The sequence below is a fragment of the Geomonas sp. Red32 genome, assembly GCF_023652955.1.
Taxonomy (GTDB): domain Bacteria; phylum Desulfobacterota; class Desulfuromonadia; order Geobacterales; family Geobacteraceae; genus Geomonas.
Genome location: NZ_JAKLOY010000003.1, coordinates 281,717 through 338,654, shown reverse-complemented (window position 1 = coordinate 338,654; position 56,938 = coordinate 281,717). Strand labels below are relative to the sequence as shown.

The following is a 56,938-nucleotide window of genomic DNA, read 5'->3' as shown; positions in this document are numbered from 1 at the left end:
CTCCCGGAGAGGATCATCAGGCTGTTCAGCGGGGTCCTGAGCTCGTGGGACATGTTGGCGAGGAACTCGGACTTGTAGCTGGAGACCTGCTCGATCTCCTGCGCCTTTTTGGCGAGCTCCCGGGTCTTTTCCTGCATCAGGCGGTTCTTGGCCTGGATCTCCTCCCGCTGCTGCTCGAGCAGCTGGGCGCGCTCCTCCAGCTCTTCGTTGATTTGCTGGAGCTCCTCCTGCTGGACCCTGAGTTCCTCCTCCTGGGAGCGGCTTTGGGCGAGGAGCTCGTCGATGAGGTGGCGGGCCTGGCGGCCGGAGATGGCGATGGCCAGAAGCTCGCTCGCCTGCTCCAGGAACTCCCGCTCGCGGAGGGTGAATTCGTGCAGGGTGGCGAGTTCGATCACCCCCACCAGGGTCTTGTCGTGGACCAGCGGCAGGACCGCCAGCGCGCGGGGAGCCGCTGTGCCGAGAGCCGATTCCACCTTGAGATAGCCGTCGGGAAGCCCGTCCCGGTAGATGGCCCGCTGCTGGCGCCCCGCCTCACCGGCCAGCCCTTCTCCCAATTCCAGCTCCCGTTCGGGAAGCGATCCGCCGGCGAAGGCGTAGCCGGCGGCCGGCCGGAGGGTGCGGCTCTCCTCGTCGTAGAGATGGAGCACCCCGGCTCCCGCCTTGAGGTAATCGGCCAGAAAGGCGAGCGAGGCGGAGACCAGCTCCCCGAGGGGGCGATCGGCGATGGTGCTGCGGCTCAGGTCGCTCAGGCCGCTCTTGATCCAGTTCTGGGCCCGGACCCGCTCCTGGGACTCCTGGAGCTCGGCGTTACGCTCGAGCAGGTCCACTTCCGCCCGGGTCCGCTGGACGACTTCCCGCCGCATCAGGGCGAAGATCGCCAGCAGGATGACGGTGGCCACCAGTCCCCCGGCCTCCATGACGTGCATGGTGTTAAGCATCTCCGCCTGTTTCCGGGCGGCGCGCTCGCGCAGGAGCTGTTCCTCTTCCACTTCCATCTGGGAGATCATCGCGCGGATGCTGGTCATCAGGTTGTCGGAGAGATGGGTCATCACCATCGGTGCCACCGCCTGAAGCCCCTTGCTCTTCCTCGCCTCCACGGTCTGGTCCAGCTGGGCCACCTTCCGCTCGATCATCGGATCCATCATGTCGAGCCGCATCTGCTGGTTGCTGTTGTCCTTGGTGAGGGTTCTCAGGAGGGAGCGCTTGTCCCTGACGGTGGAGAGGGCCTTCCGGTAGGGCTCGAGGTAGGCGGAGTTTCCGGTGATGAGGTAACCGCGCTGCGAGGTCTCCGCGTCGGTGAGGGCGGCTCCCAACTGGTTGACCTCGGCAATGACCGCGTAGGTGTGTGTCACCCAGTAGTCGGAATCTTGGAGCCCTCCCATGCTGAGTGAGAAGAGGTAGCCGATGCCGGCGAAAAGACCTAAGGCCACGGCAAGACCTATGTTGATTAACCACGCTCTGGTTCGACCCGGCATCCGTACTCCTGAAGATTCAGTCGGCGGTTTCTTTCAGACAGAACCCTATTATACACGAAAAATCATTGAGGAAATGCCGGCGACGCTCAAAGCGGGAGAGCGCGGAAGGAAACTGCCAGGGAAGGGAAACGATGAGTAGCGTAGGGAGCGAAAGAGGAAAGATGGATTCCCGGGACGGCGCTGGCCCGGGAGCGTTGGGGAAGTAACCGGCGGGGAGTGCTACTCGAGGGGCTGCACGAGCATCCCGGTATTCTCCTTCTTCACGATATCTCCCACCTTGACCTCCCCCTTGGTGATCTGCCCTTCGAAGTAGTGCTGACCGACGAAGCGAAGGACCTTGACCTCGCCGACCTTCTTCTCCTGTTCGGGCTTGGTCGTGTGGCGGTAGACCGGGAGCACCTCGCCCTCGGCGATCTCGTGCTGCGCGGCGTCGCCGCCGCTGTGGAAGAGGTGGACCTTGCTGCCGACCCTCATGACCACCTCTCCTTCCTTCTTCGTGCCCCCTTGGGCCGTCGGCGGCAAGGCTACCACGGTGAGGGCTACGGCCAGCAGGGTACAAAACGCGACGATACGCTTCATGACTGCCTCCTTTGCTTTGATGTTGGCTGCACGGACACGGCGGAGAGTTATTAACATTTTCAAATTCTAGTCCACCGCTTCCCTTTGGCAACCGCACAACCGCACCCAAAGTTTCCCCTGAGACAGAAAAAGGGCCGCCCGGAATCTCCGGACGGCCCTTTTGGGCTTTTGCAGGGTGAGGATGCTTAGATCCCCGCCTTCTCCCTGATGATGGCAGCCTTGTCGGTCCGCTCCCAGGTGAACTCGGGGAGCTCGCGGCCGAAGTGGCCGTAGGCTGCGGTCTTCTTGTAGATCGGACGGAGCAGGTCGAGCTGCTCGATGATGGCGCGCGGGCGGAGGTCGAAGACTTCGCGCACGATCTCGGCGATCCGCTTGGAAGAGATCTTGCCGGTGCCGTTGCAGTCGACCATGACCGAGACCGGCTCGGCGACGCCGATGGCGTAGGCGACCTGGACCTCGCACTTTTCGCAGACGCCGGAAGCGACCAGGTTCTTCGCCACGTAGCGCCCCATGTAGGCGGCGGAGCGGTCGACCTTGGAGGGGTCCTTGCCGGAGAAGGCGCCGCCGCCGTGGGCGCCGTGCCCGCCGTAGCTGTCGACGATGATCTTGCGGCCGGTAAGACCGCAGTCGCCCATCGGCCCGCCGATGACGAAGCGCCCGGTCGGGTTGATCAGGAAGCGGGTCTTGGCGTCGAGCAGGTTAGCCGGGATGATCTTCTTGATGACCTCCTCGATGATCCCTTCCTTGATGGCCTCGTAGGAGACCTCGGGGGTGTGCTGCGAGGAGATGACGACGGTGTCGACGTGAACCGGCTTGTCGTCGATGTATTGGATGGAGACCTGGGACTTGGAGTCCGGACGGAGGAAGTCCAGGGTGCCGTTCTTCCTGACGTCGGCCAGGCGGGACACCAGCTTGTGGGCCAGCAGGATCGACATCGGCATCAGCTCGGGAGTCTCGTTGCAGGCGAAGCCGAACATGAGCCCCTGGTCGCCGGCCCCCTGCTCCTTGAACATCCCCTCGCCCTCGGTGACGCCCTGGGCGATATCGGGGGACTGTTTGTCGATGGAAGTCAGGATGGCACAGGTTTCCCAATCGAAGCCCATGGCGGAGTCGTTATAGCCGATCTCGCGGATGGTCTCGCGGACGATCTTGGGATAGTCGACGATGGCCTGGGTGGTGATCTCGCCGGCAATTACGGCCATGCCGGTGGTGACCAGGGTCTCGCAGGCAACACGGGACGTGGGATCCTGGGTCAGGATGGCGTCGAGGATGGCGTCCGAAACCTGGTCCGCGACCTTGTCGGGATGGCCCTCGGAAACCGACTCGGAGGTGAAGATAAAGTCCTTCATTTCCATGTGGTGAAACCCCCTTACAAATATCTCCAGCGGTTTTATACGAAGCTTGGGACTATATAGAGCTTCCCCATCTTTGTCAATAATTAAATGGGTCCAATCAGGACGTTGCGTGAGGAAAAACCCGGGACGGGATCAGCCGGGAAGGAAACGGCGGGGCCCCGGGAGGAGCCCCGCCGGTGCCGGATTTACTCTTCGATGAGACGGATGGATTTGATGGTCACCGGCTCCACCGGGACGTCCTGGTGGCCGCCCTTGTTGCCGGTCTTGACGGCGCGGATCTGGTCGACGATCTCCATCCCCTCCACCACCTGGCCGAAAACGGCGTAGCCGAAACGGTCCGGGGTCTTGCCGCTGTTGTCGAGGAAGGCGTTATCGACCACGTTGATGAAGAACTGGGAGGTGGCGCTGTCGACCATGTTGGTGCGGGCCATGGCGAGGGTGCCGCGCATGTTCTTGAGGCCGTTCATCGCCTCGTTCTTGATGGCGAACTTGGTCTTCTTCGGCTGAAGATCGGCGTCGAGACCGCCCCCCTGGATCATGAAGTCCTTGATGACGCGGTGGAAGACCAGGCCGTCGTAGTACTGATCCTTGACGTAGGAAAGGAAGTTGCGGGTGGAGATGGGGGCCTTGTCCTTGAAAAGCTCTATGGTGATGTTCCCCATCGAGGTTTCCATGAGGACCTGCGGGTTCTTCTCTTCAGTCATTATTCGCTCCTTTTTCTACCTTAGTTGATTCATTGGAATTACCATTTAGAATCTTCATTATCATACCTCGCCAGCGAGGTGAATCAAATTTTCCAACGATGTCAACCGCTACCGCCAGGAGTTACCGATGAGATTGCCGAAGCTGGCCCTCGTGGCCTTACTCAGTTTCACCGTTTTCATGACCGCTTCCGCCCGCGCCGAGTCGCAGAACAGGTTCGCCAAGGTGGGCGAGCGGGCCCCCTACTTCGCCCTCGACGCCCTGGTGAGCACCGAGCCGGGCAAGGAGTTCAAGAAACTCTCCATCGACGACTACCGCGGGAAGTGGCTGGTCCTCTTCTTCTATCCGATGGACTTCACCGTGGTCTGCCCGACCGAGATCCGCGGGTTCAACCAGGCGGTGGGCGAATTCAAAAAGCTCAACGCCGAGATCCTGGGGGCTTCCATCGATACCAAGTACACCCACCTCGCCTGGGCCCAGCGCGGCGACCTCGGCATTCTCAACTTCCCGCTGCTCTCCGATGTGAAGAGGGAAACCGCCCAGGCCTACGGCTGTCTCGACGAGAATGAAGGGGTGGCGCTGCGGGGGCTCTACATCATCGACCCGGAGGGGGTCCTCCAGTACCAGCTGGTGCAGAACATGGACGTCGGGAGAAGCATCGAGGAGACCCTGCGGGTCCTGCAGGCGTTGCAGACCGGCTCCCTCTGTCCGCTGGGGTGGAAACCGGGTGAGAAGACCATCAAGAAGCCGTAACCCTATCCCATCATCGCGCGCATCTTGGCGAAGAATCCTTCGGCACTCTTGGCCTCCTCGTCCGGGGAGGCCTCCTTCACCACACCGCTTTGCTGCACGTTCAAGACCGAGGCGGGGAGCTCCTCCAGGAAACGGGAGGGGATCCTCTCCTGGAGCTTGCCGTACTTCTTCCGGTACAGGGTGCGGGTCATGACCAGCTGCTTGCGCGCCCGGGTGATCCCCACGTAGCAAAGCCTCCTCTCCTCGTCGACCGTGAAATCCTCGTAAATCGCCCGTTTGTGCGGCAGGATCTCGTCCTCCATCCCGACCAGGAAAACGAAGGGGAATTCGAGCCCCTTGCTGGAGTGAAGCGACATCAGGGTCACGGCATCCAGCCCGTGGTCCTTCTTGTCCTTGCCGGAGAAGCGGTCCTCGTCCATCAGCGAGACTTTTTCCATGAATCCCCCCAGGGTCGGGAGCGGCACCCGTTCCTCGTAGGAGGCCATCGAGTTGATGATCTGCTCGACGTTCTCCACCTTCCGGCGGGCGGCCTTGGCGTCGTCGATGGTCCGGAAGATCTCGTCTTCGATCTTGAGCCGCTCGAAAAGGGCCTTCCCCTTCTCGGCGAGCCCCCCCTCCTCCTTGAAAGCCACCGCCGCATCCACCAGCGTCTGGTGGAAGGCCAGCACCTTCTCCTTGATGTTCTCGGCGATCCCCTCGACCTCCCCCACCCGTGCGAAGGCCTCGAAGAGCGGGCACTCCTTTTCGATCGACCACTGGTTGATCCGGATCACGGTGGAGTCGCCGATCCCCCGGCGGGGGAAGTTGACGATCCTTAAAAGGGCCACCTCGTCCAGCGGGTTGGCGATCACCTTCAGGTAGGAGATGGAGTCCTTGACCTCTTTCCTTTCGAAGAACTGGGTGCCGCCGACCAGCACGTAGGGGATGTCCTCGAAGCGGAGCTGCTCCTCGAAGGCGCGGCTTTGCGCGTTGGTCCGGTAGAGGATGGCGAAGTCGGAGTAGGAGAGGTCGTTCTTGAACCGCTCGAGCTGGATCCGCTCCACCACGCTGGTCGCCTCCTCTTCGTCGTCCTGCACGATGCAGAGGTCGATCGGGGGGCCGTCGCCGGCGGCGGTCCAGAGCTTTTTCTCTTTTCTGACCTTGTTGTTGCGGATGACGCTGTTGGCCGCCTCCAGGATGTTGCCGGTCGAGCGGTAGTTCTGCTCCAGCTTGATGGTGCGGCACCCCTTGAAATCCTTCTCGAAGTCGAGGATGTTCCCGACGTCGGCGCCGCGCCAGCCGTAGATCGACTGGTCGTCGTCCCCCACCACGCAGAGGTTTCCGCACCCCTTGGCGAGGAGGTTCACCAGCAGGTACTGGGAGGAGTTGGTGTCCTGGTACTCGTCGACCATGATGTGGCTGAAGCGCTCCTGCCAGTGCTTAAGGACCGGCGGGTGGTTTTCGAGGAGGTCGGCGGTCAGCATGATGATGTCGTCGAAGTCGATGGCGTTGAAGGCCTTCAGGGCGGACTGGTAGCGGGGATAGACCAGGGCGGCCATCATGTCGACGTCGTCCAGCGGGCTCGGGATATAGCGGTCGGGGGGGATCAGCTTGTTCTTGGCCCCCGAGATGCGCCAGATGATGCTTTCGGCGTCGTACTTGCGGCCGTCGGTGTTCAGCTCGCGCACGATCTGGCGCACGAGCCCCACCTGGTCGGCGGTCGAGTAGATGGAAAAGTTCTTCTTGTAGCCGAGCCTCTCGATGTCGCGCTTCAACACGCGCACGCCCAGCGAGTGGAAGGTGGAAAGCACCACCCCCTTGGACTCCTTGCGCCCCACCAGCGCTTCCACCCGCTCCTTCATCTCCTTGGCGGCCTTGTTGGTGAAGGTCACCGCCAGGATCTGATCGGACGGCACCTTCTTGTTGAGGATCAGGTGCGCGATACGGTAGGTGATGACCCCGGTCTTCCCGGAGCCGGCGCCTGCCAGCACGAGGAGCGCCCCCTCGGTATGCTTCACCGCGGCGAGCTGTTCGGGATTTAATCGGGAAAGGTCCAGCATCTATCACCTCTAAAGCCTGAGAAAAATCTTCCGGCGAAGGCCGCCCCTCCTGGTGAAGCGGGCCTCGCGTCCCCCCTATTCCCCGCCCTCCGGGGGAGAGGGATACGGCAGGATCGCACATTCTAACCAAAAGCTCCCGGCCAAGGCAAGGAGGCGATTACCATGCCACCATATTTCAATTGCCCCCGCCCTGTGCTATAAACCTGCTTTACGACAGCCTCGAAGGCGCTCGTCCCCCGACAGCACATACCACCGAAGGAGTTTATCCCATATGGACGCCACCGCCGCAGCCCACCGGATCAAGGAGCTCTCCCAAGAGATCGAGCACCACAACCGGCTCTACTACGAAAAGGACATGCCGGAGATCACCGACGCCGAATACGATGCCCTCTTCCGCGAGCTCCAGCAACTGGAGACCGATTTCCCCGGCCTGGCCCTTCCCGACTCCCCGACCCGCCGGGTGGGTGGCCGGGCGCTGGAGAAGTTCGCCCAGGTCCGCCACAGCACCCCGATGCTCTCCTTGGAGAACGGCTTCACCGACAAGGATCTCACCGACTTCGACGACCGCGTCAAACGCTTCCTCGGGCTCTCCTCCTCGACCACGGTGGCCTACGTCTGCGAACCGAAGATGGACGGGGTCGCGGTGGAGCTGGTCTACGAGAACGGCCTCCTCGCCATCGGCTCGACCCGCGGCGACGGGGTGACCGGCGAGGATGTCACCGAAAACCTGAAGACCATCAGGGCGATCCCGCTCCGGCTCAAGACCGCCGAGCCGCCGGCCCTTCTCACCGTGCGGGGGGAGGTCTACCTCCCGCTGGCCCCCTTCCAGAAGTTCAACCAGGAACGGGAAGAGGCAGGCGAGCCGGCCTTCGCCAATCCCCGCAACGCCGCGGCGGGGTCGCTGCGTCAGCTCGACTCCAAGATCACCGCCAAGAGGCCGTTGAGCATCTTCTGCTACGCCGTCGGGTTGTGCGAGGGGATCGAGTTCGACTCCCAGAGCCATTTCCTCGGATCCATTCCCAAACTGGGCCTGCCGGTCAACGAGAGGATCCGGCTGGTCAACGGCATCGAGGAGGTGCTCTCCTACTACCGCCAGATGATGGAAGAGCGCGACGACCTCCCGTACGAGATCGACGGCGTGGTGGTGAAGGTCGACCAGTTCGCCCTGCAGCGGGAGCTCGGCGAGAAGAGCCGTTCCCCGCGCTGGGCGATCGCCTGGAAATTCCCGCCGCGCCAGGCGACCACCGTCATCGAGGACATCGTTCCGCAGGTCGGGAGGACCGGGGTCATCACCCCGGTGGCCCACCTGCGCCGGGTCGAGGTCTCCGGGGTCATGGTATCCCGCGCCACTCTCCACAACTGGGAGGAGATGGAGCGTAAGGACATCCGCAAGGGAGACACGGTCGTGGTCGAGCGGGCCGGAGACGTGATCCCGGCGGTCGTCAAGGTGCTGACCGAGAAGCGCCAGGGTAACGAGACCATGCTCCCGATCCCGTTGACCTGCCCGGTCTGCGGCGGCGAGGTGGTGCGGATCGAGGGGGAGGTGGCCGTCCGCTGCGTCGGTCTCGCCTGCCCCGCGCAGCTCCTCGAAAGGGTGAAGCACTTCGCCTCCCGCCACGGGATGGACATCGACGGGCTGGGTGAGAAGTACATCGAACAGCTCCTCGACCTGAAGCTGATCGAGGACGTGGCCGATCTCTATACGCTCGCGGAAGAGGACTTCATGAAGTTCGAGCGGATGGGAACGAAGCTCGCCGAAAATCTCCGTACCGCCATCGCCAACAGCAAAAGCCGCGATCTTTCCCGCCTCATCTTCGCCCTCGGGATCCGGCATGTCGGCGAGCATACGGCGAAGCTCTTGGCCTCCGCTTTCGGGAGCCTGGAGCACCTCTCCAACGCGACGGTGGAGGAGCTCACCTCCGTGCGCGAGGTCGGCCCGCAGGTGGCGGATAGCATCGTCGACTTCTTCAGAAACGAAGAGAACCGCGAGATCATCGCCAAGCTCTCCGCGGCCGGAGTCAACCCGAAGGCCGAGGAGAAACGCGTGGGGGGCCGCTTTACCGGGAAGACCTTCGTCTTCACCGGCGCCCTCACCCGCTTCACGCGCGACGAGGCCAAGAAGATGGCCGAACAGGAGGGAGGGCACGCGGCAGGCTCGGTCTCCAAGAAGACCGATTACGTGGTGGCGGGAGCCGATGCGGGGAGCAAACTGGAAAAGGCCCGGCAGTTGGGGGTGACGGTGCTCGACGAGGAAGAATTCCTGGAACTGATGAAATAGCCATCTTCCGAAAGCAGGGTAGAATTTGGTCTCTGAAGCGAAATCCACCAAAAGGAGAAAGAGCATGACTATCGCGCTGGTAACCGGCGGCAGCCGCGGGCTCGGCAAGAGCATGTGCGTTCACTTGGCCGCCAAGGGGCATGACATCATCCTTACCTACCACACCAACCGCGCCGAGGCAGACGACACGGTCGCCCAGATCGAGAGGGCGGGCCGCAAGGCAGTGGCGCTGCAACTCGACGTTTCCGATTCGAGCACCTTTGCCGCTTTCGGCGACGGGGTCAGGAAGGCCCTCACCGACACCTGGCAGCTTGAGCGCTTCGACTACCTGGTGAACAACGCGGGGATCGGCACCTGGACCCCCTTCACCGACGTCACCGAAGAGCAGTTCGACCGCCTGATGAACATCCATTTCAAGGGGACCTTCTTCCTGACCCAGCGGCTCCTTCCGCTCATGAACGACGGCGGCCGGATCCTCAACATCTCCTCGGGGCTCGCCCGCTTCTCGCTCCCCGGCTACTCGGCCTACGCGTCGATGAAGGGAGGGGTGGAGGTGCTCACCCGCTACCTGGCGCTCGAGCTCGCCCCCCGCAAGATTGCCGTCAACGTGCTGGCCCCCGGCGCCATCGCGACCGACTTCGGCGGCGGCACCGTCCGGGACAATCCCGAGGTCAACGCCACCATCGCCTCCCAGACGTCGCTCGGGCGGGTCGGCCTTCCCGACGACATCGGCGGCGCCGTGGCTGCCATCCTCTCCGACGACTGCCGCTGGCTCAACGGCCAGCGCATCGAGTTCTCCGGCGGCATCCACCTCTAAGATTCCCCTCCCATTCTTTCTTCTCCCCCTCCCCTCTTCCGGCAACGAGATCCGGACAGATCCGGTCCCCCCTCCCCCTGAGGGAGGGGGCCAGGGGGTGGGGGAAGTTTCCACCTCCATCAGCCGTCCAGAATAAGGCAAATCCCCCCTGTCCCCCCTTCGCAAAGGGGGGAACCGCGTGGCAGGCTTCCCGGATAACGCCCTTATCGCCGGCCCGCCTGCTCCACCATTCATTTATCCAGGCAGCACTCACCATACCCATAGCCGGAAGGCCGGCACCCTGGGCCCGCGCGGCGTGCGGAGGAATAGCGGGCAGCGCGCTAAGGTCAAAAATTCTATGCCGGACGGGGATTTTAATCATTGTCGCAACGCTGGCTCGGGTATGTAATTTTATTTCTTGACAGTTTAACTTTATTTTCGTAAAGTCCGATCACGTCAGATAGCTGACCTTTGCAGTACAGAATCTGCATCGATTTCAATTCCCGCGCCGATGACGGCGCCCCACCTTCCGGAGGGATTCACATGAGCACCGCAGCAGTTGCCACCCCGCAGCTTCCCGATCAAAGGAGCGTGAAAGAGATCCTCGAACAAGGGATCGAGGCCGCCAACGGCCCCATCCAGCTCGCCTGCTCGTTCTCGGTGGAAGACCTGGTGATCATCGATCAGATCCACCAGCACAAACTCCCCATCGGCATCTTCGCCCTCGACACCGGTCGGCTCAACGAGGAGACCTACCTGGTGGCCGAAGGGATCACGGGACGCTACGGCATCGGCATCGACTGGTTCTTCCCGCGCCATGACGACGTGGAGGCGCTGCTGAAAGCCAAGGGCCCCTACTCTTTCCGTGAATCCCTGGAAAACCGCCACGAATGCTGCCGGATCCGGAAGGTCGAGCCGCTCGGGCGCGCCCTGGCCGGGCTCAAGGGATGGGTGACCGGGATGCGCCGGGAGCAGAGCACCACCCGGACCGAGCTACCGGCCATCGAGACCGATCTCCTGCATGGGGGCATCGTCAAAGTCAATCCGCTCGCCAACTGGACCGAAACCGAGGTGTGGGAGTACGCCAAAAAGAACCGGCTCCCGGTCAACAAACTCCATGCCCAGGGCTATCCCTCCATCGGCTGCGCTCCCTGTACCCGGGCCATCGCCGAAGGAGAACACCCGAGGGCGGGACGCTGGTGGTGGGAGAATCCGGAGCACAAGGAGTGCGGTCTGCACCGCTAGCCGATACCGGCACTGACCGCTCCCAACCGGCCTCCCCCTCACCTCCCTTTCAGCAATCAACTTCAAAAGACGAGAACGCAAAAATGAAAAGCAATCTGACGCATCTTCAGCAGCTGGAAGCCGAGAGTATCCACATCATCCGCGAGGTGGTGGCCGAGTTCGAAAACCCGGTCATGCTCTACTCGATCGGGAAAGACTCGGCGGTCATGCTGCACCTGGCCCGCAAGGCCTTCTACCCTGCCCCGCCCCCCTTTCCGCTTCTGCACGTCGACACCACCTGGAAGTTCCGCGAGATGATCGCCTTCCGGGACCGGATGGCCAAGGAATCGGGGATGGAGCTCCTCGTCCACATCAACGAGGAGGGGGTGAAGAAGAAGGTCTCCCCGTTCACCCACGGCTCTGCACTCTACACCGACATCATGAAAACCGAGGGTCTCAAGCAGGCGCTCGACAAGTACAAGTTCGACGCGGCCTTCGGCGGGGCGCGCCGCGACGAGGAGAAGTCCCGGGCCAAGGAGAGGATCTTCTCCTTCCGGAGCGCCAACCACCGCTGGGACCCGAAGAACCAGCGCCCGGAACTCTGGAGCCTGTACAACACCCGCATCAAGCCGGGGGAAAGCATCCGGGTCTTCCCGCTCTCCAACTGGACCGAGCTCGACATCTGGCAGTACATACACCTGGAGAGTATCCCCATCGTCCCCCTCTACTATTCGAAGGTGCGGCCGGTGGTGGAGCGCGACGGCATGCTGATCATGGTGGATGACGACCGGCTGGAACTGAAGCCGGGGGAGAAGATCGAGCACAAGTCGGTCCGCTTCCGCACGCTGGGGTGCTATCCCCTGACCGGGGCAGTCGAGTCCGAGGCGGACACCTTGCCGGACATCATCCAGGAGATGCTCCTCACCAGGACATCAGAGCGCCAGGGGCGCCTGATCGACCACGACCAGGCGGGATCGATGGAGAAGAAGAAACAGGAAGGGTACTTCTAATGGCACATCAATCGGAACTTATCGGGAAAGATATCCTTGCCTATCTCAAAAGCCAGGAAGAGAAGTCGCTCTTGCGCTTCATTACCTGCGGCAGCGTGGACGACGGCAAAAGCACCCTGATCGGCAGGCTTTTGTGGGACTCGAAGATGGTGTTCGAGGACCAGTTGGCGGCACTGGAAGCGGACAGCAAGAAGGTCGGCACCCAGGGGGGCGCGATCGACTACGCCCTCCTTCTGGACGGGCTCCAGGCGGAGCGCGAACAGGGGATCACCATCGACGTCGCCTACCGCTTCTTCTCCACCGACCGCAGGAAGTTCATCGTGGCCGACACCCCGGGGCACGAGCAGTACACCCGCAACATGGTCACCGGAGCCTCGACCGCCAAGGTGGCGGTCATCCTCGTGGACGCCCGCAAGGGGCTCCTCACCCAGACCCGGCGTCACAGCTTCCTGGTCTCCCTGGTCGGGATCCGTCACATCGTGCTGGCCATCAACAAGATGGACCTGATCGGTTACGACGCGGGCAAGTATGCCGAGATCGTGGAGGATTACCGGGAGTTCGCCAAGCCGCTCGGCTTCTCGTCGATCACCGCGCTGCCGATCTCGGCCCTCAACGGCGACAACATCATCGAGCGGAGCGCCCATACCCCGTGGTACGACGGCCCCACCCTGATGCATTACCTGGAGACCGTGCAGCTGGAGGACGACCGGGACCGGCAGCCGTTCCGTCTTCCCGTCCAGTTGGTTAACCGCCCCAACCTGGACTTCCGGGGATTCTGCGGGACCGTGGCCGCCGGTACCGTCCGGCCGGGCGACGAGGTGCGGGTGGCCTCCTCGGGGCTCATCAGCAAGGTCTCGAGGATCGTCACCATGAACGGCGACCTCGAAGAGGCGGTGGCGGGCCAGGCGATCACCCTCACCCTGGCGGACGAGATCGACATCAGCCGCGGCGACATGCTGACCACCGAAGAAGCGCCGCCGCTGTACACCAGGCATCCGGAGGCGCAGCTGGTCTGGCTCCACGACGAGCCCCTGCAACCGGGCCAGCTCTACCTCGTGAAGACCGCCACCGGCGTCACTCCCGGACGCGTCACCGCCGTCCACTACGCGGTCGATGTGAACACACTCGATCAGAAGCAGGTTGCCAACCTGAAGCTGAACGAGATCGGCCTGGTGCGGCTGGAGCTCGACCGCCCGGTACCGTTCGATCCCTACCGCGACAACCGCGACACCGGGAGCTTCATCCTCATCGACCGCTTCACCAACGCGACGGTGGCGGCCGGGATGGTCATCGAGGCCGCCCCGATCGATCACTGCCCGTGCGGGCTGGCCGAGGTGGAGACCTCCACCACCGGGGCCGAGAGCCAGCCGGTCCGGCGCATCAGCCTGGGCGGGCTGACGGCAACCAACCTGAATGCGGTCGATCTGACCAAGGAATGGGGGGCCTTCGGCCTGGACGTCTCGCCCCGGCTCATCGAGTACCTGGAGAAGGGGAACCGGTTGCTGTTCCGCTTGAGGGAGCTTGTGCAGCTGAATGCCGTGGCACTGGTGGCCTACGAGAACCACTGGGCCTTCGAGTTCGACCGTACTGCCGAAGGGATCGGCGTGCTGGTTTTCAAAAGGGGCACCGAACCGCCCAGAGGCTACGGCGACGACGGAACGGGGATCTGATTCCTCAACGTTAAAAAGGGACTGACGTAAAAAAGGGACTGGCACCTCACGGAGCCAGTCCCTTTCCTTTATCTCTTTCCCATCATCCACTCCCGCCTAGGGCAGTATGTTCACCTCGGTCCCCACCTTGATCCGGTGCGCGAGCGCAAGCCCCTGGTCGTTGTTCATCACGAAGCAGCCGCCGGTCACCCGCCGGCCGACCCGTTTGGGGTTGTTGTTGCCGTGGATCCGGTAGATGGCCCCTTTCCAGGTGCGGTGGGAGAGCGCGATCTTGAACGGCCCCATGTAGTTCAGGGGGTCCCCCGGCGGCACGGCGGAAGGGAGGATGATTCCTCTCCCCCGGAAAACCTGCCGGGAGTACGGGGTCGGATGCCACCACGGATCGAAATAGATGCCGGTAATTTTGCCGAGCCCGGTGGGATAGGTCGCGAGGCCGCGGACCGCGGTCCCGACCGGGTACTGCGCCACCAGATCCAGTTCGCCATCCGGGGTTTTCTCATAGAGTTTCAGCCAGTTTCCGCTGATGCTGATCTCGATGTAGTACGACTGCCGGGGGCTCGGTACGGCTTGATCTTCTGCGGGGACGGGTTGGGCGAGCGGTTCGGGAAGGACCGGAAGGAAGATGATGAGGACTGCCAGCAAAAGCCATCGCCAGCACATGGTAGTACTCCTTCTCACCCCTCGCCCCGGCAAGGGGGCGGGGGGTGAGGGAAGGCTTACTTCGCGAGCTTCGCCGTGAGCGCCGGAACGAACTGCATGACGTCCGCCACCACCAAGACGTCGGCCACCTCGCCGATGGGGGCATCCTTGTCCTTGTTGATGGCCACGATGAAACCGGACTTCTTCATCCCGGCCAGGTGCTGGATCGCGCCGCTGATCCCGCAGGCGACGTACAGCTTCGGGCTCACCGTCTGGCCGGTGGTGCCGACCTGGTGGCTGTGCTCCACCCACCCGCTGTCGACCACCGGACGGCTGGCACCGAGCTGCCCCCCCAGCGCCTTGGCCAGCGCGGCGATCACCGGCACGTTGTCCGCCTTGCCGATGCCGCGGCCGGCGCTGACGATCACCTCCGCCTTGGCTAAATCGATCCCTTTGGCCTCGGCAGCCTCGTAACGGACGAAGATGACCTTGCCGCTCCCTTCCGTTTCCACCCGCTCGACCTGTGGCGTTCCTCCCCCGGTCACCGCCGGGAAGGCGCCCAACTGAAGGGTCAGCACCACGACCGGGGTGGCGGGTTTGACGCTGCGGCGCATCTTCTGGCTGCAGGAGGGAAGCTCGTAGCCGTCTCCCGTGGTGCCGATCACCTCCGAGAGCTGCGCCGCCTTAAGGCCGGCGGCCACCCGCGGGGCGAGATCCCACCCGTAGGAGGAGTGCGAGAAGACGACGAGGTCGGGCTTTTCCCGCTCCACCGCCGCCAGGATCAGCTTCTTGTGCAGGTCGGGATTGTACTCGCCGTAGGTTGCGGCGTCGGCGAGGTACAGTTTCCCGCCGTAGCCGGGGAGGCTTTTCTCCTGCCCCACCATTACCATCGCCGTTTCCGCCCCGATCCGCTCGGCAAATCCCACCAATTCGTATCCATACTCGAGGAACGAGCCGTCCCTGCTTTCACCTATCAGCAACGCTTTCATGAAGTCCCCCCGGGCCGGTGCCTAGCGCAGCACGCCGGTCTTTTCCTTCAGTATCTGGATCAGCCTGTCCGCCTGATCGCCCACCTCCCCTTCCAGCACGATCCCTCCCCCTTTCTTGGCGGGGGCATGGAACGAGGTGGTCACGGCCTTGGCTTCCTCGTGAAGCAGGTCGCCCACCGGCAGCACGAGGATCTCCTTTTTCTTCGCCTTCATGATGTTGGGAAGGGTCGGATAGCGGGGGGTGTTGAGCCCCAGCTGGCAGGTTACCAGGGCCGGGGTTTTCAGCTGAACCACCCCCTTCACCCCTCCCTCCAGCTCCCGCTTCACGGTGACGGCGCCGTCCGCGAATTCGAAGCCGACGATGGTGGTAGCGCAGGCAAAGCCGAGCAGTTCGGCCAGCATCACCCCCACCTGGCACGAGCCGCGGTCCTGGGATTGGAATCCGGTGAAGACCAGGTCGTACCCCTCGTTTTTGGCGTAGGCCGCGATAGCCGAGGCTTTCTGCCAGGGATCCTTCAGGTGGGCGGCGGGATCCTGGATCTGGACGCCCCGGTCGCACCCCATGGCGAGCGCCTTCTTGACCGCCTCGAGCACCCGGTCCGGCCCCATCGAGAGCACGGTCAGTTCCGGGCCGTTACCCAACTGCTCCTTCAGCCGCACCGCCTGTTCCACCGCGAACTCGTCGTACTCGTTCATGCGGAAGGCAAGGTCCGTCTCGGAGAACCACGTCCCGGCACTGTCCGGCTTGAAGCGGGACTCCATATCCGGCACCTGCTTGATGCATACGAGAATTTTCATACCGCCTCCTGGGCCTGTAGTGCCCGGTCCCCTTGCGGCCGGAAAGCCTTGGGGCCCGTTCTCATTATACAGAATACCCGAGGAGCAGGCGGTACGCAACGGCGTAAGGGGGCGGAATTATTTAGGCAAGTGGAGAGGGGACGGCAGGGATCAGTTGGGGAGGGTCATGGTCTCGACGCGGTTGCGGCCGTTCTCCTTGGCCCGGTAGAGGGCCTCGTCGGCCTGGCGGAAGAGGGAGTCGATGCTGTCCACCAGGGGAGAAGGAAAGGTGGCGACGCCGGAGCTGATGGTGACCGTGAGATGCTCGAGGGGAGTCGGGAAGGTGTTCTCGAGAACCGCCTGGCGGAGCCGTTCGGCGACCATCACCCCTCCCTGCAGGTTGGTCCCCGGGACCACCAGGACGAACTCCTCGCCGCCGTAGCGGGCGGCGATGTCGTAGGCGCGCAGCTGCCTCTGGATGATGGCGGCCACCGAGGAGAGAACGAGGTCGCCGTTTTGGTGGCCGAAGGTGTCGTTGACCTTCTTGAAGAAGTCGATGTCGGCGATGATGAGGGAGAGGCACTCCTTGTTGCGCCGGGCACGGACGAACTCCGCCTCGAGCACCTCGGTCAGGTACCGCCGGTTGAAGAGGTTGGTGAGGTGGTCTATGTTGGTGAGCCGCTTGAGGAGCTCGTTCGCCTTCTTCAGTTCGTCCTGCAGCGACTTGAGCTTCAGTTGCACCTTGACCCGGGCCACCAGCTCTCCGGCATCGAACGGCTTGGTGAGATAGTCGCAGGCCCCCTGCTCCAGCCCGCGGATCTTTGAGCTGAAGTCCATCTTGCCGGTCAGCATGATGATCGGGATCCCCAACAGGTCGGGGCGCGACTCGACGAGCTGCAGGAACTTGAACCCGTCCATACGGGGCATGTCGACGTCGCAGATGACCAGGTCGGCCTTGGAATCGATCAGGGTCTTGAACCCTTCGAGGCCGTCGCGCGCTTCTTTGTACTCGTCAAAGAGGCCGACTTCCTTCAAGGTATTCACGACCTTGTCGCGGATGGTTGCGGAATCGTCAACTACCAGGACACAGGACATCTGGATCTCCAACAGCCAGTCACAGCTCGACCTGCCTTCGCACCGGCAACCGCTCCGGTGCATTGCCGTCCGCCGTCACTGCCGGCGATTCGGTCTGATGAACAGGTAGAGGATGAGCAGAAAAGGAAAGGAGGAAAAGGCGGCCTCAAGATTTCCTGCATAGAGCTGCCAAGTTCCGAAGACGATCACCGCTAATGCGAAGATGATCATAAAGGTGGCAAAGAGCTTTGTCATAGCAGAATAGTAACCAATATCGGCGTTACTTGTCCAGTTCTTTAATAATTTCTGAGAGATAGGGGAAAAGAGCTGAGCCTCTGGTGCAGACTCAGGGAGTGTTCCAGTCCCAACAGAATTTCAGTTCCTCTTCGGCCACAAAGAGCTCGCAGCAGGTCTTCTTGAAGACAGCCTCGTTGGCGGCACTGTCAACTTCCTCCTGCACTGCGGTTTCAATCTTTGAGACGGACATATCCAAAGTTTTCTCGAACACTCCTTCCAAGAAACCCTCTCTCCAGCCGGCTTTTTTGAGACTTTCCTTGAAGCGGGCTATGTGAAGGCTGTTATTGGGTCCATAGTCAACCAGTAGTACAGCTACGCTAGCCATTGCTTCCTCCTTGACCGCTCTTCGAAGATGAGAATCGCTTGAGGGCTCAGAGATAGCTTACCACACGGAAGAGCCAAGTCAGCCTCCCGCCGCCCTGGCAAGCGGGGCGTGCGGCAGCGGAGCGTGCGGTCCGGTTCCCGGAAGGAAGAGCCCGGCCGGCGCCGGAGGGAACGGAAGCGGGCGAAAAAAAAGAGGGCAATCCGTCGATTGCCCCCCACTGAACCGGCCGGCAGAAGAGCCGATCACAAGATTCTCAGAGGTAGACGATGTCGTCGGAAAGATCGGTGATCTTCTCGCCCCCCCGTCCGGTGACGGCGAAGGTGTTTTCGATCCCGATCACCCCTTCGCCCGGTATGACGAACTTCGGCTCGATGGCGATGGTCTGTCCCGCCTGGAGCGGCATCTTGAACCCCTGGGCGAGCACCGGGAACTCGTCGAGTTCGAGCCCCACGCCATGGCCGACGAAGCGGGCGTTCTCCCCCGGCGCTCCCATGAAGTACTCCCCGAGCCCCGCCCGATCGGCCATGGAGGCGGCGGCCAGGAAGAGCTCCTCGCAGATCGCCCCGGGCTTGAGGTTTTCGGCCAGGTACCGCTGGATGGAGAGGGAGAGCTCGAACGCCTCGGCGAGGCGCCCGGAGAGTCGGCCGATAACGAAGACCCGTGTCATGTCCACGATGTACCCCTGGAAGATCCCCGTGTAATCGAGGATCACCGGGGTGCCTGCCACGATCGGCGCCAGGGACGGGCCGTGCGGAGAGGCCGCGGAGAGCCCCTGGCCGGTGACCGCTCCGTCGAAGAAGCCGGGCATCTCGGCCGAGCCGGAGACCGCGAGCCCCATGAAAAGCTCCTGGTTGAAGGCGCGCATCCTCACGTACCCTTCGCTGCCGGCCCGGCGCAGGCGGGTCTCCATCTCGGCGGCCAGGTCCAGTTCCCGCATCCCCTCCCGGAGGAATTCGGGGACCTGGGCAAAGACGGCGGACGTCTTGCGCCCGGCCTCCCGTAACCGCTCGAGCTCCCACTCGCTCTTCACGGAACGGAGCTCGCGGTTGATAGCCGAAAGGTCGGCGAATTCGCAGGCCGGGAAGAGCTTCGCATAGAACTGGTACTGCTGCACCGGCAGGACGTCGAAGGTGAGCCCGATCTTCTTCACCCCGCTCCCGATCAGCTGGGGAAGCTCCTTGGAGGAGGGAAAGGGACGGACGTCGGCGACCGCCGCCTCGCTCTGCGCGCGGGAGAGGCTTTTGCGGACCATGAGGACCGGATCGCCCGAGGCGGGGACGTAGAGAAGCGCGTTCTGGCGGGTCCCGGAGAAGTAGTAGATATCGATCGGGAAGACCAGGAAAGCGGCGTCGATCCCCTTCGCGGCCAGCTCCGACTGCAGCCGCCCGATCCGCGACCTGGATTCCTCGGCGGTTACCATGCCCCCCCCCACGCCTCTGCAAAGGCGATCTCCCGCAACTCCTTGCGGGGACGCTGCTTCGGTTCCTGGTCGGGATAGCCCAAGGGGGTGATGCCGACCACCTTGATCCCGGCGGGAATCCCGAGCGCGTCCTTGATCCTCTCCTCGTCGAACCACCCCATCCAGCAGGTGCCGAGGCCGAGCCCCTGGGCGGCCAGGCAGAGGTGCTCGAAGGCGATGGCGGTGTCGGCGATGTAGTACTCGATCCCGTTCTCCACGCCGGATTCGGCGGGGTCGGCGCAGACCACGATCAGGCAGGGAGCCGTCGCGATCGCCTTTTTCCCCGGGTTGTCGTCGGGGAATGCCTCCACCAGAACTCCCCGGCGGGCCGGGGCGGTCAGCACCAGGAAACGCCAGCACTGCAGATTCTTCCAGGAAGGAGCCAGGCGGGCGGCATCAAGGACTTGTTCTATTTTTTGATGCTCAACCGGAGTATCCTGGTACTTCCTGATCGAGCGGCGATCCTGTATCGCTTGCAACACATCCATTTCATTACCCTCCCTTTCAAGGTAGAAGCTATAGATACACCATAAACATTGTTTTGTAAATGTCTGCCGCCACGGGAAAGAACGGCCGGGGCCGCGCCCCGGGGGAGAGACCGCGAAGAACTTTTGCCGGGTGGATGAGTAAAAGGGCTTGAGCCTTTCCTCTCCGCGGGCCGCACCGCAGGCCAAAAAAGGGGCGTTCTACCGGCATTCGTGGGGCCCCGGCACGCTCAAAGCGGTTGACAGGCCGACCCGTATGCACTACATTAAACCTTTATTTTACCCCCCTTAAGAGGAGTGCATGGACGACATTACCGAAGGCGAAGAGATTACCCCGATCGGCGACCTCGCCATCTCGCTCGGCCTCACCACCCGGACCCTGAGGTACTGGGAGGAGGTCGGCATCCTGCGGAGCGTGCAGAGGAGCGACGGGGCAACCCGCGGGTACACCCCCTACTACGTGCGCCGGATCAGGTTCATCATTAAACTGAAGGAGCTCGGGCTCACCATCAAGGAGATGCAGGACCTCTACGCCGCCTACGGCGAGGCCAAGCAGACCGAGAGGATGATCCCGCGCCTGATCGAGATCCTCGACGAACACGTGGAAAAGATCGACGAGAAGATGTCCAAGCTGGATTCGCTCCGCAACGAGATCGTCTCCTACCGCCACAAGATGGATGAGAAGTTTGGAGCCTCCCAGCACGCCGAACAGCCGTGACCCCTCAGGCGCCGCCAGCTCTCCCGGAGGCGCCATGACCTTCATCGCCGACCTGCACATCCATTCCCGCTACTCGCTGGCCACCAGCCGCGACCTCACCCCCGAATCGCTTTGGCGGTGGGGTCAACTCAAAGGGATCCCGGTGGTGGGCACGGGTGACTGCACCCATCCTGCCTGGCTCGCCGAGCTCGAAGAGAAGCTCGCGCCCACCCCGTCCGGGTTGCTGGCCCTGGCCGCGCCTCCCGGCCCGGCGGCCGTCCCCGCGAGCTGCCGCGGCGAGGTCCGCTTCCTCCTCTCGGGGGAGATAAGCTGCATCTACCGTAAATTGGGGAGGACCAGGAAAGTCCACTGCCTGGTCCACCTCCCGGATTTCGCTTCCGCCCACCGCCTCAATGCCGCACTCTCCCGCGTCGGCAAGCTCACCTCCGATGGCCGTCCGATCCTCAAGCTCGATGCCCGCGACCTCCTCGCCATGGTGCTGGACGCCTCCCCCCGGGGGCTCCTGATCCCCGCCCACGCCTGGACCCCTCACTTCTCCGTCTTCGGCCGCTCTTCCGGCTTCGATTCGCTCGAGGAGTGTTTCGGCGACCTGACCCCGCACGTGCATGCCATCGAGACCGGGCTCTCCTCCGACCCCGCCATGAACTGGAGGATCTCGGCCCTGGACGGCATCACCCTGGTCTCCAATTCCGACGCCCATTCACCCAGCAAGCTCGGCAGGGAAGCGACGGTTTTCAAGGGGGAGCCCTCCTACCAGGGCATCTACTCCGCCATCGTCAACGGGGACGGGGTGGATTCGACCATCGAGTTTTTCCCGCAGCAGGGGAAATACCACGCCGACGGGCACCGCCCCTGCCACCTGAGGCTCACTCCCGCGGAAACCGAGGCCGCCGGCTACCGCTGCCCGGCCTGCGGAAAGAAGGTCACCATGGGGGTAGAGCACCGCCTCGAACAGCTCTCGGACCGGCAGCCAGGCGAAAAGCCGCCGGGAGCTCCCCCCTTCCGGTCGGTCATCCCGCTGATTGACTTGATCGGCAGCGTGCTCCGGACCGGGACGGCCTCCAAAAAGGCGGAGTCAACCTACTTCAGGCTGCTCGAGCGAGTGGGATGCGAGTTCAAAGTGCTGCTGGAGGCGCCGCTTGAGGTGATCGAAGAAGCGTCATCGGCGGAGATGGCGGCCGCTATCGGCGCCATGAGGATGGGAGAGGTGGAGATCGAGGCGGGTTTCGACGGAGAGTTCGGGAAGGTGGTCATCAAGCCGCTGGGCCCCTGCCGGTAGCCCCGCATCCCCCCTCCCGGAACGGAAGGGGGGACCTGAACGGGAAACGGTTACTTCAGCAGTTCGTCGAAGCGCTTGGTGTCGGCGCCGACCACCTGCTGTCCGTTGATGTAGAAGGTCGGGGTCCCCTGGACCCCCATCTTTTTAGCCAGCGCCAGGTGCTCCTGGGCCAGCGCCTTGATCGCCTCGGTGGGGGGCTTGGCCCCGGCCGGGATCTCCTGTCCGAGCATCATCGCGTCGTAGGCCTGGACCTTGTTGTCCGCGCTGAGGATGTACTCGACCTTGGTGATCGCCTGGGGATGGGCCAGCGGCGAGAAGAAGATGTACTGGGTCACGTCGTTTCTCTTGGTGAAATAGTCGTAGGCCTTGCGGCAGTACGGGCAGTCGGGGTCGGTGAATTCGATCACCGTCTTCTTCCCGTCTCCCACCTTGACCGCCTTGTCCAGCGGCAGGTCTTTCACCAGCCGTGCCGAAAGGGCCCCGCGCCGCTCTGCCGTCTTGCTCTTCAGATCCTTACCGACCATATCCCCGATGATGACGAGTTGCTTGTCCGGATAATAGTAAAAGACGTTCTGGCCGGAATCGATCTCGTAGACGCCGGGGATCTCGCTGGGGAGCACCGCGTCGACGGTGGGGACCTGCGGGAAGGCCTCCCTCAGCGAGGCTTCCACCTTCTGGGTATCGGTTTTGGTATCGGCAGCCGCACACGGCAGTGCCGCCCCCGCCAGCAGCAAGAAACCGCAGAGCAATCCGGTCAACCTGCTTCGAAAGTTCATGCCAATCCTCCCTCTAGTCGTGTGAAGTATGAGTGACGGCCAATCGGCAGCCAGGTCCGCTACATTATCACAACCTGCCCCCATTTGGTCCATTCTTTAATCTCTTTCCTTAAAGTTTCCCCAATTGCCCCCGTTCCCCTCACGAAGCCGCGCCAATGCCGTCGCTAGCGGCGGTCGCCCGCCTGGAAAAAGGGGAGCAGCCGGTCGTAGGTCACCAGCAGTGCCTCGGGAACGACCCGGGTTCCGGCCACCACCGACATGAAGTTGTTGTCCCCGTTCCAGCGGGGCACCACGTGGATATGGAGGTGTTCCTCCACCCCGGCCCCGGCGGCCTTGCCGAGGTTGACCCCGATGTTGAAACCATCGGGGTTCCCCGCCTCGGCGAGGACGCGGCGGCAGAAGGCCACCCCCCTGAAAAGGGCCACCATCTCCTCGTCGGAAAGGGTGTCGAGGTCGCTGGTGTGCCTGACCGGCGCCACCATCACGTGTCCGTTCACATACGGGTAACGGTTCAGCATCACCATCACCAGCCCGGTCCGGTGCAGGATCAGCAGCTGCCGGTCGTCCCCTTCGCGGCAGAAGATACACTCCGGCTGTTTCGGCTCCGTGATGTACTCCATTCTCCAGGGGGCCCATAACCGCTCCATACCCATTCCTCCCGTTAGCGTCAATCTTTAGTAAAACAGCGGATGCCTCCCCTCCAGCACGGTTTTTCTTGGAAAACGGGGATTTCCGCAGCAAGCCGGTTTACATTTCTTTAAAACACCTGTTCTATTTTCGGGAAAACAACTTGACATGGTGGATCGATAGGTTTATTTATCCCTAAGTGCTCATCATGAGCCCCTCCTTCGACAACACTTAAGATTGTACCGGCTTCCACCGACCTGGTCTGCTTAATTTTATACTTATCCTCTTTTCCCAGACACTTCCCGGCCAGAATTCTCTTCTCGTTGGGCGGGAGCGTCTGTCGCATCAGCACATTTAATTCAGGAGGTAGCAATGGCGAAGAAAATTGATGCACTCGAATATCACTCCATGGGCCGCAAGGGAAAGATCGAGGTCGTTTCCACCAAACCGTGCCTAACCGCCCGCGATCTCTCGCTCGCATACACCCCGGGTGTTGCCGAGCCCTGCCTTGAGATAGAGAAGAATCCGGAAGACGCCTACAAGTACACCGCCAAGGGGAACCTGGTGGCGGTGGTCTCCAACGGCACCGCGGTGCTGGGTCTCGGTAACATCGGCGCCATCGCCGGCAAGCCGGTCATGGAGGGGAAAGGGGTCCTCTTCAAACGGTTCGCCGACGTGGACGTCTTCGACCTCGAGGTGAACTCGGAGAACCCGGACGACGTGATCAAGGTGGTCCAGCTCCTGGAGCCGACCTTCGGCGGCATCAACCTGGAAGACATCAAGGCTCCCGAGTGCTTCTACATCGAGGAAGAGCTCAAGAAGACCATGAACATCCCGGTCTTCCACGACGACCAGCACGGCACCGCCATCATCTCGACTGCGGCCCTTATCAACGCGCTCATGCTGGTGAACAAGAAGATCGAAAACATCAGGATCGTGGTGAACGGCGCCGGCGCGGCCGGTGTCGCCTGCGCGAACCTCGCCATCTCGCTGGGCGCGCGGCAGCAAAACGTCATGATGTGCGACACCAAGGGGATCATCTACAAGGGGCGCACCGAGGGGATGAACGTCTACAAGGAGCGGCTGGCGGTGGAAACCGAACTCCGCACCCTGGAGGATGCCATGAAGGGGGCCGACGTCTTCATCGGCGTCTCCGCCAAAGGGGCGGTCACCCCGCAGATGGTCCGCGACATGGCCAAGGACCCGATCATCATGGCGATGGCCAACCCCGACCCGGAGATCACCCCGGAAGAGGCACTCGCGGTCAGAAGCGACGTCATCATGGCCACCGGCCGCTCCGACTATCCCAACCAGGTCAACAACGTGCTCGGCTTCCCCTTCATCTTCCGCGGCGCCCTCGACGTCCGCGCCTCCACCATCAACGAGGAGATGAAGGCCGCCGCCGTCAGGGCGCTCGCCGAGCTTGCCCGCGAGGACTGCCCCGACTCCGTCTGCCGCGCCTACGGTAACGAAAAGTTCTCCTTCGGCCGCAACTACATCATCCCGAAGCCGTTCGATCCCCGCGCCCTTCTGAAGGTCGCCCCGGCGGTCGCCCAGGCCGCCATGGACTCCGGCGTGGCACGCCAGCCGATCGAGGACATGGAGAAGTACGTGGAGAGCCTGGAGGCCCTGCAGGGCAAGGCCAAGGAGACCATGCGCTTCATCATCAACAAGGCCAAGTGCGATCCGAAGAAGATGGTCTTCCCGGAAGGTGACAACGAGAAGATCCTCAAGGCCGCCTACACCATCGTCGAAGAGGGTATCGCCCAGCCGATCCTGATCGGCAACCGCGCCAAGGTGGAGGCCAAGATCGCCGAGATGGGGCTCGACCTCAACGTCCCCATCATCGACCCGGAAAATTCGGAGCTCACCGAGGGGTACGCTCAGGAGCTCTACCGCCTGCGCCAGCGCAAAGGGATCACCCTCTCCGAGGCCCGCAGGATCATCCGCAGAAAGTCCAGGAACCACTTCGGTTCCATGATGGTCCGCATGGGAGACGCCGACACCCTGCTCTCCGGTATCGACGCCCACTATCCGGAGACCATCAGGCCAGCCCTCGAGGTGATCGGGAAGCAGCCGCAGCTGACCGGCGTCCACGGTATGTACATGATGATCTTCAAGAAGGGGATCTACTTCATGGCCGACACCACGGTGGAGATCGACCCGACCGCCGAGGAGCTCGCCGAGACCGCCATCCTGGCCGCCGAGAAGGTGCGCCTGCTCGAGATCGAGCCGCGGGTCGCCATGCTCTCCTTCTCCAACTTCGGCTCGGTGAGCCACGAGCTGACCCTGAAGGTGAAAAAGGCGGTGGAGCTGGTCAAGCAGAAGGCGCCCGACCTCGAGGTGGAGGGCGAAATGCAGGCCGACACCGCGGTGGTCCCGGAGATCCTCACCAACTACTCCTTCTCCACCCTGACCGGGCCGCCGAACATCCTGATCTTCCCGGACCTCAACTCGGGGAACATCTGCTATAAGCTGCTGCACCGCCTTGGCGGCGCCGAGGCGATCGGCCCCATCCTCATGGGTATGAAAAAGCCGGTCCACGTCCTCCAGAGGGGCGACGACGTGACCGACATCGTCAACATGGCAGCCATCGCCGTGGTGGACGCCCAGAGCCAGGAATAGCCGGCCAGGTTTCCGCGCCAGAGCAAAAAGAAAGGGACCTCGCGAGGGGTCCCTTTTCTTATGCCGGTGGCGCAGCGACCGGGTAAAGGAGCGAAATCATGTGAGAGAACGGCCGATCTCCTTTTGGATATCTTTTCCCGGCCAATTCTGCTATAAATTGGGCGCTTACGCCGCCCAGGCAAGGCGGTAATTTAATTAGGAAGGATCTCTTCGTCCCATGGAAGACCACCTTCATGTTATGGAATTGGAGCCGGCCGCTCCCCGCAGCAACTACTTCGCCGCCGGTATCGCCCTCTCGCTGATACTCCACCTGGTTTCGACCGTCATCCTCGTCGGCCTCCCGAGCGGTCCCCGCGGCAGTGAGTCGGTCCACTACGTCGACCTCACCTTCCCGAGCCTGGCCGCTCCCCCCCCCGCAGCACCCGCCGCCCCGCCGGCACCTCCCGCCCCCCCGGCCATGGCCGAAAAAGCGGTCGCCGACGAGCCCGCCGCTCCCCAGGTAACCCCGCAGCCAGAAGCACCGCAGGCCGCCACCGCGACGGCCGCCGCGCCGCAGACCGCAGCGCCCCCGCAGGAGCAGCGTTCCGCCACCCCTTTCGGAATGGGACTTACCAAGGGATACTTCAAGAGTTTCGGCGAGGGAGAGACCCTAAGGCCCGGGGTGAAGGAATACTTCATCGACATGCTGCAGGGGATCAACGAGAAGTGGTGGGTGGATCAGAGCCTGGACAAGATGGCGATCATGCCGGTGCTGGTTTCGGTACGGATCGCGCGTAACGGCGAGATCGTGGCGGCGCAGCTGATGGCCAGCTCCGGCAACCGCCGCTACGACCGCGCGGTGCTGGCGGCCTTGCAGGCGGCCGGACCGCTCCCGCCGCTGCCCAAGAGCTTTCCGGGCGAATACTTCGAAGCGCCGCTCCGCTTGGTCCCTCCCCTCAACCTGATGGCCTGGTAGGATCAGGCCTCTTCCAGATCGAGATCGATCACGTCCAGCAGCTCCTCCCCGGTCAGGGCGAAGAGTCTCAGCGCCACGTCATGGAAGGTGGGATTGGTCGACTGCACCTCGCGGTACAGCTCCACCGCCCGGTCGATCTCTCCGGTGGTCTCCAGCAGGAAGGCGAGCTCGTAGCAGAGGGTGATCCGCTCGGCCCGGTTGAGGACGGTGAGGGAGAGACCCCGCTCCAGGAGATCCTGCGCCTGGTCGAACTCCCCTTTTTCGCGCCGGCAGACAGCCTGCAGCGTCAGGCAGTCGAGACGGCGCTGCGGATTGGCGGCCGCCACCTCGAACTCCTTGATGGCCTGGTTGTACATCCCCATCTCTTTGTAACCGACGCCGAGGTCGTAGTGGCTTTCCAGGTCTCCCAGGTCGAGGGGCACTCCCCCGGCTGCCTGCGGGTAGATCCCGGACCAGTCGCGGACGACGGGTTCCTCGGCGGCTTCCGTCTCCACCGGCTCTAACGGCCCTGCCCCTTCCAGCGACTCAACCGCCTCCAGCGACTCCGGCGACTGCACGGACTCCAGCGACTCCAGCGACTGCGCGGCTTCCAGCGACTCTACCGCCTCCAGCGGCTCCAGGGACTCCGCGGCGTCCAAAGAGCTCGCCGGTACCGGCAATTCCACCGACTCCAGCTCGCCAAGTTCGAGTTCGCCGAAGGGGGAAAGCTCTACCTCCTCGGCAACTTCCATCGCCGCAGCCTGTTCGGCGGCCGCCTCGGCCTCGGAAGATTCCTCCTGCGGCCATCCAGCATCGCCAAACGCCTCCCCCTCGCCCGGAAGCTCAAGGTCGAGTTCCAACTCCGCCCCTCCCAACGAGTCGTCAAGGGAGAGCTCCGGCAGTTCCGCTTCCGCCGCGGGGGTCTCGGGGGTGAACGGTTCGAAAAGGGACGGGGCCTCCTGCCCGCCGGCCGCCGGCTCTCCGAAGGCGGAAGGAAGCTCCTCGCCAAACGCCGAAGCAGGCTCCTGGGGAGCGGGAAGCTCCTCCGGCAGGTCCACCTCGCCGAAGGGACTGTCGGAGGAGAAATCGGGGAGCGAGAGCTCCATCACCGTCGACGGTTCGCTGGCAGCAGCCTCAGGGGTGGCCTCCTCGCCGAAATCGAGGGAGAGGGGGAGATCCGCCGGGGCCTCGGCCATGGGGGCGGAAGAAACCGCGGACTCGTCGTCGAGGTCGAGCTCGATCTCCTCTTCCCACGGGAACGCCGCGATGGCAGGTACTCCCTCGGCCACTGCGGGGGGCTCCGCGGGGGGAGCCGGCGGTTCGAAAAACGCGCTGGGGGCTTCGCTTTCCCCGCCGAAAGTGACGGCCATCTCGATTGCCGGACCCTGGTTAGCAAAGGGATCGGGTTCGGAGACGATGCCCGGGATCCCCTCGGTACCATTTGGCTCGCCGAATGCGGGCGGGACGGCCAACCCTTCGTCAAGCTTTGCTGCGGGAAGTTGACCGGCCGACCGATCGGGGGGCTCTTCCAGGGCGGCACCCGGGAAAAGCTCGGCCATCCGCTGGGAAATCTGCTGGACGGCCGCCTTGTCGCCGCGCGTCTTGAGCGAGGCCAAAAGAGAGGTGAAGGCGCCCTGGGAGCCCTGCTTGTCGCCGGTGGCGAACAGGAGCTCGGCGTGCTTCATCCGGGTGGCGGGATGCTCCCCGTCGAGCACCAGCATCTGCTCGAGGACCTTGACGGCCTCCCTCAGCGCGCCGAGCTTCTCGTACTCCGCGACCACCTGGCCGTACTCGGCGAAGGCATTGCCGATCAATCCCTGCTTGTGGTTGAGGGAAGCGATCTTCAGGGTAATGTCGAGGTTTTCCGGGGAGATGCGCTGGATCTGCTTGTAGACGGCGATGGCCTTGAGAAAGTGGGAGTTTTCGGCGTAGTGCTTGCCGATATCCTCGTACTGCGCGATCGCCTCCTCCTTGCGCGAATCGCGAACAAGCAGCTCGGCCAGCTTCTGCCGGTACCTGATCTCTTTCGGCTCGAGGGCAACGACCTGCTGGTAGTCCTTGATGGCCTTGTCGAGTTGTCCCTTCAGCATGAAGCGTTGGGCGCTCTCGAGATATTTCTCTTTTTTCGAAGCCAAGATGTGTCCCGTATCTCGTAGAAATAAGGTTTGTAAACTACATCCAAAGAGGGGGCGGTGTCAAGTCGCTTCCTGCCTGATTTCGCGGATAATCTCCCTAAGTCTCGACAGTTCTCCGGCGGTGAGTTCGCGGTCGCCATAGACGGCCCCGCCGTAGAGGGCGGCGAACTCCTTGACGCGCTCATCCCCCACCGACTCGGCCAGTTCGAAGAGCCCGCGCCCCCCACCGGACGCGTCCGGATAGCGCCGCGCCAGGACCCGCAGGAGACTGCGGAGGAGGCGCGCCTCCCTCCCCACTCCCCCCCTCAGGTACAAGGTCAAAAGGAGCGCCACCGCCCCGGCCGCAGCCGTCCACCATCCCGCCACCGGCAGCACTCCGCGGGGGAGCCGGAGGTCGCGCGCCCGCACCCCTGCGGTCCGCACCAGGGAGATCTGCTTTTCGAGGTCGTAGGTGATGACCGCCTTGTTCCAGTAGAAACCGAGGGCGTCGAAATACATCCTGAGCTCCCTTCCGGCGCTCCTGCCGCTGGCGAAGCCGCTCGACCAGGCACTGGGATCGACGGTCACCCACCCCCTACCCTCCTGGTAGACCTCCACCCAGACATGCGCCATGTCCTCGGTCACCACATAGTAGCCACCCATCGCGTTGTAGGTCCCCCCGCGGTACCCTCCCACCAGCCGGGCGGGCACCCCGGCAAGCCTCAAAAGGGTCGCGCAGGCGGACGCGAAGAGCTCGCAGTGCCCCCGCTTCTTGACGAAGAGGAAGGAATCGACGGCATCGGCCCCCACCGGAAGACCGGTGGTCGCGTAGGTGAGGCGCTGGGCGCGGAAGAAATCCTCCACCAGTTTCAGCTTTTGCACAGAGGAACCGCCCCGGGCCAATTCCTCCCCTTTGCTCCTTACCCTGGCCGAGACGGTGGCGGGGAGGCCGAGGTACTCCTCGCGGTCGATCCCCCCTGCCACCTTGAGAGCCCCGTAGGGAAAGGATACAGCCTGGTACTTAAGCCGCCGCTCCAACGGTGTCCGGGAGACGAAGACCTGGTCCCCCGCGGCCTCGTTGCGCACCCCCGAAAGGGAGGCCGGGATGTTAAGCGCCAGCAGGTAGGGGTTGCGCGACGGCTCGGGATAGATCTCCTGGCTTACCGGGAGCCCCTCCCCTACCCTGACCACCCGCTCGGCGGGAAGCGGGAGCCTGACCCAAGCGTCTCCCTTGAAACCGTTGAAGACGATCCCCCGCCAGTACAGTTGCTGGTCCGGCAGCTCCCGGCAGACCGCCCGGAGCACGGTCCCCTTCACGGAGGTGACCGAGGCGGCACTCCCGGGTTTGACGCTCTCGCTGAAGCCGGTTACGGTGGCGGCCGACGGGTTCATGAAGTTCCAGAGCGGGAACTGGGTGCGGGGGAGGATCACGAATAGGAAGAGGAGCATCGGGACGGAGACCACCGGCATGAGGAAGGAGACGGTCAGGGCCTTCCCGGCCTCCTGCCGCTCGAGGGCGATCTCCGGATCGTGAGAGTGGAAGGTCAGCACCACCAGGGAGAGGGCCAAAAGAACCAGGAGCAGGAGCAGGTAGCCCAGAAAGAGCGCCGAGAGGTTGTAGAGGGAGGAGGCGGCCAGGCAGAAGAGGGAGAGGGCGAAGACCTGCAGGTAGTTACGTCCGCTTCGCTCGCCGAGCATCCGGATCCCCAGGAAGACCACCAGCAGGTCGGCGGTCACCTGGATCAGGTTCTGGAGCGAGAAACGGGCTGCGAAGTAGACGAAGAGGAGCACGGATACCGCGGTCACCGCGCGGGGAGGGAGCACTTTCCCCTTGCGCTGCAGGATAAGCCCCACCGCCAGTGCCGCCGGGAAGAACCAGCGGGCCGACGGGTCGATGTACGCCTGCAGGGGGAGGTACCCCAGGAGGGCGATCACCACGGTCAGGATGCCGAGGATGGACTTAATCTTTACCATACAGCGCAAGCTCCGCGAGCAGTTTAAGGCGATGAGGTCTCGAGGTGGAGGGAGGTATCACCCGGTCGCCCAGCTTGAGCCCCACCGGCCGCCCCCCCTTCACCATCCGGTTGACCAGGTAGCAGCAAGAGGAAAGCCGCTCCTCCAGGGTCCGTCCCGGGACCCGGTCCAGTTCGAGCACCACCGGCCGGTCGGTGGTCGCGGTAAGCTCCTTCACCTTGAAGACCTCGTGCTTGGCCGACAGGCGCCAGTGGATCTGACGCAGCGACTCCCCTCCCGTGTAATCCGAAATCTTGGCGAGCTCCCCTTCGTACCCCTTCTGCGTGCTCTCCCCGAGCTGGCCGGCATCCGGCTTGCCGCTCCCGAAAAAGGTGCCGGAAGGGCGCGGGGTGGGAAACACGGTGAAGCTTTCGGCAACCGGGACGGTGCGGAAGCGGACGAAGAAGTTGACCGGGAAGGGTGAACTGATCAGGGCCGCCGAGATCGCGTGCCTTCCGCGTCGGTCGAAGGAGAGGAGCAGCGATCCCTGGTGGGTGCCGCGGCGGTCGACCATGATGAAGGGGGTGCTGTGGCCCGCCACCGTGATGGAGACCAGGAAGGAGGGAAGGAGGCGTTTGCTGTTCTCGACCGTCACCGAGGCGAGGGTCTCCATCCCGGCGTACAGCTCGTCCGGGACCTGGAATCGCACCGAGATGCCGCGGATGTTCATCCACCCCAAAAGCCCCGATGCCGCCATGAAGGAGAGCATCGCGGAGACGACGAGGTAGAGGAGGTTATTGCCGGTGTTGACGGCGGCGATGCCCAGCAGGATGGTGGAGGCGATGTACAGTCCTCCCCCTTTGGTGAGTTTTATGTGAGGGGAATCGGTATGTCCTTCAGTATCGCGTCTAATATCTGCTCCTTGTCCACCCCTTCCTGTTCCGGTCGGAAAATAAGCCGGTGGGCGCAGACCACCCGGGCCACCTCCTTCACATCCTCAGGGGCGACGAAGGCGCGCCCGTGCAGGTAGGCCGCCGCCTTGGCGGCTTCAACGAGGCCGATCCCGCCCCGGGTGGAGATACCGGTCAGGATGAGCGGGTGGTTGCGGGTGGCCTTCATGATCGCGTAGACGTAGTCGGTCACCTTCTCGCCGATGTACACCTTGGTCCGCACCGTCTCGATCGCTTCCAGGAGATCCTCGCGGCTGGCCATGGCCGGAATGTGGAGGATCTCGTCGCGGATGGAACCGTGCCTGAGGATCCCCTTCTCGGTCTCCTCGGGAGGATAGCCGATCCCGCTCCTCATGATGAAGCGGTCCATCTGGGACTCCGGAAGCGGGTAGGTACCGACCTGCTCGACCGGGTTCTGGGTAGCGAGCACCAGGAAAGGATCGGGGAGCTGGTAGGTCACCCCCTCCACGGTCACCCGGCGCTCCTCCATGGCCTCCAAAAGGGCGCTCTGGGTCTTGGGCATCGCGCGGTTGATCTCGTCGATCAGTACGATGTTGTTGAAGATGGGCCCCTTGATGAAGGTGAACTCCCCCTTGGTGCGGTCGAAGATGGAGAGCCCGGTGATATCGGAAGGGAGGAGGTCGCTGGTACACTGGACCCTGCCGAAGGAAAGGCCGAGCGCGCTGGCGAAGGCGAGCGCCATGGTGGTCTTGCCGAGCCCCGGGATGTCCTCGAGGAGGATGTGCCCGCCGGTCAAAAGCGCCATCAGGGAGAGGCGCAGGGCCCTCATCTTTCCCTGCAGATGCTTGCCCACCAGGGTATCGAGCACCGATACCATCTCGTCGCGTTTGGGTAAGGTTTCCAAAGGTTAGCCTCCGGGCAGTAATTTACTCATTATACCAGAGCCGGTGAAACATAGGAAAGGGGGCGCCCCCTTAGGAGCCCCCCCTTTCTTTGGCCTGGACTTTAAACTTTGTTCTGATCGATCCGTGTCATCCGTGGTCTATCGGTTTGCTCACTTTTACAGCTGCCCCATGAACTTGTGGGTCTGGGGAATCACCCTCACTTCCTTCAGCTGACCGGCCAGTTCCTGGAACTCCAGCATGCGGAGGGGCGACATGGGAATGGTGCCATCGTTCAGCGTCACCGGCTGCAGGATGAGCGGGATGGCCCGATCGATTCCGGCGATGATCTCGCAGGCCCGCTGGATCTCCCAATCCTCGGTGGTCTGGTCGATGACGACCTTGACGAAAGCCTTGGCCGCCGACGCGATGCGGAGAAACTCGCGGTGGTCGTCCCACAGCCCCTCGCAACCGGAGGCGGAAGGGAGCTTGATGTCCATGGCCACGTAGTCGAGATGCGGCATGAGGGGCTTGAGCACCGCGGGAAGGGTTCCGTTGGTTTCGAGGTGGATCGGGAGGAGCTTCCGTAACTGGGGGAGCCACTCGGCGAGGAAGGCGCCGTGGAGCAGCGGCTCGCCGCCGGTGATGCTGATCGAGTGGTGGATCCCCGGCCACCCGGCCGTCCAGCTCTCGATCAGGGTGAGCACCCGGCTGAAGCAGAGCGGGTTGGGTACCTCGATGAAGTCGCGACGTCCCGGGGTGATCTCGAGCTGGCAGGCGGCGGGCGGAGCGGTCATGCCGGGCGTATCGCAAAAGGCACAGGAGAGGTTGCATCCGGAAAAGCGGAGGAAGGCCTGCCGCATCCCCACCAGGATCCCCTCCCCCTGGATGGAGGAGAAGCACTCGACCATGGCGGCAGTGGCGTTCTTACTCATAGTAGCTCGCGGAAGCGAAATCGGATTCCCAGACGGTGACCATCTCGACCTTGACCTTGTCGCTGCCGAAGATCTTGGTGAGCTCGACGTACAGGTAGCGGGCGATGTTCTCCGACGACGGCGAGATGACAGAGAAGGGGGGAAGCTCGTTGAGGTACTTGTGGTCGAGGGTCTTCAACAGGGCGTTGGTCTCCCGCTTGAGGATCTTGAAGTCGACGCCGAGGCCGGCCTTGTCGAGCTCGTTGGTGGTGATGGAGACTTCGACCTTCCAGTTGTGGCCGTGCAGGTTCTCGCAGTCCCCCTGGTAGTTGATGAGGTTATGAGCGGCCGCAAAGGCGGTATGTATGGTGAGACGGTACATGGTTCCTCCAGCATTTAAAGAATTACGACGATTAAGCACTATAACACGACGGCAGGGCGAGTTACCAGCCCTTAGGGGCAGCTGCGCACGTCCGGATGGTGGGCTGCCCCCTCCCCTCCATTCCCGGCCGGCCGGTCATATCTATCCGGTCGGATGCGCCGGCCACTTGTCACGTGCAGTACATAACTTGCCATGTGCAACAGACAACTAGTCACCTGCAACGAACAACTTGCCACCTGCGACTGACAACTTGCCACCTGCGACTGACAACTTGCCACCTGCGACTGACAACTTGCCATGTGCAGCAGACAACTTGCCTCGTGCAGCAGACAACTTGCCTCGTGCAGCGACCAACTTGCCTCGTGCAGCGGCCAACTTGCCACGCGCAATGGACAACTTGCCACGCGCAGCAGACAACTTGCCACGTGCAACGGACAACTTGCCACGCGCACCGGACAACTTGCCGCGCGCAACGGACAACTTGCCACGCGCAACGGACAACTTGCCATGCGCAGCAGACAACTTGCCGCGCGCAGCAGACAACTTGCCATGCGCAACGGACAACTTGCCATGCGCAACGGACAACTTGCCATGCGCAGCAGACAACTTGCATCGCGCAACGGACAACTTGCCATGCGCAGCAGACAACTTGCATCGCGCAACGGACAACTTGCCATGCGCAACGGACAACTTGCATCGCGCAACGGACAATTTGCCACCTGCAGCGGACAGCTTGCCACGCGCAGCGCCCTCCCTCCCCTGTAGGGTGAGTATGGCGGGTCCGACGCCGATTTAGATGGTGATGGTTTCCCCTTGCTGCAGGGGGGCAGCGGCCGGCGGGGCGGTAAAGGAGTTGTAGACCAGCACGAAGAAGAGGACGACGAGGGAAACCAGCAGGAGGAAGGCGGGAGCAAGCTTCACTTTCCGCTCGCCCACATCGCGTTGCACGAAGCCGAGGACCGCAACGAGGATACCCCACCCGGCGCACATCCCACCTACGAAGAAGCCGAGGAAGGTCAGCCGCGCGTCGTCGGCCATCCCCAGGAAGAGAAGATCGGAAACCTGGGCCGAGAAGAAAATGGCGACGAGGATGAGGGCGATGCCGGTGGCTATGAACCGGAGTCCGCTCCGGACGATTACTCTGCGCATGATCCCATTATAACAACCCTCACCGCTCGGCCCAACTGACGTCTCCCACCCCTTTGCGGAGCACCTCGGGAACGTCGCCGATGAGGCTCACCACGGAGCTGACGTCGGCGGTGAGCTCGCCGCCGTCGACCACGATATCCAGCTGTTTCCCCAGATCGGCCTCCACCTGCCACGGGTGGCCGATCGGGTCCTCGCCGGAGAGGTTGGCACTGGTGGTGACGATGGGCGAACCGAGTGCCTGGACGATGGAGAGGCAGATCCTGTTGTCCGGAATCCTGATCCCCACCGTCCGTTGCTTGGTCAACAGCAGGTCGGGAACGATGGAATTCGCCTCCAGCACGAAGGTGTAGGGGCCGGGAAGGAGCCGGCGCATCAGCTTGAACGCGTAGTTGCTGACTCGTGCGTAGCGGGCGATCTCGGAGATGTCAGCGCAGATGAAGGAGAAGGGCTTCTTGCGTTCCCGTTGCTTGATAAGGTAGATCCGCTCCACGGCCTTCTTGCTGAAGATGCTGCAGCCGATGCCGTAGGTGGTGTCGGTGGGATACGCCACCACACCGTCCTTTTTCAGGGTCTCGACCACCTTCTCGATCAGCCGCGGCTGCGGGTTTTGTGGGTTGATCTCCAGCAGCATGGCTTACTCCACGGGGTTCAGCCCCAGAAGCGGCTTGTGCACGAAGCGGCCGTCCTTCTGGATCAGGATATCGTCGAACCACAGCTCACCGTCGCCAACAAGGATCTTCACCATGTCCCAGTGGACCGCCGAACGGTTGCCGTTGTCGCACTCGTCGTAGGCCTGACCGGGGGTGAAGTGGATGGAGCCGAAGATCTTTTCGTCGAAGAGGATGTTGCGCATCGGGACCCGGATGCTCGGGTTGACGCCGATGGCGAACTCGCCCACGTAGCGCGCCCCCTCGTCGGTGTCGAGGATACGGTTCAATTCGGCGTCCATCCCCGGCGAGGTGGCCTTGACGATCTTACCCTTCTCGAACTCGAGGCGGACGTTGTTGAACTCTTTCCCTTGATAGACGGTCGGGCAGTTGTAGGTGATGTACCCCTCCACCGAATCGCGCACCGGGGCCGAAAAGACTTCGCCGTCCGGGATGTTGAGGCGGCCGTCGCACTTGATGCCCGGGAGCCCCTTGAGGCTGAAGGAGAGGTTGGTATCGCTCGCGACGATGCGGACCCGGTCGGCGGCGTCCATGCACGCCTTCAGCGCGTCCTGCTTCTTCGACTCCGCCTCCCAATCCATGCAGGTGGCGGCGAACAGGTAGTCGGCGTACTCGTCGAGGCTCATGCGCGCCTCCTGGGCGGCGCCGTGGGTCGGGTAACGGGTGATCACCCAGCGGGTATGCTTGACCCTCTGGTCGATGATCGGGCGCACCTTTTTCGACCAGGCGATCATGCTGGCCTGGTTGGCCTGGGCCATGACCATGGAGTTGTCGGAGGCGGTCAGGCCGATGAAGACGGTCGCCTTCTTCATGAACTCGAGCTTGTGCTCAGGGAAGTAGGAGAGCTGCTCTTCGCTGGCCTTGTTGAAGAAGTAGCGGTTGATATCGGGAGAGGTGAACTCGTACTCGACGTAGGCCGCGCCCTTCTCGATGCAGAGGGCGTAGATCTCCTTCACCAAGGGTGCCGCCTCGAAACCGGAAGCGGAGATCAGCACGACGTCGCCCGGTTCCACCCGGGTCGAGTAGTTGACGAGAACTTCTGCTAACTGCCTGTTGCGTGGATCTTTCATGCCGCTACCCCCATCTGGTTGTTGTTGGGCTTGGGTTGACGCATAACATCTATATTTTAATGCAAGACGCAAGGGAGGTAAAGCTCATTAAAGGGAATAGCCGCGACCTTCGATAGCTCTCCCCCCCTCGCCAAAGGGGCGCCGGGGGATTGGACGTGGATGCCATGTCAAAGGCAAATCCCCCCTGTCCCCCCTTTAACAAGGGGGGAACCATTGGCAGGGTGAGGTCTTTAAGGCAAGGGTGGGTCTACCTTCCCGTATGCCCGAAGCCGCCGCTGCCGCGGCCGGTATCGCCCAGTTCCTCGACCTCCACGAAAGAAGCCCGCTCGCATTTGGCGAAGACCATCTGGGCGATCCGCTCGCCGTCTTGTACGGTGAAGGGCTCGCTCCCCAGGTTGATCAGGATCACCCCCACCTCGCCCCGGTAGTCGGCGTCGATGGTGCCGGGAGAGTTGACCAGCGCGATGCCATGGCGAAGCGCCAGCCCGCTTCTCGGCCGCACCTGCGCCTCGTACCCGGGAGGAATCTCCAGCGCGAGCCCGGTCGGAACCAGTGCGCGCTCGCCCGGTTTCAGCATGAACGGTGCATCAAGGGCGGCGTGCAGGTCGACGCCGGCGGCATGCTCGGTCTGGTAACTCGGGATGGAGGTCTCCCTGAGCTTCTTTATGCGGACGGTGAGGCTGGTCATGGAATCTCGATTCTATACGTTGATCTGCGCGGGGACGAACTGCGAGGGATTCACCCTTCCCAGCATTACCAGCGTGAGGGCTGAATTGTCGAGGATGTTGTTGGCGAGGGCCTGGATGCTCTGCGAGCTGACCGCATCGAAGCCGGCCATGATGTCGGTAAGAAGCAGCGGCGCGCCGAAGTAGATCTCGTTCTTGGCCAGGCGCGACATCCGGTTATCGCTCGACTCGAGCGACAAAAGGAGGTTCCCCTTGAGCTGGTCGCGGGCGGCGTCCAGCTGGCACAGGGTGACCGGCTCTTCCTTGAAGCGGCGAAGCTCGCGAAGCAGGATGTCCAAAAGCTCCTCGCTGTTCTCCGGGCTCGCGCCTGCGTAGACCACCAGCGACCCGGCATCGGCGTGGGAGGCGAGGTAGGAGTAAACCGAGTAAGCGAGCCCGCTCTTCTCGCGGACTTCCTGGAAGAGCCGCGAGCTCATCGAGCCGCCGAGGATGGTATTGAGGATGAATGCGTCATACCGTTCGGGCGCGTTCTGCTGTACCCCCTTGAGTCCCAGGCAGACGTGGACCTGCTCCAGGTCTTTCTCGGCGATCTCCAAGCGGCGCTCGTAAACGGGGAGCGCGGTTTCCACGCGCCCGGAGCCGGAGGGGAGCACGTGGAGGTGCTGCTCCACCAGCGAGACGAGTTCCTCGTGGGTGAGGTTACCGGCCGCCGAGACGATGATGTCGTCGCCGCGGTACATGTGCTCCTTGTACCCCACGATGGCATCCCGGGTGAGCCCGCCGACGCTTTCGGCATCGCCCAGGATCGACATCCCGAGCGGGTGCCCCATCCAGAATTGCTGATGGAAGATGTCGTGGATCAGGTCGTCCGGGGTGTCCTCCATCATGTTGATCTCCTGGAGCACCACGCGGCGTTCCTTTTCGATCTCTTCGGGGTCGAAGGTTGAATGGAGGAAGATGTCGGTCAGAAGATCGACGGCGTTGGGGAGGAACTTGTCGAGCACTTTCGCGTAGTAACAGACGTACTCGCGGCTGGTGAAGGCGTTGAGGACCCCGCCCACCGAGTCGATCTCGCGGGCGATGTCCAGGGCGCTTCTGCGTTCGGTTCCTTTGAAGAGGAGATGTTCGATGAAATGGGCGACGCCATTCAGCTCCCGCCGTTCGTGGCGGGAGCCGTTGGCGACCCAAATTCCGATGGAAACTGAGCTGGCGTACGGTATCCGCTCAGTGATTACGCGGATACCGTTTTCGAGTATGGACTTTTTTATCATGGCTAAAACTATACCGTGAAAGTCGTGAAGTGCCAGCAGGCGGGAGATTTTACTCCTCGGTGAAAGTGGCGCCCAGCGCCTCTTTACGGGAGAGCTTGATCTTGCCCTGCTTGTCGATGCCGATGCACTTGACCAGGACGCGGTCACCCTCGTTGAGGACGTCGGTGACGTTTTTCACGCGCTCGGTGTCGAGCTCGGAGATGTGGACGAGGCCGTCGGTGCCCGGGAAGATTTCGACGAAAGCGCCGAATTCCATGATCTTTTTGACGGTGCCCATGTAGAGCTTGCCTTCCTCGGCCTCGGCGGTGAGGTTACGGATCATCTTGATGGCGAGATCGCAGGCTTCCTTGTTGGTGGAAGCGATGTTGATCTTACCGGTGTCCTCGATATCGATGCTGACGCCGGTAGCCTCGGTGACCGAGCGGATGTTCTTGCCGCCGGAACCGATGACGTCGCGGATCTTGTCGACCTTGACCCAGATGGTGGTGATGCGCGGGGCGAAGGCGGAAAGATCGGTCCTCGGCTTCTCCAGGCTCTTCGCCATTTCGCCGAGGATGTGGAGACGGCCTGCTTTGGCCTGGGCGAGGGCTGCCTGCATGATCTCGCGGGTCACGCCGCCGATCTTGATGTCCATCTGCAGCGCGGTGACGCCGTCGGCGGTACCGGCCACTTTGAAGTCCATGTCGCCCAGGTGGTCCTCGTCACCGAGGATGTCGGAGAGGATGGCGAAGTCGTTGCCTTCCTTGATGAGGCCCATGGCGATACCGGCTACCGGAGCCTTGATCGGGATACCGGCGTCCATCATGGAAAGCGCACCGCCGCAGACGGTGGCCATGGAGGAGGAGCCGTTGGACTCGGTGATGTCGGAGACGATCCGGATGGTGTAGGGGAAGTCGTCATGCTTCGGGAGCACCTGCTGCAGGGCGCGCTCGGCCAGCATGCCGTGGCCGATCTCGCGGCGCCCCGGAGCCAGGCGGAAGCTGGTCTCGCCGACGGAGTACGGCGGGAAGTTGTAGTGAAGGAGGAACTTCTTCCTGGAGTCGCCGTAGAGCGAGTCGATGCGCTGCTCGTCGACCGAGGTGCCGAGGGTGGCGGCCACGATGGCCTGGGTCTCGCCGCGGGTGAAGAGGGCGGAACCGTGGGCGCGCGGGAGCAGGCTCACCTCGGTGGAAATGGCGCGGATGGTCTTGGTGTCGCGGCCGTCGATACGCTCGCCGTCCTTGATGATGTGCTCGCGGACCAGGTCGTACTCGAAGTCTTCCATGAAGGTCTTCACTTCCTTCTCGGAATCAGGGTACTCACCGGCAACGGCGGCGACGGCCTCGGCGGTGATGGCGTCGATGACGTCGTGACGCTCCATCTTGGTCTTGATGCGGACCGCTTCCTTCATCTTGTCGTAGGCGAGCGCCTTGACCTTGGCTTTCAGCTCCTCGTTAACCACCGGCGGGGCGATGACGCGCTTGGCGGTGCCGACCTTGGCGGCCAGCTCTTCCTGGGCGGCCAGGATCGGCTGCACGGCGGCGTGGCCGAAGAAGATGGCTTCCAAAAGATCGTTCTCGGAAACCTCGGCGGCCGAGCCTTCGACCATCAGGATGGCGTCCTTGCTGGCGGCGATCACGATCTCCAGGTCGCTCTTCTCTTCCTGCTCGGCGGAGGGGTTGGCGATCAGCTGACCGTCGACGCGGCCGACCTTGACGCCGGCGATCGGGCCGGCGAAAGGGACGTCGGAGACCATGAGGGCCGCGGAGGCGCCGATCATGGAGAGGATGCCCGGATCGTGGTCCTTGTCCGCCGACATGACGGTGGCCATGATCTGGGTGTCGTTCAGGAAGTTCTCCGGGAACAGCGGACGGATCGGGCGGTCGATGAGACGGCAGGTGAGGGTTTCGTTGTCGGAGGGACGCCCCTCGCGCTTGAAGAAGGAGCCGGGGATGCGGCCGCCTGCGTACGCCTTCTCCTGGTAGTTAACGGTGAGCGGGAAGAAGCCCTGCCCTTCTTTGGCGGTCTTCATAGCCACCGCGGTGACCAGCACCATGGTGTCGCCGCTTTTGATCATGACGGCGCCGCTCGCCTGCTTGGCGATCTTGCCGGTTTCTATGGTGATGGTCTTGCCGCAGCATTCTGCCTGTACTGTGTGTTGTGCCATGTTAAACGGCCTCCTGATTACGTATTGAGGTTGGTGTTGGGGCCGCCGATAAAGACGTCCTGCCGCAGCGGGCAAAACGCATTTATCCACGCCCCCAACAAAGAGAAAAGGGCACTAAGGCCCTTGCGAAAAAAAGAGGAAAGGCAATATACCCGTGGAGGTATACTGCCTTCTGTTACCTTCTGATACCGAGTTTCTCGATGATCGCTTTGTACCTGTTGACGTCTTTCTTCTTCAGATAGTCAAGCAGACCCCTTCTCTGACCGACTATCTTCAACAGACCGCGACGGCTGTGGTGATCCTTCTTGTGCACTTTAAAGTGCTCGGTGAGATACGTGATGCGCTCGGAGAGGATCGCGATCTGCACTTCCGGAGACCCGGTGTCGGAGTCATGGAGCTTATGAGCAGAGATGATATCCTGTTTCTTTTCGGTTGCCAGCATTTTCTTACACCTCCTTCCAGTTACAAAATGTTTATGTCTGCGCCGCGACAATAGAAATCGCGGAAAGATCATCATCCCCCTTGTTTAACACAAAAACAGCTACCTGTAAAGGACAATAGCTAGTTAAAGCCCCTTAACACGCGCACCGTTCTGTCACTGCTGTACTCCCCTACTGCTGCCAAGCGCTCTCCCTGATACAGTCGCACCTTTTGGCCGACAGTGAGCCAGGGAGCGGGAGCGGCGAAATCGTTCTCGCCGGGAGCGACCCCATGGGAAACCTTGCGCTCCCCCTCGCCGTTCAACGGGAGGATGGGGAGATGGGCCAGCGCCTGGTCGAGGGTGATCAGGAGCGACGCCTGGTCCTCGGCGGCGGCCAGCTCCTCGATGCCGATGGCGCGCGCCTCCTCGAACATGCCGCTCCTGAGGCGCCTGAGCGACAAAAGGTGAGCCCCGCAGCCGAGCGCCTCGCCGATGTCGTTCGCCAGCGTGCGGACGTAGGTCCCGCGCGAGCAGCGTACGGTGAAGCAGGCCTCCGGGAGCCGGATCCAGTCGAAGGTGAGCGAGTGGATCTCGACCTCGCGGGTCTCGCGCTCGATCTCCACCCCCTTGCGGGCCAGTTTGTAGAGCGGCACCCCGTCCCGCTTCAAAGCCGAGAACATGGGGGGGAGCTGGTCGAGCTTCCCGAGGAAGGTCGGCACCAGCCGTTCCAGGTCCTCAGGGGTAAGCTGCGAAGCGTCCCGCTCGGCGATTACGGTGCCGGTCAGATCCTGGGTGTCGGTGGCGATCCCGAGCTTGAGAACTGCCCGGTACTCCTTCTCCGACTCGTCCAGGAACTGGATGGCCTTGGTCCCCTCCCCCACCGCGACCGGGAGAACGCCGGTGGCGAAAGGATCCAGGGTGCCGGTATGGCCGACCTTCTTCTGCCCGATGGCGCGCCTGACCTTGGCGACCACGTCATGGGAGGAGACGCCCGCCGCCTTGTCGATCACAAAAAAACCGTCGAGCATCAGCGCATCTGTTCCAGGCGCTCGAAGACCAGCTTCTTGACCTCGGCCAGCGTCCCGTTGATGGTGCAGCCGGCGGCGTTGTGGTGCCCGCCCCCGCCGAAGGAGGCGGAAACCGCGGCGACGTTGATCTTACCCTTGGACCTGAAGCCGATCTTGAAGCTGTTCTCGTCGATCTGGCGGAAGAAGAGCGCAACTTCCACCCCCCTGATGGAGCGGGGGTAGTTGATGAAGCGGTCGGTATCCTCGGCGGTGGCGCCGGTCTTCTCGTACATGTCGAGGGTGACGGTGACCGAGGCGTACTCGCCGCTTTGGGAAATGGTCAGATCGGAAAGGGCGAGCGCCAACAGGGCGATGCGCTGGAGCGGCTCGCTCTCGTAGAGGTTCTCGTTGACGTTCCAGGCATTGACCCCCTTGCCTATCATCTCGCCGGCGATGGCGAAGGCTTCGGGAGTGGAGTTCGAGTAATGGAAGCTCCCGGTATCGCTCAGGATGGCGGTGTAGATGCAAAGGCCGGTCGGATAGTCGACCTCGTCGCCGCACTCTTTGATGATCCGGTAGATGAGCGCGGCGGTGGCGCACGCAGTCGGATCGATCACGTTGTGGACGCCGAAGTTCTCGCACCCGAGGTGATGGTCGACGTTGATGAAACGGTTGATCCGGGTGGAGGTGGTGATAGCCTTGCCGGCCCGGCGGAACTCGCCGATGTCGAGCACGAAGCAGACCTCGAAGTCGCGGTCCGGAAGCTCCGACACGACGTCCTTCGCCATGGGAAGGAACATGCAGCTGGCAGGAACCGGGTCTTGAAGATAGATGGTGACGTCCTTGCCCCGGGAAGTGAGGTAGTTGGCAAGGGCGAGGGTGGAACCGACCGCGTCCGGGTCGGGACTTTCATGGCTGGTGATCAGGAAACTGGAGTTGTTGGTAATCTCGGCCGCGATGGCCGCCATCTCAGTTTTCGTCGCCGTCATCCGTGGTCCCTATCTCCTTGAGAATCTGTTCGATATGCTGCCCGTACTCTACCGAGGTGTCGTACTTGAACAGTACCTCGGGGATGAATCTCATCATGAGCTGGTGACCGAGCTCTTTCCTGATGAATCCCTTCGCGCTGTTCAACCCGGCTTCGGTGTTCTTCTTCTCCTGGTCGGACCCGATGACGGTGAAGTAAACGGTGGCCTGGCGCATGTCGGTTGTGAGCTTGACGCCCGTGATGGTGACGAACCCGATGCGGGGATCTTTGAGCCCCTTGATCAATAGTTCGGAGATGATCTTGTGGGTCTGTTCGGCTACTTTATCTGAACGCTTAACCATTTCTTGCTTACTCTCTCAATTCCATCATTCCCCGAATATCCCCCCTTGTTAAAGGGGGGCAGGGGGGATTTGACTTAGACTAGTTCTGTGACAGGCGTAGGTCGCGTTGAACAGCTTCTCCGTGAAACGCGACATGCATCCTGATGGCCTGGCGGCCCGTCGCGTTTCATTCATCAACGCGACCTGCGGCTACGGTTACACCTGTTGCCCCCCCCTGAGGGAGAGGCAAATCCCCCTAAATCCCCCTTTGACAAGGGGGACTTGTGATGACCGGGGGATGTAGCCGACTACAGCTTGGCGGCGACCTTCTCCATCTCGTAGCACTCGATGATGTCGCCGACCTTGAGGTCGTTGTAGTTCTCGATCGACATACCGCACTCGTAGCCGGTGGCCACGTCCTTGACGTCGTCCTTGAAGCGGCGGAGGCTCGCGAGCTTCCCTTCGTGGATGACCACGTTGTCCCGCAGCAGACGGACCAGGGCGTTCCTGACGATCTTGCCGTCGGTGACGTAGGAGCCGGCGACGGTACCGTGCTTGGGCACCTGGAAGGTTTCCCTGACCTCGGCGCGGCCGAGCGCCTTCTCCCTGAAGGTCGGCTCGAGGAGCCCTTCCATGGCCTTCTTGATGTCGTCCACCGCGTCGTAGATGATGTTGTAGAGGCGGATGTCGACCCCTTCCTTCTCGGCCAGGGCCGCCGCCTTGACCTCCGGACGGACGTTGAAGCCCAAGATGATGGCGTTGGAGGCGCTGGCCAGGTTGACGTCGGTCTCGGTGATGGCGCCGACCGAGGCGTGCAGCACGTTGAGGCGGACCGCATCGGTGGTGAGCTTCTTGAGGGACTCGGCAACCGCTTCCACGGAGCCCTGCACGTCGCCCTTGACGATGGTGTTGAGATCCTTGACCTCGCCCTTCTGGATCTTCTCGTAGAGCTGCTCCAGGGAGAGCTTGCTGTTCTTGGCAAGTTCCTGCTCGCGGAGCTTCGCCTGGCGGTGGTTGGCGATCTCTTTGGCCTGCTTCTCGTCGGCCAGCGCCACGAAGACGTCGCCAGCGTCCGGTACCCCGGTGAAGCCGATGACTTCAACCGGCATGGCGGGACCGGCCGACTGGACCTTCTCGCCGCGGTTGTTCTGCATGGCGCGGACGCGGCCGTAGTGGACGCCGGCCACGAAGTAGTCGCTCCCCTTGAGGGTACCTTCCTGGACGAGGACGGTGGCCACCGGGCCGCGCCCCTTGTCGAGCTTGGCTTCGACGATGGTGCCGCGGGCCGGTTTGTCCGGGTTGGCCTTGAGCTCGAGGACATCCGCCTGGAGGAGGACCATCTCGAGGAGCTCTTCGAGGTTGATCCGCTTCTTGGCGGAGACTTCCACGAAGATGGTGTCGCCCCCCCACTCTTCCGAGACCAGGCCGAACTCCATCAGCTCCTGCTTGACCTTGCTCGGGTTGGCGTCCGGCTTGTCGATCTTGTTGATCGCGATGATGATCGGCACCCCGGCAGCCTTGGAGTGGTTGATCGCCTCGCGGGTCTGCGGCATGACGCCGTCGTCGGCGGCAACCACCAGGATGACGATGTCGGTGACCTTGGCACCCCTGGCGCGCATGGCGGTGAACGCCTCGTGGCCCGGGGTATCGAGGAAGGTGATCTTCCTGCCTTTGAGCTCGACGTCGTAGGCGCCGATGTGCTGGGTGATCCCGCCTGCCTCGCCGGCGATGACGTTGGTCTCGCGGATGGCGTCGAGGAGCGAGGTCTTACCGTGGTCGACGTGACCCATGATGGTGACGACCGGCGGACGTTTCTGGAGAGCCTCCGGTGCATCCGGCTCGGCTTCCAGCATCTCGTCCACGTCGAGCGCCACGTTTTCGATCTCGTAGCCGAAATCGGTGGCCAGGATGGTCGCGGTATCGAAATCGAGCGGGTGGTTGATGGTGGCCATGACCCCCATCTTCATCAGGGCGCGGATGAGGTCGGTAGCCTTGATCCCCATCCTCTTGGCGAGCTCGCCGACGGTGATCGACTCGCTGATCTTGATGATCCTCTTGATAGCCTTCGGCACCGTGATCTCGGTCTTCTTGCCGATCTGGACCTTCTCGACCCTCCCCTTTCTCCCTTTGCCAGAGCGGGGGCCGGGCTCGAAGATCCGCTCGCGCTTGTCGAGGAGATCCGGCTTTTTGAAGGCCTCCTTCTTCCCTTTGCCGGCAGGACCTTTCTTACCGGCCTTGGCGAAGTCGCCGCCGCCACCGCCACCGGGGGCAGGGGCTACCGGGCCCTTTCTCCCTTTGCGGCGATCGTCCAGGGCGGCGCCGGCGTCGATCGGCCCCAGGGGAGCCGGACGATCGGGACGGGTCGAGGGACCGCCAGCCGGACGCTCGCCGGGACGGCCTGCACCCGGACGCGGAGCCGGACGCTCGGTGCCGGGGCGCTCGACGCCGCGCGGCATGCCGGGGCGGGGAGCCGGACGTTCGCCGGTAGCGGGACGCTGCTGGTACTCGCGGCGCTCGTGCGGGCGCTGGGCCGGAATGGGGATCTCTACCCGGCCGAGGATCTTCGCCCTGGTTGCGGTTGCCCTTTCCTCTTCCGGTTTTGCGGCGGGAGCCGGAGCGGCGGCAGCCGGAGCCGCGGCGGAGGCGGCACCCGCCTTCGGGGCCTCGGTAGCCGGAACTTTCGCCGCGGGGGCGGCAGGAGCGGTTTCGGCCTTGGGAGCCTCGGGAGCCGGAGCCTTCGGGGGCTCGACGGCGGCCGTGGGAGCTTCCTTGACGGGCTCGGCGGCAGCCGGAGCCGGGGCCTCCTTCTCGGCCGGGGCGGACGGAGCCGGGGCAACCGGGGCGGCGGCCTTCACCACCTGCGGCGCGGCCTCGATGATGCGCGCCCGCGGAGCGGCCGGGCGCTCGATGATCTTGGCGGCCGGGGCCTCCTCGACCTTCGGTGCCGGGGCCTCCTGCGGTGCGGCATCAACCTCGGGCGGAGCTTCCGCCTGGGCGGCCTCGGGAGCCGGTTCGGCAGGCTTGGCAGGACGGCGACGGATCAGGGTCGCCTTGACCCTGACTTCCTCCTGGGAAACCTCTTTGTGGGCGGCCTGCGCAGGGGCGGTCAGTGCCTTCACATCGGCATCATCAATAACAGCCATGTGGGTCTTGACGTCGCGACCCATTTCTGCCAGCCGCGCCATGACCTCCTTGTTATCGACCCCCAACTGCTGAGCTATTTCATATACGCGTTTGCTCATCTACTCACGCTCCTCCTCAAAGAAGTTCCTGTACTTTTCAATTTCCGAACTTATAGACGCCACGAACCCGCTCTGCAGAACCAGAGCCACCGTCCGCATCTCTTTTCCCACCAGGGCCCCCATCCGCTCCTTGTCGAAGAGCGAGATGACCGGAATCCCTTTAGCCTTGGCCGATCCCCGGAACCTCTCGCCGATGTCGGCCGAGATGTCGGTGGCCACGAAGAGGACGCCACCCTCCCCTTTTTTCAACCGCTCGGAGACCTGGTCCGATCCCGAGACGATCTTTGCTCCCTTGTTGGCCAGGGAGATGTAGGAGGCGATCCGTTCCACGAGCCGCTCCCCCACCTGCTTGACCAGCGCCTCGGCATCGGCGCCGAGCACCTCGCCCTTGAAGCCCCGGGCGAACTGCTTTTTCTGGACGGCGAGCCGCACACAGCCCGCCTTCATGCAGGTGTACGCGCCGCGCCCGGGAAGCTTTTGCTGCAGGTCCGGTACCAGGGTCCGGTCCGGGGCCAGCACAAAGCGGAGCAGGCTCCCCTTGTCCTTGGGCTCCCGGCAGGCCAGGCAGCTTCTCTCGGGAGTGGCCTTGGGCATGGTGTCTAGAAGTTCTCCTCGCCTTCGACGGCTTCCACCGGAGCGGCTTCGGCCGGAGCCTCGGCGGGCTCCTCTTCTTCGGAGGCACTCCCGTCATAGGAGGCGAACTGCTGCAGCTCGGCCTCGGCCATGCGGGTTTCGCTCTTGATATCGATCCTCCAGCCGGTCAGCTTGGCTGCCAGACGGACGTTCTGGCCGCGCTTGCCGATGGCCAGCGAAAGCTGGTCGTCGGCCACGATGACCTCCATGGCCTGATCTTCGTCGTCTACGTACACCTTGGTCACCACGGCCGGAGCCAGGGCGTTGCAGGCGAAGCGGGCGATGTCATCGGACCAGGGGATGATGTCGATCTTCTCGCCGCGCAGCTCGGAGACCACGTTCTGAACGCGGGAGCCGCGCATACCGACGCAGGCGCCGACCGGGTCGACGTCGGAGTCGTGCGAGTAGACGGCAATCTTGGCGCGCCCGCCCGGCTCGCGGACGACGCTCTTGATCTCCACGATCCCTTCGGCGATCTCCGGGACCTCGGCCTCGAACAGCTTGGCGAGCATCATCGGATGGGTGCGGGAGAGCATGATCTGCGGCCCCTTGGTGGTCATGCGGATCTCGGTGATGACCGCCTTCACGCGGTCGCCCTGACGGTACACCTCGCGGGGAGCCTGCTCCTTGTGGGGCAGCAGCGCCTCGGCGCGGCCGAGGTCGACGATCAGGTCGCCCTTCTCGAAACGGCGCACCACTCCATTGACGATCTCCATGATCCTTTCCTGGAACTCGTTGAAGATGGTCTCGCGCTCGGCCTCGCGCACCCTCTGGATGATTACCTGCTTGGCGGTCTGGGCGGCGATGCGGGAGAAGCCGCTGGCATCCATCTTCATGCCGATGGAGTCGCCGATCTCGACCTCCGGGTCCTCCTCGCGCGCCTCGTCCAGCTCGATCTCGCGATAGGAATCCTGAACCTCTTCTACGACGGTAACGAACTCAAACAGCTCAACTTCCCCGATTTCGGGGTTGTAGTGAGCCTCCAGATCGCGGGTATTGCGGAATTTCTTATTGGCGGCGGTCAACACGGCCTGTTCCAAAGCCTCGACCACGATGGCCTTGTCGATTCCCTTTTCCTTAACGATCTGGTCAATCGTATGCTTGAGGTTAAAGCTCGTCTCCACGTCAATCTCCTTGTCAATCGAACTATGTATCTGTCAGTTTTTTAGAATTCGAATTCGAGGTTCGCCTTGGCCACCTTGTCCAGCGGGATGGTAGCATCCTGGCCTTCCTTGAGATGCACGGTGATGGCGTTGTCCTGAACCCCGGTGAGCGTCCCCAGGAAGGTCTTGCGCTTGTTCCCGGCGGCATCGGCCAGGACCTCGAAGGTCTTCACCTTGATGAGCTTTCCCTGGAAGCGCTGGTAGTCGGCCACCTTCTTCAGAGGCCGGCAGATTCCCGGGGAGGAGACTTCCAGGGCGTAGTTCTCCGCGACGAAGTCTTCGACGTCGAGGATGTCGGAGAGCTGGCGGCTGACCTCGGAGCAGTCGTCGAGGGAAACGCCCCCATCCAGCCTCTCGATGAAAAGCCGGAGCACCATGTCGCGCCCTTCCCGTTTGTACTCCACGTCCACCAGCGCCATTCCCATCGGGGAAAGGATCTCGCCGGCGATTTCACTCACTCTTTCCACTACGTCGACTTTGGCCATCTTATGAATTTTCCCAATAAAAAAAGTGAGCCGGAGGAGCTCACTTTTGAGTGAACATTAACATGTGACCCAATGTTTAACACGTACTCCTCTCATATGCAAGTTCTTTTTTTCAAAAACATACCGATTTCGGGACGTTCCGCGATGTTGCCCGCCCTTCGCACACCGGTCAAAAGTACCCCTCAACGACTATGCCGTAGGCGTCCCGGCGAGATATTGAGAAACTTTTACAAAATATTTTTTCCCGCCAATGAAAGCCACCTTTGCCACCCTCCTCGTTTCCGCCTCCTGCGCTGATACAGTGGCGGCCGGAATGCTTGCGCTCTCACTCTGGCACGCTAGTGCTTCACATTTTATCCGTTAGCTGGTATATATTGTCGTTGCCCAAAAGCTGGCAAAACCACCTCCGAGAAGAGAGAGAACAGACATGAAATACATCAGTACCCGGGGAAAGATCGAACCGATCGGATTCAAAGATGCCGTCATGATGGGATTGGCCACCGACGGGGGACTCATCCTCCCCGAGAGCATTCCGCAGATCGGCCGGGAGACCCTTGCCGCCTGGGCCAAGCTCCCCTACCGCGAGCTCGCGTTCAACGTGATCTCCCTCTTCGCGACCGACATTCCCAAGGAGGACCTGAAGGCCCTCATCGACCGCTCCTACGCCACCTTCGAGCACCAGGAGACCACTCCGGTGGTGAAAAAGGACGGCGTCTATATCCTCGAACTGTTTCACGGCCCTACCTTCGCCTTCAAAGACGTCGCCCTGCAGCTGCTCGGGAACCTTTTCGAATACCTGCTGAAAGAACGCGGCGAGAAGATGAACATCCTGGGCGCCACCTCCGGCGACACCGGGAGTGCGGCCATCGCCGGCGTCAGGGGCAAAGACAACATCAACATCTTCATCCTGCACCCGCACCTGAAAACCTCGCCGATCCAGGCGCTGCAGATGACCACCGTGCTGGATGACAACGTCCACAACGTCGCCGTCAAGGGGACCTTCGACGACTGCCAGGACATCGTCAAGCAGCTCTTCAACGATCTCGAGTTCAAGAAGGAATACTCACTGGGAGCGGTGAACTCCATCAACTGGGCCCGGGTACTGGCACAGGTGGTTTACTACTTCTATGCCTGGGGACGGCTGCCGGAGCAGGAGAGTGTGGTATTCTCCGTACCCACCGGCAACTTCGGCGATATCTTCGCAGGGTACGTGGCAAAGAGAATGGGCCTTCCGGTAGAGAAGCTGCTCCTTGCCACCAACGAGAACAACATCCTCACCCGCTTCGTGGCCAAGGGCGATTATTCTCTGGGCGAGGTAGTGCAGACCGTTTCGCCGTCGATGGACATCCAGCTCGCCTCCAACCTGGAGCGTTACCTGTACTATCTCTTCAACGAGAACCCGGCCCGCGTGCGCGAGGCTTTCGCCGAGCTGCAGAAGAGCGGCAAGATCGTCTTCAGCGAAGCCGAGGTAAAACGGGTGCAGGAAGAATTCCTGACCTGTTCGGTGGACGAGCAGATGACCCTGGAGACCATCGCCTCCTTCAACAAGGAGACCGGCTACCTCCTCGACCCGCACACGGCGGTGGGGGTGCGTGGCGCGCTCGAGTGCGCGAAGGGGCACCCGCGGGTAATTTGCCTCGCCACCGCCCATCCGGCCAAGTTCGGTGATGCCGTCGAGAAGGCCATCGGCACTCCCCCGCCGCTTCCTCCGGCCCTGGCCGCTCTGGCCGGCAAAGAGAGCCGCTGCGAAATCATGGAAGCCGACCGCGAAAAGGTGAAGCGCTTCGTGCAGGGAAACGCATAGGCCACCCTTGCCGGCTCTCTCCACCTTGAACCCTCTTTCCCTCCCCACTGGAGGGGGAGGGTCAGGGTGGGGGGGACGCCGGTTTCGGCACTTCGTGGAAACCTCCCCCACCCCCTTGCCCCCTCCCTCTAGGGGAGGGGGTAGCTCAAGGCCCCCCTTATGAAGATTGACTGGACGCTCATCGACACCGTGCTTCTCGACATGGACGGGACCCTTCTCGACCGGCATTTCGACGACCACTTCTGGATCGACCACGTCCCCATGCGCTACGCGGAAAAACACGGCATGACGGTTGCCGCCGCCAAAGAGCGCTGTCACGCCATGTTCCGATCCCAGGAGAACACCCTCAACTGGACCGATCTCGACTACTGGTCGGATCAGCTGGGTCTCGACATTCCGGTCTTGAAGGAAGAGGTCAACCACCTCATCGCCGTCCATCCCTTCGTCATGGAGTTCCTTCTGTACCTGCGTCAGCACGGCAAAGGTATTCACCTCGTCACCAACGCCCACGGCAAGACCCTCGATCTCAAGATGCGCCGGACCAAGATCGGTCCCTACTTCGACAGCATCGTCTCCGCCCACGACCTCGGTCTCCCCAAGGAGGATCCGGCGTTTTGGGGAAAGCTCCAGGAGAAGATCACCTTCATCCCCGAGCGCACCATGCTCGGCGAAGATAGCGAGACCAACCTGGAGACTGCCCGGCAGTACGGGATCGAGTACCTCATCCACGTTGGCCGCTTCAGCTCCCAATCCCCCGTTGCTGTTTCTCAACGCTTCACCACCATTCACTACTTCAGCGAGCTCATCCCCCGCGACGGCGGTAGCCGCGTCGAGATCTGATACCGGTCACCCCATCCTCCCCCTGTCCCTCCCCTTGAAGGGGAGGGTACCTGATGCCGGCTTATTCCCCTTTCACCCGTGCTTACTCTCCCTCCCCTTCAAGGGGAGGGCTGGGGTGAGGATGGGGCCTCCCTTCCTTGACAGTACCCACCCCTTCGATTACTATCCAAGGGCCTTCATCCAATTCAATTCCCTAATATCATTCAGGAGAGCACCATGCTAAGCGACCTTTTGTGGGACACCACCCCCCTTTATCCCTCCGCCACCTCCCCGGAGCTCACCGACGACTTTGAGAAAGGAAGTGCCCAGGTAACGTCCTTCCGCGAGCGCTACCGCGGCAAGATGGCTACCCTTTCGCCGGACGCCCTCCTGGAGGCAATCCGGGAATACGAAGCCATCAACGAACTGCTGGCCAAGCCCCAGCTTTACGCCCATCTCCTCTTCGCCGCCGACAGCGAAAGCGATGAAAACAAGCGCCTCTCCCAGAAGGCTTCCGAGTTCGGGAACCTGATGGGGCGCGAGCTCATCTTCTTCGATCTCGAACTGATCCAGATGGAGGACGAACCGTATAAGGCGCTGGTCGAGGCTCCCCAGCTCGCCGGCTATCGTCACTTCCTCGAGGCACTCAGGAAGTTCAAGAAACATACACTCTCCGAACGCGAGGAGAGCCTTCTCTCCCAGAAGGGCCTTACCGGCGTCCAGGCATTCAGCCGCCTGTTCGACGAGGTGTCGGCATCACTAAGGTACGAACTGGAGCTGGACGGGGAGAAACAGGAACTGACTGGCGAAGAGGTGCTTGCTCTTCTTCACCATCCGGACGCTGCTGTGAGGGAGCGTGCCTTCAGTACCTTCCTGAACAAGCACCAGGAGCACGAAATACTTTTTTCCGCCGTCTTCAACAATGCGGCGCTCGATCACTCACAGGACATGGAGCTGAGAAGCTACGGGCACCCGATGGAACCGACCAACCTCGGCAACGAGATTCCCACCGAGGTGGTCGAGAGCCTGATGAATGTCTCGGAGCAGAACTATCCGCTGGCCCAGGAGTATTTCAGGCTGAAGGCGCAGCTTCTCGGGATGCCGAAACTGAAGAACTGCGACGTCTATGCGCCGCTCTCCGATAGCGGGAAGAAGTACACCTTCGAGGAAGCCCGCAGCATGACCGTGGAGGCCTACCGCGGCTTCTCCGAAGAGTTCGCCCAGATGGCCGACTCCTTCTTCGCCGACCGCCGGGTGGACGCCATGCCCCGCCCCGGCAAGAGCGGCGGCGCCTTCTGCATGGGGATGACGCCGCACCTCGACCCCTATCTCCTTTTGAACTTCACCGGAAACCTGCGCGACGTCTCGACCATCGCACACGAGGTGGGCCACGGCATCCACTTCATGCTCGCCCAGCGCCAGACCATGCTGAACTACCACATGCCGCTGCCGCTGGCGGAAACGGCGTCCGTGTTCGGGGAGATGCTTCTTACCCGGCAGCTGCTGGAGAACGAGACCGACAAGGAAGTGAAGAAATCGCTTCTTTGCGCGAAGATCGAGGACATCATCGCCACCACCTTCAGGCAGAACGTTCTCACCCGCTTCGAAGAGAAGATGCACCTCGACCGGAAGAATGGGCTTTTGACCGCCAATGAGCTCAGCGACATCTGGTGGAACGAGAATGCCAAGCTCTATGGCGACTCCGTCGAGATGATCCAGCCGTACCGCTACGGGTGGAGCTACATCTCGCACTTCATCCACGCCCGTTTCTATTGCTACTCGTACACCTTCGCCGAGCTGCTGGTGCTCTCCCTCTACCAGCTCTACCTGAAGGAGCGCGATAAGTTCATCCCGATCTACCGCGACATCCTGGCCGACGGCGGCTCCCGCACCCCGGCCGACACCCTCGCCCCCGCCGGCATCGACCTCACCAACCCCGGCTTCTGGCAGGGCGGCTACGACCTGCTCAAAGACCTCATCGAGGAGCTGAAGAAGCTGGTTTAGGGGCGTTGCGCCGAAAACTGAAAGGCCCGCCGGGGTTCCGGTGGGCCTTTTTATTGTCACCACTTCTTCCCTTTACCGCCCCGAACAGAAAAAGGCCCGCCGGGAAACCGGCGGGCCTTTTTATTACTGCGAGTCCAGCGACGAATTACATCTCGTCGAACTGGAGGTACTTGTACACGGTTTCCTTGTTGGGCTCGACCTTCTCCTTGTAGACGGCCAGGTACTCGGCCGGGGTCGGGAGCTTGCCCAGGTTGACGGTGACGGCACCGAGCTCGGCGGAGCCGAGGAATACCTTGGCGCCATTGCCGATCCTGTCATCGAAGTTACGGGTCGAGGTGGAGAACATGTTCACCCCGTCGGGCACGCGAGCCTGGTTACCCATGCAGAGCGAGCAGCCGGCAATCTCCACGCGGGCGCCCATGGCGCTGTACACGGAGAAGTATGCCTCGTCCTTGAGCTTCGCCTGATCCATGCGGGTCGGCGGGCAGATCCAGGTGCGGACGTTCGGGTTGAACTTCTGGCCTCTCCAGATCTCGCCGGCGGCGCGGAAGTGGCCGATGTTGGTCATGCAGGAACCGAGGAAGACGTCCTGGATCGGGGTGCCGGCCACGTCGGAGAGGAGCTTGACGTCGTCCGGGTCGTTCGGGCAAGCGAGGATCGGCTCGGTGATCTCGGCGAGATCGATCTCGATGACGGCGGCGTACTCGGCGTTGGCGTCGGCGGCGAGGAGCTTCGGTGCTTTCAGCCACTCGTTGACGGCGTCGATGCGGTTCTGCAGGGTCTGGGCATCCTGGTAGCCGTCGGCGATCATCTGCTTCATGAGGGCCACGTTGGAGCGGAGGTAGGTAGCTACCGACTCCTCGGAGAGCTTGATGCAGCCGGCGGCGGCGGAGCGCTCGGCGGCGGCGTCGGTCAGCTCGAAAGCCTGCTCGACGGAGAGATTCGGAAGGCCTTCCATCTCGAGGATGCGGCCATTGAAGATGTTGACCTTGTTCTTCTTGGGAACGGTCAAGAGGCCCTGCTTGATGGCCCAGAACGGGATGGCGTTCACGGCGTCACGCAGGGTGATGCCCGGGTTGAACTGGCCTTTGAAACGGACCAGGACGGACTCCGGCATGTCGAGCGGCATGAAGCCGAGGGCGCCGGCGAAGGCGACCAGGCCGGAACCGGCCGGGAAGGAGATCCCGATCGGGAAACGGGTGTGGGAGTCGCCACCGGTACCGACGGTGTCCGGAACCAGCAGACGGTTCAGCCAGGAGTGGATGACGCCGTCGCCCGGCTTCAGCGGCACGCCGCCACGCTCGATGATGAACTGCGGCAGGGTCTTGTGCATCTTGACGTCGGCCGGTTTCGGGTAAGCGGCGGTGTGGCAGAAGGACTGCATGAACATCGGAGCCAGGAACTTCAGGCAGGCGAGTTCTTTCAGTTCGTCGGCGGTCATCGGGCCGGTGGTGTCCTGGGAACCGACGGTGGTCATCTTCGGCTCGCACGCGGTGCCCGGGAGAACACCCTCGACGCCGCAGGCCTTGCCGACCATCTTCTGGGCCAGCGAGTAGCCCTGGCCAGCTTTGGGAACCGGGTTGACCGGCAGGGTGAATGCTTCGGTGGGGCCCATGCCGAGGGCCTTGCGGGCGCGGTCGGTAAGGGCGCGGCCGATGATCAGCGGGATACGGCCGCCGGCGCGGTACTCGTCAAAGAGGGTGTTGGGAGCCACGGTGAAGGTGGAGAGCACCTCGCCCGCTTCGCTCCTGACTTCGCCCTTCTTGGAGTCGATCACGATGACGTCGCCGGTCTTCATCTTGGTCACGTCGGTCTTGATCGGGAATGCGCCGGAGTCCTGGGCGGTGTTGAAGAAGATCGGGGCGATGACGCCGCCGATGATGATGCCGTTACGGCGCTTGTTCGGGACGGCCGGGATGTCCTCGCCGATGTGCCAGAGCACGCTGTTGCAGGCGGACTTCCTGGAGGAACCGGTACCGACCACGTCGCCCACGAACGCGACCTGGAAGCCGTCGGCGCGGAACTTGGCGATGTCGGCGTTCCCCTGGGGGAAGCGGGTCTTGCCCATGGCGAGCGCGTGCAGCGGGATGTCCGGGCGGCTCCAGGCGTCGCCTGCCGGGGAGAAGTCGTCGGTGTTGATCTCGCCGTCGACCTTGTAGACCTTGACCTTCACGATCTCGGCCAGGCCCGGCTTGGAGGTGAACCATTCGGCGTTGGCCCAGGATTTCAGGACGGTCATGGCAGCGGCGCTGGTCTTGGAGAGAGCGACCACTTCGTCGAAGGCGTCGTACACGAGGGTGGTGCCGCAGAGGGCTTTGACAGCCTCGTCGGCCAGTTCGGCGTCTTTCAGGGCGGCAACCAGCGGGGCCACGTTGTAGCCACCCAGCATGGTGCCGAGGATCTGCACGGCCTCTTTCTTGGAGACCAGCGGGGACTTCTTGGTGCCAGCCACGATCTGGCCAAGGAAGGCAGCCTTCACTTCGGCAGCCGGGTCAACACCCGGGGAAACCCTCTCTTTAAGGAGGTTGAGGAGGAAGGCCTCTTTGCCCGCAGGCGGGGCTTCCAACAGTTTGCACATCTCGGCGGTCTGCTCCGGGTCCAGCGGTTTGGCCGGAATGCCAAGAGCATTTCTTTCTGCTTCTTGCTTCAAGTATGCTTCGATCATGATCCCTCCTCAGAAATTGTTCTGCTATTTTCGGTGGTTATGGGGAAACTACGGATAAGACATCGTAGATTGGAACGGATACTGTATACAGTTTTTACCCCTGTTTGTCAATTATGGAATTGGGGAAATATGGGAAATTTCTAGGCAAGGATCTACGGCGGATACTCACAACGTTTCGCGCTAGGCCAACCCGATGGCCGAGCCGTGACACGGAAAACAAGAGCCCCCAGACACGATGTGCCTGAGGGCTCTCCCGATCCGGTCAACAACCCGGTGTCTGGGCAGTCGAAGTTGGGTTACTCCTACTCTTCTCCGGACACAACCAGCAGTTCAGGGTGGGTGTACACGGTGAACTTC

Annotated in this window: 52 protein-coding genes (2 of these 52 cut by a window edge); 14 read left to right on the top strand and 38 right to left on the bottom strand. The window is 62.5% G+C overall.

Annotated features, from left to right (window positions below):
- From L4X63_RS10830 to L4X63_RS10815, 4 genes are all read right to left on the bottom strand, one after another.
- Positions 1-1,430: the 5' end (the start) of a response regulator gene (locus L4X63_RS10830; RefSeq protein ID WP_250678640.1), read on the bottom strand. Its footprint begins 1,939 nt before the window's first position; 1,430 of the gene's 3,369 nt are visible here — the first part of the coding sequence; the start codon lies at positions 1,428-1,430; the stop codon falls past the left edge of the window.
- Between the two features lie 264 nt (positions 1,431-1,694).
- On the bottom strand, positions 1,695-2,054 hold the full coding sequence (locus L4X63_RS10825) for a hypothetical protein (protein WP_250678639.1): 360 nt from the start codon (positions 2,052-2,054) through the stop codon (positions 1,695-1,697).
- Positions 2,055-2,239: 185 nt separating this feature from the next.
- A complete protein-coding gene (metK, locus tag L4X63_RS10820) occupies positions 2,240-3,409 on the bottom strand; it encodes a methionine adenosyltransferase (protein ID WP_250678638.1) in 1,170 nt (389 codons plus the stop codon).
- Positions 3,410-3,594: 185 nt separating this feature from the next.
- A complete protein-coding gene (locus L4X63_RS10815; RefSeq protein ID WP_250678637.1) occupies positions 3,595-4,113 on the bottom strand; it encodes a peptidylprolyl isomerase in 519 nt (172 codons plus the stop codon).
- Positions 4,114-4,291: 178 nt separating this feature from the next.
- Here L4X63_RS10815 and L4X63_RS10810 point away from each other — a divergent pair, with 178 nt between their 5' ends.
- Positions 4,292-4,864 (top strand): peroxiredoxin, encoded by a 573-nt coding sequence (locus L4X63_RS10810; RefSeq protein ID WP_250678789.1) that lies wholly within the window; start codon positions 4,292-4,294, stop codon positions 4,862-4,864.
- Positions 4,865-4,866: 2 nt separating this feature from the next.
- Here L4X63_RS10810 and L4X63_RS10805 read toward each other — a convergent pair whose 3' ends face one another.
- A complete protein-coding gene (locus L4X63_RS10805) occupies positions 4,867-6,903 on the bottom strand; it encodes an ATP-dependent helicase (protein WP_250678636.1) in 2,037 nt (678 codons plus the stop codon).
- A gap of 271 nt (positions 6,904-7,174) precedes the next feature.
- Between L4X63_RS10805 and ligA the strand changes: the two genes are divergently transcribed.
- The 5 genes from ligA to cysN all read left to right on the top strand — a co-directional run bounded on the left by ligA (position 7,175) and on the right by cysN (position 13,881).
- Positions 7,175-9,181 (top strand): NAD-dependent DNA ligase LigA, encoded by a 2,007-nt coding sequence (gene ligA, locus L4X63_RS10800; RefSeq protein WP_250678635.1) that lies wholly within the window; start codon positions 7,175-7,177, stop codon positions 9,179-9,181.
- Positions 9,182-9,245: 64 nt separating this feature from the next.
- Positions 9,246-9,998 (top strand): SDR family NAD(P)-dependent oxidoreductase, encoded by a 753-nt coding sequence (locus L4X63_RS10795; RefSeq protein ID WP_250678634.1) that lies wholly within the window; start codon positions 9,246-9,248, stop codon positions 9,996-9,998.
- Between the two features lie 522 nt (positions 9,999-10,520).
- Positions 10,521-11,222 (top strand): phosphoadenylyl-sulfate reductase, encoded by a 702-nt coding sequence (locus L4X63_RS10790; RefSeq protein WP_250678633.1) that lies wholly within the window; start codon positions 10,521-10,523, stop codon positions 11,220-11,222.
- On the top strand, positions 11,177-12,211 hold the full coding sequence (gene cysD, locus L4X63_RS10785; protein ID WP_350339183.1) for a sulfate adenylyltransferase subunit CysD: 1,035 nt from the start codon (positions 11,177-11,179) through the stop codon (positions 12,209-12,211). Before L4X63_RS10790 ends, cysD begins: the two co-directional genes overlap by 46 nt.
- On the top strand, positions 12,211-13,881 hold the full coding sequence (gene cysN / locus L4X63_RS10780) for a sulfate adenylyltransferase subunit CysN (protein ID WP_250678631.1): 1,671 nt from the start codon (positions 12,211-12,213) through the stop codon (positions 13,879-13,881). The genes cysD and cysN overlap by 1 nt, the downstream gene beginning before the upstream one ends.
- Before the next feature lie 96 nt (positions 13,882-13,977).
- On the opposite strand, the gene L4X63_RS10775 is transcribed toward cysN, so the two are convergent.
- The 8 genes from L4X63_RS10775 to L4X63_RS10740 form a co-directional block, all read right to left on the bottom strand.
- Positions 13,978-14,541, bottom strand: a complete 564-nt coding sequence (locus tag L4X63_RS10775) for a L,D-transpeptidase (protein WP_250678630.1) — start codon at positions 14,539-14,541, stop codon at positions 13,978-13,980.
- Between the two features lie 56 nt (positions 14,542-14,597).
- Positions 14,598-15,509, bottom strand: coding sequence for an electron transfer flavoprotein subunit alpha/FixB family protein (locus L4X63_RS10770; RefSeq protein WP_250678629.1), 912 nt, complete (start codon positions 15,507-15,509; stop codon positions 14,598-14,600).
- 21 nt (positions 15,510-15,530) lie between these two features.
- A complete protein-coding gene (locus L4X63_RS10765) occupies positions 15,531-16,307 on the bottom strand; it encodes an electron transfer flavoprotein subunit beta/FixA family protein (RefSeq protein ID WP_250678628.1) in 777 nt (258 codons plus the stop codon).
- 150 nt (positions 16,308-16,457) lie between these two features.
- Positions 16,458-17,381: a diguanylate cyclase gene (locus L4X63_RS10760; RefSeq protein WP_250678627.1), complete on the bottom strand. Its 924-nt coding sequence runs from the start codon at positions 17,379-17,381 to the stop codon at positions 16,458-16,460.
- Positions 17,382-17,456: 75 nt separating this feature from the next.
- A complete protein-coding gene (locus tag L4X63_RS10755; RefSeq protein ID WP_250678626.1) occupies positions 17,457-17,615 on the bottom strand; it encodes a hypothetical protein in 159 nt (52 codons plus the stop codon).
- A gap of 91 nt (positions 17,616-17,706) precedes the next feature.
- Entirely contained in the window at positions 17,707-17,982 is a 276-nt protein-coding gene (locus L4X63_RS10750; protein ID WP_250678625.1) for a hypothetical protein, read from the bottom strand.
- A 253-nt stretch (positions 17,983-18,235) separates the two neighbouring features.
- A complete protein-coding gene (locus tag L4X63_RS10745) occupies positions 18,236-19,402 on the bottom strand; it encodes a M24 family metallopeptidase (RefSeq protein WP_250678624.1) in 1,167 nt (388 codons plus the stop codon).
- The gene (locus L4X63_RS10740) at positions 19,396-19,929 is read right to left on the bottom strand and encodes a nitroreductase family protein (RefSeq protein ID WP_250678623.1); all 534 of its coding nucleotides are present in this window, start codon (positions 19,927-19,929) and stop codon (positions 19,396-19,398) included. The genes L4X63_RS10745 and L4X63_RS10740 overlap by 7 nt, the downstream gene beginning before the upstream one ends.
- Before the next feature lie 298 nt (positions 19,930-20,227).
- Between L4X63_RS10740 and L4X63_RS10735 the strand changes: the two genes are divergently transcribed.
- The gene (locus tag L4X63_RS10735) at positions 20,228-20,644 is read left to right on the top strand and encodes a helix-turn-helix domain-containing protein (RefSeq protein WP_250678622.1); all 417 of its coding nucleotides are present in this window, start codon (positions 20,228-20,230) and stop codon (positions 20,642-20,644) included.
- 34 nt (positions 20,645-20,678) lie between these two features.
- The gene (locus L4X63_RS10730; RefSeq protein WP_250678621.1) at positions 20,679-21,923 is read left to right on the top strand and encodes an endonuclease Q family protein; all 1,245 of its coding nucleotides are present in this window, start codon (positions 20,679-20,681) and stop codon (positions 21,921-21,923) included.
- 50 nt (positions 21,924-21,973) lie between these two features.
- Here the strand turns inward: L4X63_RS10730 and L4X63_RS10725 are convergent, their stop codons facing one another.
- The 3 genes from L4X63_RS10725 to L4X63_RS10715 all read right to left on the bottom strand — a co-directional run bounded on the left by L4X63_RS10725 (position 21,974) and on the right by L4X63_RS10715 (position 23,672).
- The gene (locus tag L4X63_RS10725) at positions 21,974-22,699 is read right to left on the bottom strand and encodes a DsbC family protein (RefSeq protein ID WP_250678620.1); all 726 of its coding nucleotides are present in this window, start codon (positions 22,697-22,699) and stop codon (positions 21,974-21,976) included.
- A gap of 164 nt (positions 22,700-22,863) precedes the next feature.
- Positions 22,864-23,346 carry an HIT family protein gene (locus L4X63_RS10720; RefSeq protein WP_250678619.1) on the bottom strand — a complete coding sequence of 161 codons (483 nt, stop codon included), beginning with the start codon at positions 23,344-23,346 and terminating at the stop codon, positions 22,864-22,866.
- A 110-nt stretch (positions 23,347-23,456) separates the two neighbouring features.
- Entirely contained in the window at positions 23,457-23,672 is a 216-nt protein-coding gene (locus L4X63_RS10715; RefSeq protein ID WP_250678618.1) for a hypothetical protein, read from the bottom strand.
- 26 nt (positions 23,673-23,698) lie between these two features.
- On the opposite strand from L4X63_RS10715, the gene L4X63_RS10710 reads away from it, so the two are divergent.
- Both L4X63_RS10710 and L4X63_RS10705 read left to right on the top strand, forming a co-directional pair.
- Positions 23,699-25,951, top strand: a complete 2,253-nt coding sequence (locus L4X63_RS10710; RefSeq protein ID WP_250678617.1) for an NADP-dependent malic enzyme — start codon at positions 23,699-23,701, stop codon at positions 25,949-25,951.
- Between the two features lie 238 nt (positions 25,952-26,189).
- The gene (locus L4X63_RS10705; protein WP_250678616.1) at positions 26,190-26,906 is read left to right on the top strand and encodes an energy transducer TonB; all 717 of its coding nucleotides are present in this window, start codon (positions 26,190-26,192) and stop codon (positions 26,904-26,906) included.
- A 2-nt stretch (positions 26,907-26,908) separates the two neighbouring features.
- On the opposite strand, the gene L4X63_RS10700 is transcribed toward L4X63_RS10705, so the two are convergent.
- The 6 genes from L4X63_RS10700 to queD all read right to left on the bottom strand — a co-directional run bounded on the left by L4X63_RS10700 (position 26,909) and on the right by queD (position 34,040).
- Positions 26,909-29,020: a hypothetical protein gene (locus L4X63_RS10700; RefSeq protein ID WP_250678615.1), complete on the bottom strand. Its 2,112-nt coding sequence runs from the start codon at positions 29,018-29,020 to the stop codon at positions 26,909-26,911.
- Positions 29,021-29,080: 60 nt separating this feature from the next.
- Positions 29,081-30,973: a transglutaminase TgpA family protein gene (locus L4X63_RS10695; protein WP_250678614.1), complete on the bottom strand. Its 1,893-nt coding sequence runs from the start codon at positions 30,971-30,973 to the stop codon at positions 29,081-29,083.
- The gene (locus L4X63_RS10690; RefSeq protein WP_284694581.1) at positions 30,960-31,721 is read right to left on the bottom strand and encodes a DUF58 domain-containing protein; all 762 of its coding nucleotides are present in this window, start codon (positions 31,719-31,721) and stop codon (positions 30,960-30,962) included. Before L4X63_RS10690 ends, L4X63_RS10695 begins: the two co-directional genes overlap by 14 nt.
- 101 nt (positions 31,722-31,822) lie before the next feature.
- Complete coding sequence (locus L4X63_RS10685) at positions 31,823-32,740, bottom strand: AAA family ATPase (protein ID WP_250678787.1); 918 nt, start codon at positions 32,738-32,740, stop codon at positions 31,823-31,825.
- A gap of 183 nt (positions 32,741-32,923) precedes the next feature.
- Positions 32,924-33,679: a 7-carboxy-7-deazaguanine synthase QueE gene (locus L4X63_RS10680; RefSeq protein WP_250678613.1), complete on the bottom strand. Its 756-nt coding sequence runs from the start codon at positions 33,677-33,679 to the stop codon at positions 32,924-32,926.
- Positions 33,672-34,040 (bottom strand): 6-carboxytetrahydropterin synthase QueD, encoded by a 369-nt coding sequence (queD, locus tag L4X63_RS10675; RefSeq protein ID WP_250678612.1) that lies wholly within the window; start codon positions 34,038-34,040, stop codon positions 33,672-33,674. The genes L4X63_RS10680 and queD overlap by 8 nt, the downstream gene beginning before the upstream one ends.
- A gap of 297 nt (positions 34,041-34,337) precedes the next feature.
- Between queD and L4X63_RS10670 the strand changes: the two genes are divergently transcribed.
- Positions 34,338-34,805, top strand: a complete 468-nt coding sequence (locus L4X63_RS10670) for a hypothetical protein (protein WP_250678611.1) — start codon at positions 34,338-34,340, stop codon at positions 34,803-34,805.
- A 27-nt stretch (positions 34,806-34,832) separates the two neighbouring features.
- On the opposite strand, the gene L4X63_RS10665 is transcribed toward L4X63_RS10670, so the two are convergent.
- The 14 genes from L4X63_RS10665 to rimP all read right to left on the bottom strand — a co-directional run bounded on the left by L4X63_RS10665 (position 34,833) and on the right by rimP (position 49,289).
- Positions 34,833-35,189, bottom strand: coding sequence for a hypothetical protein (locus L4X63_RS10665; RefSeq protein WP_250678610.1), 357 nt, complete (start codon positions 35,187-35,189; stop codon positions 34,833-34,835).
- 19 nt (positions 35,190-35,208) lie between these two features.
- Positions 35,209-35,820, bottom strand: a complete 612-nt coding sequence (locus L4X63_RS10660) for an L-threonylcarbamoyladenylate synthase (RefSeq protein WP_250678609.1) — start codon at positions 35,818-35,820, stop codon at positions 35,209-35,211.
- A 3-nt stretch (positions 35,821-35,823) separates the two neighbouring features.
- Positions 35,824-36,927 (bottom strand): aminopeptidase, encoded by a 1,104-nt coding sequence (locus L4X63_RS10655; RefSeq protein WP_250678608.1) that lies wholly within the window; start codon positions 36,925-36,927, stop codon positions 35,824-35,826.
- Between the two features lie 247 nt (positions 36,928-37,174).
- Entirely contained in the window at positions 37,175-37,615 is a 441-nt protein-coding gene (gene dut / locus L4X63_RS10650; RefSeq protein ID WP_250678607.1) for a dUTP diphosphatase, read from the bottom strand.
- A gap of 12 nt (positions 37,616-37,627) precedes the next feature.
- Entirely contained in the window at positions 37,628-38,884 is a 1,257-nt protein-coding gene (locus L4X63_RS10645) for a M16 family metallopeptidase (protein WP_250678606.1), read from the bottom strand.
- A gap of 49 nt (positions 38,885-38,933) precedes the next feature.
- Positions 38,934-41,030 (bottom strand): polyribonucleotide nucleotidyltransferase, encoded by a 2,097-nt coding sequence (pnp, locus tag L4X63_RS10640; RefSeq protein ID WP_250678605.1) that lies wholly within the window; start codon positions 41,028-41,030, stop codon positions 38,934-38,936.
- A 175-nt stretch (positions 41,031-41,205) separates the two neighbouring features.
- Positions 41,206-41,472 carry a 30S ribosomal protein S15 gene (rpsO, locus tag L4X63_RS10635; RefSeq protein ID WP_250678604.1) on the bottom strand — a complete coding sequence of 89 codons (267 nt, stop codon included), beginning with the start codon at positions 41,470-41,472 and terminating at the stop codon, positions 41,206-41,208.
- A gap of 119 nt (positions 41,473-41,591) precedes the next feature.
- Positions 41,592-42,479 (bottom strand): tRNA pseudouridine(55) synthase TruB, encoded by an 888-nt coding sequence (gene truB / locus L4X63_RS10630; protein ID WP_250678603.1) that lies wholly within the window; start codon positions 42,477-42,479, stop codon positions 41,592-41,594.
- Entirely contained in the window at positions 42,479-43,447 is a 969-nt protein-coding gene (locus L4X63_RS10625) for a DHH family phosphoesterase (RefSeq protein ID WP_250678602.1), read from the bottom strand. The genes truB and L4X63_RS10625 overlap by 1 nt, the downstream gene beginning before the upstream one ends.
- Positions 43,428-43,787, bottom strand: a complete 360-nt coding sequence (locus L4X63_RS10620; RefSeq protein WP_250678601.1) for a ribosome-binding factor A — start codon at positions 43,785-43,787, stop codon at positions 43,428-43,430. Before L4X63_RS10620 ends, L4X63_RS10625 begins: the two co-directional genes overlap by 20 nt.
- A gap of 287 nt (positions 43,788-44,074) precedes the next feature.
- A complete protein-coding gene (infB, locus tag L4X63_RS10615; RefSeq protein ID WP_250678600.1) occupies positions 44,075-47,008 on the bottom strand; it encodes a translation initiation factor IF-2 in 2,934 nt (977 codons plus the stop codon).
- Entirely contained in the window at positions 47,009-47,602 is a 594-nt protein-coding gene (locus L4X63_RS10610; RefSeq protein WP_250678599.1) for a DUF448 domain-containing protein, read from the bottom strand.
- 5 nt (positions 47,603-47,607) lie between these two features.
- Complete coding sequence (gene nusA / locus L4X63_RS10605; protein WP_250678598.1) at positions 47,608-48,765, bottom strand: transcription termination factor NusA; 1,158 nt, start codon at positions 48,763-48,765, stop codon at positions 47,608-47,610.
- Between the two features lie 41 nt (positions 48,766-48,806).
- Positions 48,807-49,289: a ribosome maturation factor RimP gene (rimP, locus tag L4X63_RS10600; RefSeq protein WP_250678597.1), complete on the bottom strand. Its 483-nt coding sequence runs from the start codon at positions 49,287-49,289 to the stop codon at positions 48,807-48,809.
- 427 nt (positions 49,290-49,716) lie between these two features.
- Between rimP and thrC the strand changes: the two genes are divergently transcribed.
- The 3 genes from thrC to L4X63_RS10585 all read left to right on the top strand — a co-directional run bounded on the left by thrC (position 49,717) and on the right by L4X63_RS10585 (position 53,916).
- Entirely contained in the window at positions 49,717-51,093 is a 1,377-nt protein-coding gene (thrC, locus tag L4X63_RS10595) for a threonine synthase (RefSeq protein WP_250678596.1), read from the top strand.
- A gap of 159 nt (positions 51,094-51,252) precedes the next feature.
- Positions 51,253-51,933, top strand: coding sequence for an HAD-IA family hydrolase (locus L4X63_RS10590; protein WP_250678595.1), 681 nt, complete (start codon positions 51,253-51,255; stop codon positions 51,931-51,933).
- Between the two features lie 216 nt (positions 51,934-52,149).
- The gene (locus L4X63_RS10585) at positions 52,150-53,916 is read left to right on the top strand and encodes a M3 family oligoendopeptidase (RefSeq protein ID WP_250678594.1); all 1,767 of its coding nucleotides are present in this window, start codon (positions 52,150-52,152) and stop codon (positions 53,914-53,916) included.
- 145 nt (positions 53,917-54,061) lie between these two features.
- Here the strand turns inward: L4X63_RS10585 and acnB are convergent, their stop codons facing one another.
- Positions 54,062-56,581: a bifunctional aconitate hydratase 2/2-methylisocitrate dehydratase gene (gene acnB / locus L4X63_RS10580; protein WP_250678593.1), complete on the bottom strand. Its 2,520-nt coding sequence runs from the start codon at positions 56,579-56,581 to the stop codon at positions 54,062-54,064.
- A 302-nt stretch (positions 56,582-56,883) separates the two neighbouring features.
- Positions 56,884-56,938: the end of a formate dehydrogenase accessory sulfurtransferase FdhD gene (gene fdhD, locus L4X63_RS10575; RefSeq protein ID WP_250678592.1), read on the bottom strand. 713 nt of this gene lie beyond the right edge of the window; 55 of the gene's 768 nt are visible here — the last part of the coding sequence; its start codon lies off the right edge, out of view; its stop codon occupies positions 56,884-56,886.

Coding starts and splice junctions, on each gene's coding strand:
- L4X63_RS10825 (WP_250678639.1), bottom strand. CDS start 2,054: ATGAAGCGTATCGTCGCGTTTTGTACCCTGCTGGCCGTAGCCCTCACC.
- metK (WP_250678638.1), bottom strand. CDS start 3,409: ATGGAAATGAAGGACTTTATCTTCACCTCCGAGTCGGTTTCCGAGGGC.
- L4X63_RS10815 (WP_250678637.1), bottom strand. CDS start 4,113: ATGACTGAAGAGAAGAACCCGCAGGTCCTCATGGAAACCTCGATGGGG.
- L4X63_RS10810 (WP_250678789.1), top strand. CDS start 4,292: ATGACCGCTTCCGCCCGCGCCGAGTCGCAGAACAGGTTCGCCAAGGTG.
- L4X63_RS10805 (WP_250678636.1), bottom strand. CDS start 6,903: ATGCTGGACCTTTCCCGATTAAATCCCGAACAGCTCGCCGCGGTGAAG.
- ligA (WP_250678635.1), top strand. CDS start 7,175: ATGGACGCCACCGCCGCAGCCCACCGGATCAAGGAGCTCTCCCAAGAG.
- L4X63_RS10795 (WP_250678634.1), top strand. CDS start 9,246: ATGACTATCGCGCTGGTAACCGGCGGCAGCCGCGGGCTCGGCAAGAGC.
- L4X63_RS10790 (WP_250678633.1), top strand. CDS start 10,521: ATGAGCACCGCAGCAGTTGCCACCCCGCAGCTTCCCGATCAAAGGAGC.
- cysN (WP_250678631.1), top strand. CDS start 12,211: ATGGCACATCAATCGGAACTTATCGGGAAAGATATCCTTGCCTATCTC.
- L4X63_RS10775 (WP_250678630.1), bottom strand. CDS start 14,541: ATGTGCTGGCGATGGCTTTTGCTGGCAGTCCTCATCATCTTCCTTCCG.
- L4X63_RS10770 (WP_250678629.1), bottom strand. CDS start 15,509: ATGAAAGCGTTGCTGATAGGTGAAAGCAGGGACGGCTCGTTCCTCGAG.
- L4X63_RS10765 (WP_250678628.1), bottom strand. CDS start 16,307: ATGAAAATTCTCGTATGCATCAAGCAGGTGCCGGATATGGAGTCCCGC.
- L4X63_RS10760 (WP_250678627.1), bottom strand. CDS start 17,381: ATGTCCTGTGTCCTGGTAGTTGACGATTCCGCAACCATCCGCGACAAG.
- L4X63_RS10755 (WP_250678626.1), bottom strand. CDS start 17,615: ATGACAAAGCTCTTTGCCACCTTTATGATCATCTTCGCATTAGCGGTG.
- L4X63_RS10750 (WP_250678625.1), bottom strand. CDS start 17,982: ATGGCTAGCGTAGCTGTACTACTGGTTGACTATGGACCCAATAACAGC.
- L4X63_RS10745 (WP_250678624.1), bottom strand. CDS start 19,402: ATGGTAACCGCCGAGGAATCCAGGTCGCGGATCGGGCGGCTGCAGTCG.
- L4X63_RS10740 (WP_250678623.1), bottom strand. CDS start 19,929: ATGGATGTGTTGCAAGCGATACAGGATCGCCGCTCGATCAGGAAGTAC.
- L4X63_RS10735 (WP_250678622.1), top strand. CDS start 20,228: ATGGACGACATTACCGAAGGCGAAGAGATTACCCCGATCGGCGACCTC.
- L4X63_RS10730 (WP_250678621.1), top strand. CDS start 20,679: ATGACCTTCATCGCCGACCTGCACATCCATTCCCGCTACTCGCTGGCC.
- L4X63_RS10725 (WP_250678620.1), bottom strand. CDS start 22,699: ATGAACTTTCGAAGCAGGTTGACCGGATTGCTCTGCGGTTTCTTGCTG.
- L4X63_RS10720 (WP_250678619.1), bottom strand. CDS start 23,346: ATGGAGCGGTTATGGGCCCCCTGGAGAATGGAGTACATCACGGAGCCG.
- L4X63_RS10715 (WP_250678618.1), bottom strand. CDS start 23,672: ATGCGACAGACGCTCCCGCCCAACGAGAAGAGAATTCTGGCCGGGAAG.
- L4X63_RS10710 (WP_250678617.1), top strand. CDS start 23,699: ATGGCGAAGAAAATTGATGCACTCGAATATCACTCCATGGGCCGCAAG.
- L4X63_RS10705 (WP_250678616.1), top strand. CDS start 26,190: ATGGAATTGGAGCCGGCCGCTCCCCGCAGCAACTACTTCGCCGCCGGT.
- L4X63_RS10695 (WP_250678614.1), bottom strand. CDS start 30,973: ATGGTAAAGATTAAGTCCATCCTCGGCATCCTGACCGTGGTGATCGCC.
- L4X63_RS10690 (WP_284694581.1), bottom strand. CDS start 31,721: ATGCTCTCCTTCATGGCGGCATCGGGGCTTTTGGGGTGGATGAACATC.
- L4X63_RS10685 (WP_250678787.1), bottom strand. CDS start 32,740: ATGGTATCGGTGCTCGATACCCTGGTGGGCAAGCATCTGCAGGGAAAG.
- L4X63_RS10680 (WP_250678613.1), bottom strand. CDS start 33,679: ATGAGTAAGAACGCCACTGCCGCCATGGTCGAGTGCTTCTCCTCCATC.
- queD (WP_250678612.1), bottom strand. CDS start 34,040: ATGTACCGTCTCACCATACATACCGCCTTTGCGGCCGCTCATAACCTC.
- L4X63_RS10670 (WP_250678611.1), top strand. CDS start 34,338: ATGTGCAGCAGACAACTTGCCTCGTGCAGCAGACAACTTGCCTCGTGC.
- L4X63_RS10665 (WP_250678610.1), bottom strand. CDS start 35,189: ATGCGCAGAGTAATCGTCCGGAGCGGACTCCGGTTCATAGCCACCGGC.
- L4X63_RS10660 (WP_250678609.1), bottom strand. CDS start 35,820: ATGCTGCTGGAGATCAACCCACAAAACCCGCAGCCGCGGCTGATCGAG.
- L4X63_RS10655 (WP_250678608.1), bottom strand. CDS start 36,927: ATGAAAGATCCACGCAACAGGCAGTTAGCAGAAGTTCTCGTCAACTAC.
- dut (WP_250678607.1), bottom strand. CDS start 37,615: ATGACCAGCCTCACCGTCCGCATAAAGAAGCTCAGGGAGACCTCCATC.
- L4X63_RS10645 (WP_250678606.1), bottom strand. CDS start 38,884: ATGATAAAAAAGTCCATACTCGAAAACGGTATCCGCGTAATCACTGAG.
- pnp (WP_250678605.1), bottom strand. CDS start 41,030: ATGGCACAACACACAGTACAGGCAGAATGCTGCGGCAAGACCATCACC.
- rpsO (WP_250678604.1), bottom strand. CDS start 41,472: ATGCTGGCAACCGAAAAGAAACAGGATATCATCTCTGCTCATAAGCTC.
- truB (WP_250678603.1), bottom strand. CDS start 42,479: ATGCTCGACGGTTTTTTTGTGATCGACAAGGCGGCGGGCGTCTCCTCC.
- L4X63_RS10625 (WP_250678602.1), bottom strand. CDS start 43,447: ATGACGGCGACGAAAACTGAGATGGCGGCCATCGCGGCCGAGATTACC.
- L4X63_RS10620 (WP_250678601.1), bottom strand. CDS start 43,787: ATGGTTAAGCGTTCAGATAAAGTAGCCGAACAGACCCACAAGATCATC.
- infB (WP_250678600.1), bottom strand. CDS start 47,008: ATGAGCAAACGCGTATATGAAATAGCTCAGCAGTTGGGGGTCGATAAC.
- L4X63_RS10610 (WP_250678599.1), bottom strand. CDS start 47,602: ATGCCCAAGGCCACTCCCGAGAGAAGCTGCCTGGCCTGCCGGGAGCCC.
- rimP (WP_250678597.1), bottom strand. CDS start 49,289: ATGGCCAAAGTCGACGTAGTGGAAAGAGTGAGTGAAATCGCCGGCGAG.
- thrC (WP_250678596.1), top strand. CDS start 49,717: ATGAAATACATCAGTACCCGGGGAAAGATCGAACCGATCGGATTCAAA.
- L4X63_RS10590 (WP_250678595.1), top strand. CDS start 51,253: ATGAAGATTGACTGGACGCTCATCGACACCGTGCTTCTCGACATGGAC.
- L4X63_RS10585 (WP_250678594.1), top strand. CDS start 52,150: ATGCTAAGCGACCTTTTGTGGGACACCACCCCCCTTTATCCCTCCGCC.
- acnB (WP_250678593.1), bottom strand. CDS start 56,581: ATGATCGAAGCATACTTGAAGCAAGAAGCAGAAAGAAATGCTCTTGGC.